A 56,604-nucleotide genomic window follows, 5' to 3' on the forward strand; every position below is an offset into this window, starting at 1 on the left:
TGGTGAACCCGTGGCCGTCGCGCACCACCAGCGGCGCCGCGTAGCCCAACGTATCGATGCTATGCGGCAGCAGCACCAACGAAGGCTGCCGCGCGGCGATCAGCGCGCGCACCGAAGCTTCATATACCTCCGGATCGAAGGCATCCCCGGCGCTCTGCACCGTCACGATCTCATCCACCCCCGCCAACTGCAGCGCCTGCGCGTGGCGCGCCGGGTCGGCGGCGATCAACGCCACCTGTACCGGCTCGCCGCTGGATGCCTTCAGCGAAGTTGCCAGGCCGATCAGCTCGCGGCTGACCGGACGCAGTTCTCCCTTGCGATGCTCGACTACCACCAGAATGCCCGCCATCATGCTTCTCCCCTGAATTCCTTGATGATCTTCGCCAGTTGCGATGCCTGCTCCGCGGGGGTGCCCTCGATCATCTGGGCGCGCCCTTTCTCCGGCACATACATGCGCCGCACCCGCGACAGCGATCCCGCCGCGCCGGTATCGCCGGCCGCCAGTCCGATGTCGTCCGGCCCGACCACCTCGATGGGCCGTGCCGCCGCCTGCTTGATGCCGCGCAGCGATGCGTAGCGCGGCGTGTTGATACCCAGTTGCAGCGTGAGCACGGCCGGGGTGTTGATCTTCACGACGGCGTAGGTGCCGCCCTCCAGCTCGCGCCGCACCGTTGCCGTGCCCTCGCCCGGGGTGTATTCCAGCGCGGCCACCACCGCCGCATGGGGTGTGTCCAGCAGGCCCGCCATGGCCATGCCGGTGGCGCCGAAAGCGTGATCGGAAGCCTGCACGCCAGCAAAAACAAGATCGGCGGACTCGCGGCGGGCAAGCGCGGCCAGCACGCGCGCCACCGCGATCGGGTCGGCCTCTTCCAGGGCGTCGTCCCAGACGCGGACCGCGCGGTCGGCGCCCTTGGCCAGGCACTTGCGCAACTCCTCGTCGGCGCTGTCGGGCCCCACCGTGGCCACGACCACCTCGATGTTGTCCCCGCCAGGCCCCTCCTTCAGCCGCATGGCCTCTTCCAGCGTGAAGTTGTCCCACTCGTTCAGGTCGTGCACCAGGAAGTCGGGGTCGATATCGCRGTTGTCACCGCGCATCTCGAAGTCCTCGTCCAGCGAAGCCACCTGCTTGATCGTCACCAGTATCTTCATAGCGTCTCCATCGTCATCAGCGGTGCTGATTGTTCGGCTCTCGGCGGAGCCTCGGTATGCGCGGCGGCGGGCACGCCGGCCAGCCGCGCGAAATGACTGAATATGCGGAAGCGAACCTGCGTGTCGGGGTCGTCCCGCATGCGCCAGCGGTCCGCATCCGTGAAATTGGGGTGATCGAGCACCATCGCCCGGTGCAGCGCATAGCCATCCTGACGCAAGGCGAGCAGCACGCCGCGCGGTGCGGCGCGGTTCAGGATCACTGCCCGGCGCACGTCCGGACTCTCGTGCGCCGCCAGCCTGGAAAGCTGCGCAGGCGATGTGGCGGCATTGCGCGCCACGCCCGCCAGCACGTCCACGCTGGCGCTGCGCGCGAGCCGGCGCAGCAGCGGCGGCGCCAGTTCGTCGCGGTAGACCACGCCCGCCTGGACCCAGTCCTCAGGGTCTGCGCCAAGCCGCTCAAGTACGGCAGCGGGACAGGCTGGATGCCGGGCGGCGGCGCGCCGTACTTCGGCATGAGCGTCCGCAGCGGCAATCGCCAGGAGCGCCGGCGGGCAAGCCGCATTGCGGGCCACCGTGCGGCGCACCCAGGAATCGGTGTCCTCCTGCAGCCAGCCGGCCATTCTTGCCGACAGGTCCGCCCGCGCCGCCACCGCGCGGCGCACGCCGGCCTCGGCATCGAAGCAAAGCGTCAGCAGCGCTTGCGCGGGCACGGCGGCATGGGCGGCGGCCGCGCGCCGCACGGTCGGGTCGGCATCGGCCGCCAGTTGCCGCAGTAGCGCCACCGGCGCGCGCGGATGCCGCGCCCCGCAGCGCCGTTCCAGCACGGTCTCGGGCACGGCCTCCAGCAAGCGGCCAGGGCAATGCGGATGCAGCAAGACCTGGGCGCGCACGGCCGGCTCGTCTACCGCCGCCGCCCACAGGGACAGCAACGTATCCGCGGCGGTGGCCAGGTTGATGGCAAGCAGGCGGTGCAGCACCGGCAGGTGGCGCCGCTCCAGCGCCGCCAGCACATCGGCAGCGGTACCCGTGTTCTCGCACAGTGCCCGCAGAATCTCGACCTGCGCGGTGCCTTCGGCCATCTGCGCCAGCACGCCGCGCGGCATGTTCGTATGCCTGGCCAGCAGCAGGCGCAGGCGCTCGCCCCCGCCGCCGCGCCAGAGCGTCACCAGCGCCTGCGCGGGAGCGGCCGGATTGCGCGCCAGGCGCAAGCCGACCGCAGCATCGTCGCGGGCGATCGTGGCAAGCCGCGCCAGTACCGCTGGCGCAAGGAATCCCGCCGACGCCAACAGCAAACGGTCCTGGCGGGCATCGAACAGGCGCGGCAGCAAGCACGCCTGGTGTGCCGGCAACGCGTGCGGATAGAGCGCAGCGGCCGCGTAAGGCTCCGCGTCTTCCTGCGCACGCCGCAGCAGCTCGTTCCAGTGCCGGCCCGAGAATCGCATCTCCGCCCCCGCCCTAAGCTTCCACCAGGCCGATAGCGGCATGGCTGGCCGGGGCGGCCTCAGCCGGCTCAGCCAGGGCGTCGCGGATCAACTCGATCAACTCGCGCACCACGAACTTGCCTTCGTAACCGCTGGTCTTCAGGGCGTCCTCGAACATGGTCAGGTCCTTCGGACAGCACACCACGAAGACTTCCAGCCCTTCGATGCCGGCGGCCTCGCGCATGCGGTTCTGCGACGGCTTTTCCACGCCGACCGGGTCGGGCATCCAGATGCGGCCGCCACCGGCGCCGCAACAGAAGGAGTTGTCGCCATGGCGCGGCATTTCCACCAGTTCGCAGCCGATCTGCTTCAGGATGTCACGCGGCGCGCCATAGCCCTTGTTGAAGCGACCAAGGTGACAAGGATCGTGCAGGGTCACGCGCAGGCGCTGCGGCTGGCGCACCTTGATCTGGCCCTGCTCCAGCATGCGCTGCACGTAGCTGGTGTAGTGCTCGATCTCATAAGTGCCCCCAAAATCCGGGTATTCGTTGCGGATGGTGTTGTACGAATGCGGGTCGGTGGTAACGATGCGTTTGAATTGCGCGGTGCCCAGGGTCACGATATTGGTCTCGGCCAGCAGTTCGTAAAGGCCTTCCTCGCCAACGCGGCGCACATCGTTGCCCGCATTCGACTCGCCCTCGAACAGCAGGCCGAACTTCACGCCGGCATCGTGCAGCAATGTGGCGAACGCCTGACTGACTTTCTGGTTGCGCGGATCGAACGAGGCATAGTCGCCCACGAACCACAGCAGATCCACCGGTTCCTTGCGCGCGTCCTTGATCTCGAACGGCAGCGTTTTGGTCCAGGCCGCGCGCTTGCGCTTGGATTCCCCGAAGGAGTTGCCGGTCTTGTGGATCGTCTGCAGGGTCTTCTGCAGTTGCGGCTCCATATCGCCGTCTTCCACCAGCTTGCGGCGCATCTGGACGATGATGGGCACGTGTTCGATCGCCACCGGACAGATCTCCACGCAGGCCATGCAGGTGCGGCAGGACCACAAGGTCTCCATGAACACCTGGCCGCCGTCCTTGCCGTGCGGGCTCAGCTTGACCTCGTCCGGCAGGGCTTGCTTCTGCAGCGCATCGTTGGCGAACTCGCGCAACGAGAGGATCACGTCGCGCGGAGACAGCGGCGCGCCAGACGCTTGCGCCGGACAGGCCTCGTGGCAGCGGCCGCACTTGGTGCAGGCATCCAGGTTGAGCAGGTGCTTCCAGGTGAAATCGGTGATCGTGCCGTAGCCGACCTTGTCCCCGGTGGCCGCCTGGCGCGGCAGGCGCTGCGCAGCCAGCGGATCCCGCAGCATCAGCGAACCGGCGGCGGTGAAAATGTGCTTGACCTTGGTGAAGGGGATCAGCGCGATCAGCGTCAGCGCCAGCAGGCCGTGGAACCACCACAAGCCGGAGCGCAAGACGCCTGCCGCCCCGGCGCCGACGCCCACGGTGCGCATCGCCTCGGCCAGCGCGGCGCCGAACGGCGACCACCAGCGCAACGCCCACACCTCGGGTCTTTCCTGCAGCCAGACCAGCCGCGCGGCTTCGAGCACGTAGCCGGTCACGCCGATGATGATCAGGGCCCACAGGAAGGCCCAGTCCTCGCGGCGGTAGCCGCTGCGGTCATAGCCCGGCTCTCCCGGCTTGCGGTCCGGCCGGGTGTAGTCGAGCTTGGGCGGCTTGATCCAGCCGCGCCGGATCATCATGTAGACCAGCCCGGCGATCATGGCCACGCCGGCGCAGTCGAGCACCAGCGAGAACCACAGGTAGAACTTGCCGTGCCAGAAGCGCAGGCCAAGCAGCTTGCCGGTGATGTCGTATTCCAGCGTGATCGTGGCGGTGCCGATAAACAGCAGCGCGAAGCCGTAGAAGATCAGCCGGTGCGCACGGCCGGCGGCGGGATCCCGCCGGGCGATGGTGCGGTGGCTGGCAACGGTGCGGCACATCTGCATGAAGCGCTTGCCGATTTCCAGCGGCGTGCCCAGCGGCTGGCCGCGCCGGTACTTGCGGATCTGCACGTAGGTGCCGTAGCAGAACACGCCGATGGCAGCGAAGCCCACCAGGTAGAACAGCACGATGGCAGGTGACGAGAATCCTTCAAACAGGACGCGGGTGACCTGGAGCGGGTCGAACTTGTCTGCGGCTGGCATGGCGGCTTCCGTCTGTGTGGATGCGGGGGCGCGAAGCGTCCGGCGGGAACGGCCTGCGTGGCCGTTCCCTGCCCGGATCAGATCTTGTAGATGATCTCGAACGTGCCTTCCTTCTTGTGCGGCACGCCCCAGACCGGCACCTCGCGGCGGTAAGGCAGCGGGATCTGCGCGTCCGCCTCCTCGATCTCGCGGGCCAGGCGCTGGCCGCCGAAGGTGGCATCCGCGATCAGCCGCGGCGCTTCCGCATCGCCGATCAGGTACACGCCCTTGATGCCGACGCTTTCCCAGCGGTCCTCCGCCGCTTTCAACTGGCGGTGCAGCGTATCGTTGGAGCGGCGGCCGGTCACCAGCACCAGCGAGTCGAACTCCAGCCAGCGATGGCTCTTGTTCTCGTCGCGCGGCGACTTGCCGGGGCCGCGGTAGGTACGACGCGATCCGTCGCCCCAGATGTTGTAGATCTCCAGCCGGCCCGGCTCGATGCGGCTGCAGAAATGGTCGCCCATCTCCTTGACCTTGAGCTCGTGCAGGCGCCGCATCATGTTGGGATATTCCAGCGTGAAGTGCATGTAATTGGCCAGGTGCACGCCGCTGACGATGGTCACCTCATGCCCGGCCGTGGCCAGCTTCTCGGCCAGGCTCGGCGCCATGAAGTAGGTGTCGGCGTTGAGGATCACCACCCGCTTGCCGATCGCCTTCTTACCGGCGATCACCTGCTCCGGCGTCAGCTGGTCGTCGCGCGAGGCGTCCGCGCCCGGGATCGGGTCGTGGGTCAGGCAGTTGGTGCCGTCGGTGACCCAGTGCGAGCCGGTGGCGATCACCACCTTCTCGGCGCCGTATTCCAGGATGGCGTTGGCCGTCAGCGCCTTCTGCCCCAGCGCAAGCTGGCTCTGCTTGTTCTTCTTCAGCAGCTTGTTGATCTGGGTTTCGCGGTAGTCGCGGTGATAGCCCCACTCGCCCAGGCCAGGCAGCGTGATGATCTGGTTCAGGTGGCCGCCGATCTTCTCGGCCTGGTCCACCAGGTGGACCGTATGGCCGCGCTCCATCAGCACGCGCGCGCATTCCGAACCGGCCGGGCCGGCGCCGACCACCAGCACCGCGTCGTCGGACTTCCTCCTGGCAAACCTCTCCGGGTGCCAGCCGCGGCGGTATTCCTCGCCGGCGGTGGCGTTCTGCGTGCAGATCATCGGCGGGCCGCCGATTTCCCAGCGCGAGATGCAGACGTTGCAGCCGATGCAGACGCGGATGTCATCGATGCGCCCTTCCTCGATCTTCTTCGGCAGGAACGGATCGGCAATCGACGGACGCGCCGCGCCGATAATGTCGGCGATGCCCTTGGTCACGATCTCGGTCATCTTCTCGGGATCGGTAAAGCGCCCCACGCCCAGCACGGGCTTTTTCGACACCTGCTTGATAAAGCGCGTCCAGGGGATCTGGTGGCCTTGCAGGTTGAAGCGCGAGGGGCCGGCGTCCTCGCCCCACTCGGCGATATCCCCCACATCCACGTCCCACAGGTCCAGCAGCGAATCCGCCATCTCGACGAACTTCATGCCGTCCTGCTCCACCTCGATGCCCGCGCAGCCGTACAGCGAGTCCACCGCGAAGCGCGTGGCGATGGCGCAGTCGTCGCCCACGGCGCGGCGCACCTTCTCCAGCGTCTCCAGCCAGAAGCGGGCACGGTTCTCCAGCGAGCCGCCGTACTTGTCGGTGCGCTTGTTGTAGTACGGCGAGAGGAACTGCAGCGGCAAGTAGGAGTGCGCGCCATACACGTAGACGATATCGAAACCCGCGTCACGGGCCCGGTAGGCGGCGTCGACGTAGTACTGCTGCACCTGCGCGATATCGCGCAGATCCATCTCCTTGCAGTAGGTCAGCGTTTCGAATTCCGACGCGTACTGGCTCGGGCCGCGCGGCGTGGCCCGGCTTTCCATGCAGGGCGCGTGCGCGCCGCCATACCACATCTCGATGCCGGCCAGCGCGCCGTACTTATGCACCTCGTCGGTCATCGCGCGCAGGTTGCGCACGTCGCCCTCGTCCCAGATCCGCGCCGACAGCCGGTGCGTGTCGTCGGACTCCGGGTGGATGGAGCAGTATTCCGTATTCAGCGCGGCCCAGCCCCCTTCGGCCTTCAGCGAACGGTGCGCGGCCTGGAAGCCGGGCAGCGTGGACCCGGCGCCGATGCAATGAGGCACCTGGTAGAACCGGTTGCGCAATGTCTTGGGACCGATCTGGATCGGTTCGAACAGGATGTCGTAGCGTGGGTCGCGGGCCATTTTTTGTCTCCAGCCGGTTTGTAAGGCGATCGCGCAAGGCGTCGCAAGCAGTGCGGAGCGCGCTGGCTCCGCATTGAATCTTCTGTGGGTGCCGATCTTGTTGTGTCTTCGCCGCGCTTACCCCGGGGCGGTACCCGCGCCGAGGGTGCGGCCGTCGTCGTGCCGCGCCAGCCAGTCGATCGCGGCCTGCCGGTAGCGCGTGATGCCTTTGTAGTCGACCAGTTCGTCCGGCAGCGTGCGCAGCACGCGGTGCAGGCGCGCCGCCCACCTGGGGACCGTGGCCAGTTCCTGCAAGCTGATCAGGTAGCAACGCACGCCAAAGCCGATGGCATTGCTGCGGGGCAGCCGGAACAGCGTCTGCAGTTCCACCCGCAGGTGCACCAGTTCGCCCGCGGTCTCGCGAGTGACCGAGGCCCGGTCCGCGCCCCACTCCGGATAGCGCTCCGGCGAGGTGTCCAGGCGCGGGTGAATGGTCATGGTCCAGTTCAGCCGGCGCACCGGCGCGCCTGCGCGCAGGTGCAGCAGATACTTCAAGGCGCGGTCGAAGATGCCCAGTTCGTGCGCCAGCGGCACGGGTCCGTGCCACTCGCTGAAACTCATGCCGAGATCGAAATCCAACGACCAGTCGGCCTGCGTGGTGACCATGCCGGCGTCCATGAACAGGTTGTCCTGGCGTTGATCCATCAACACCCAGTCACCCTGGTTCTGGCGGGCAATGTATTCCAGCGGCGGATACGGCAACGTCGCGGCGTCGCCAAAGACAAAGTCCTGGCGCAGGCCCAGCAGGCGGTTCTCCCAGGTCCAGCGCGTACCGTCGCGCCGCAGCGTGAAGTGCGCGGGATAGCTGGCCGCCAGCGACTCCATCATCAGCTCCAGCGTGTCCCACTCCGCCTGCATCATGTGCGGCAAGGCCATGCAGCGGCCCGGGTCCTGCGCAAGCACCAGGGCCCGTTCGCGGCATTCGCCGATGTAGTGCTCGTCGACGTCGAAGGGATGTTCGGTCACGCTGCCGGCCGGGCCGGCAGCATGCGGTTCGATGTTGACCGAGTACATGTACCGGTCTTCGTGGAACGGAAACGGAAAGCGCTGGATCGCGGCCGGGCTGTTGGCATAAGCAAAGTTGCCGCGGAAAGTCTCGTCTTGCTTGAACGTGGTGTGCATCGCGCCTCCTAGATCGCCAGCACCAGGCGCTGGCAGTTCGCCCGGGAGACGCAGGGCATCAGCTTGCGGCCGCTTGCCCTTTCCTCGATGGAAAGATAGTGATCGTGGTGGACCAGTTCCCCGTCGTTCTCCAGCACCTCCAGCTCACACTGGCCGCAGGCGCCGCCGCGGCACAGGTAGGACGCCTTGACGCCGGCCGCCTCGATCGCTTCGAGCAGGCTGGTCTCCGCGCCTACCTGGACGGTGATGCCGCTGCGCGCGAGCACTGCCTCGAATGGCGCGCCCGCCGGTGGAGCCAGGAACTGCTCCCAGTGCACGTGGCTGTCCGGCCATCCCGCCGCGCGTGCCGCCTGGCGCACCGCCTCGATCATGCCGGCGGGGCCGCAGACATAAACATCGGTGCCTAGCGGCTGGCCTGCCAGCACTTTGGCGAAGTGCAGCGGCTGGCCGGCGTCCTCCACATAGAGATGCAGCCGCTCGCCCGCCAGCCGAAGCAGCTCGGTGGCAAAGCCGGCGTGTTCCTGGCTGCGCACGGCGTAGTGCAGTTCGTACGGCGTTCCCAGCCGCTGCAATTCCGGCAACTGCGAGAAGAACGGCGTGATGCCGATGCCGCCGGCAATCAGGATGTGTTTCCGGCGCGTCTTGAGCAGCGGGAAGAGATTGACCGGGGCGCGCACGCGCAGGAGCGAGCCTTCCTTCACGTGCTCATGCATGAAACGCGAACCGCCCCGCCCTTCGTCGACGCGGCGCACGCCGATCTGGTACTGGCCGGTTTCCCACGGCGAACTCATCAGGGAATACGGGTTGCGGTGCAGGCGGTCCTCGCCCTGCATCTCGACCACGATATGGCTGCCCCCCGAAAAGGCKGGAAGAGCTTCCCCATCGGCGTGGCACAGCGTGAAGCGTTTGACCAGCGGCGTCACCGCCTCGATCCGCGTCACGCGTACCGGTATGCTTTCTTGCGGTTTCATGCTGCCCCCGGCGTTTCCGCATCGGCCATCACGCCCATGAAGGCGGCAAGCCGGCGGGAATAGTGATCGCGCACCAGCAGCTTGCGGCCGCAGCCCGCGCAGGGCGCGATGCCGCCGGACACGGCTGCGTTGCAGGTGCGGCAATGTACGCAGTAGACCCGCCGCGCGCCGGGCGCCACGCATTCGCATTGCATCTCGGCGGAATCCAGGCCATGCAGTTCCGCCACCCGGCTCACCTCGGCGAGGAAATCCTCGTCGCCGGCGGCGTAGAAGCGCAGGCCCATCGGCAACGAGGCCAGTGCATCGCCCAGTTGCTCGAGCAGCGCCGCGGTGGACGCCGCGACCGTCACATCGGCGCTGCTTGCCCGCACCGCCTGCGTGAGGTCGGCGCCCGCCTCGGCCGCGTACAGCACCTTGCACGCCCTGGCCGCGCCGGCCAGGCGACGCAGCGCGTCGCCACCCGCGCCCCGGGCCACGGCCAGGTGCACCTTGCCGCTGCCGTCGAACTGCAGCGGGCGGTACAGCGGCATGCTCTTGATGCCTGTCACCAGCATGGCAAGCTCCTGCGTGGTTGCGTGGTTGCGGTGCGTAAATGCGCGGATGCCGGGTCAGGCCGCCTTGACCTGGGTGCGCAGGCGCTGCGGGTCGTAGAACGGCGTCTTGGTTACCGTGCCCGTATGCGCGCCGTTGCTGTCGCGGATCTCAACCTTGGTGCCAAGCGCCTTGTAGCCGGACTGCAGGTGCACGAGCGCCAGCGATTGCATCAGGTAGCGGCTGAAGGTGGCGCTGGTCACCACGCCCACCGCCTTGCCGTCCACGAAGATCTTCGATCCGGCTTCCACCGCGCGGTCATGCCTTACCGCCACGCCGGCCTGGAAGAAGCGCTCCTTGCCGCGCGCGTTCAGCAGCGCCGCCTTGCCCACGTAGTCGCCCGCCTTGTCGGTGTCGATGGCCCAGCCGAGATTGACTTCCCACGGCGTGGTATCGCCTTCCGGCATGTCGAAGGGGAAGAACAGCAAGGCTGCCTCGATGCGGGCGAGTTCGAGCGAATCCCAGGAGCAGGGAATCAGCCCCTGCGGCTTGCCCGCCTCCAGGATGGCGTCCCACAGATCGACGGCGTCCGCCGCGGCGCAGGCGATCTCGAAACCTTCCTCACCCGAGTAGCCGCCCCGGGAAACAATGATCTTGCGGCCGAACAGCGTGGTCTCGCGATGCGCGAAATACGGCAGGGAGGCCAGCTCGATGCCGATATGCGGCTTGAGGATGGCGGCGGCGCGCGGCCCTTGCAGGGACAGCATATGCACGTCAAAGTCTTGCTCCCACTTCACGTCGCGGCCTTTCGAGAGCGCGGCAAGCTGGCGTTGCGTATTGCCGCTGCCGTGCGACAGGCGGTACTGGTTCGGCGCGTCGCAGATCACCATCAGGTCGTCGCTGACGGCGCCGTTCTCATCGACGGCGGCAGCCAGCCGCGCCGTACCCGGCTGCAGGCGATGCACATCGATCGGTACCATCTTGTCGATGACGGCGGCGGCATCCGGTCCGGATACCTTGACGATATTCAGGCCGCTGATGTCATAGAGGCCCGCGGCGGTACGCACCGCCACCACCTCGTCCTGCGGATCGCGCCGGTAGCGCCAGGGGATCGGCATATCGTTCCACGTATCGCCGTCCAGGGTGGAGCCGAGTTCGCGATGCCGAACGTTCAGGATGGATTCTCTGGTCATGTGCAGTCTCCGCAGGGTGTCTGGATTTTTGCGGAGTATGGCGAGCTACCCCCCCTCCCAACAATTTCCACTTGGCACTACCTCCTTGGTAGTAGCTGCGGGCGGTGCCTAAGAGGTATTGCCACGGCAGGCCCCGGTCCGCAGACTCCAGGGCACGGAAGTACGCCAGCGCAGGAGGAGAAACACATGACGGCCTTGACCTTGACCCAGCTCCCCGTTCCGGCCGCGGGCACCCATGGCCAGCGCATCGCGCGCGCCGTCGCCTCCCCGCAATCGACAACGGATACCAGTGCCGCGGTGGTGCGCTCATGGACCCGCTGCCTGGGCGAATACGGGCTCGATCCGGAACGGCGTCCCGTCCCGCCGGTGCTTTGCGCCAGCGAATTGCGCGAGCGCGGCGAGCGCTTCGGCGACCTGGCCGACTGCGCGCGGCTGGAGATGACCACGCTCTACCAGCAACTCGCCGACCCCGATATGGCGGTGATGCTGACCGATGCCGATGGCGTGGTCATGCATCTGGTGGCCGCCGACCCGTTCGCGCGCGAGATCGCCCCGGAAGGCTTGCGCGTCGGCGCGATCTGGAGCGAGCGCGAAGCCGGCACCAATGGTATGGGCACCTGCCTGGCGGAAGCCGGCGCGGTGGCGATACGCCAGCATGAGCATTTCTTCCAGCGCTATACCGGCCTCACCTGCTCGGCGGCGCCGATCTTCGACGAGAACGGCGTGCTGGCGGCGGTGCTCGACGTCACCAGCCGCTCGCCCCTGCTGTGGCAGCAACACTCCCCGGTGCTGGTCGGCATGTCGTGCCGCCATATCGAGAACCGCCTGTTCGATGCCCGCTTCCGGCACGCATATCCGATCCGCTTCCACAGCCAGCCGGAACTGGTCTACACCGCCGGCGAAGGCAAGCTCGCGGTCGACGCCGACGGCGTGGTGCTCGCCGCCAACCGCAGCGCCCTGCTCCAGCTCGGCTTCCCTTCGATGCAGGCATTGCGCGGCAAGCGCATCGACACGCTGTTCATGAGCTCGCTCGACGAGCTGGTGGCACGTAGCGCGCGCCAGTCTTTTCATCCGGTGCCGGTCTACCTCGCGCAAGCATCGGATCGTTTCTTCATGGTCGCGCAGCAGCCGCCGCAGGACTGCCTGCCCCGGCCCGGTCGCCTCGCGGCACGCGGCACGCCGGCGCAGCAGACTGCCGCGCCCAGGCCAGCGCGCGCGGGCCTGGCCTGCGGCGACCCGCGCATGGACGCGCAAGTCCAGCTGGCCACGCGCGTCATCGCGCGCAATGTGCCCGTCCTGCTCCATGGCGAAACCGGCACGGGCAAGGACGTCTTCGCCAATGCGCTGCATACGGCAAGCCCGGCGGCGCAAGGCGCGTTCGTAGCCATCAATTGCGCGTCTCTGCCGGAATCGCTGATCGAGAGCGAACTGTTCGGCTACCGCGCGGGCGCCTTTACCGGCGCTCAGCGCGAAGGCCGGCGCGGCAAGATCCTCCAGGCCGACGGCGGCACGCTCTTCCTCGACGAGATCGGCGATATGCCGATGGCCTTGCAGGCACGCCTGCTGCGCGTGCTGGAAGAGCGCCGGGTGACACCGCTCGGGTCCGAGACCTCGGCCCGGGTGGATTTCCAGCTGATCAGCGCCAGCCATCGCAACCTCGCCGAACTGGTCCACGACGGGCGCTTTCGCGAGGACCTGTTCTACCGGCTAAGCGGCGTCGAACTGCGGCTGCCGCCCTTGCGCGAACGCGCCGACCGGCTGGCCCTGATCCACGCCATCCTGGCCGAGGAAGCCGGCCCGCAGGAAACGCCGCCCACGCTCGCACCCGATGCCGAGCAGGCGCTGATGCGCTACGACTGGCCCGGCAACCTGCGGCAGCTACGCTACGTGCTGCGCACCGCTGTAGCCCTGTGCGACGGCACGCGGCTGACCAGCCGGCAACTTCCTCCGGAAGTCGTGCAAGGCGCGCAACATGCCGCACGCCGCGGTCGGGGAGCCGACGCAGGGGCCGAAGCAAGCAAGCCCGCGCAGGAGAGCCTGCCGCCCTTCAACGCCATCCAGCTGAACGAGCGCAAGACCATCCTGGACCTGCTGGAGACGCATCGCTGGAATGTCAGCACCGTCGCCCGCACGCTGCGGGTCAGCCGCAACACGCTGTACCGCAAGATGCACCAGCTCTGCATCGAGATCGCGCGGGAGGCGGCTGCGTCGCGGCATGAGGCCGGGGCCTGAGCGCGCGCCGCTTGCGCCATGACACGCTCTCACCCCACCGTGCCGCGCCCCGCCGGTTGCGGTCCGGCGGCGCAGCGGTATGCCGCCAGATAGATCAGGCAGACAAAGCGATTCGCGAAAGGCCCTCATCCATGCAAACGCTCGAAAAGCCCGGCCACGACATTCATGGCATCAGCCCGTCCGGCGCGGTCCGGATTCACGCCACCGGGCGCCTGCACCTGGGCTTTCTCGACCCGGGCGCATCGCTCGGGCGGCGCTTCGGCAGTCTCGGCTTGTCGATCGGCGGCCCGGCGACCATCCTCGACCTCGGCCCGGCCGCGCAAGACCGGGTCGCCGCGGCGGACTACGCCGCGCGCCAGGAAGTGCCGCGCGTCTTGGCCTGGCTGGAGCGGCTCAAGCAAGCCAGCGGCATCCAGCGCCCGCTCGCGGTCCGGCTGCATGAGGTACTGCCGGCGCATGCGGGCTTCGGCTCGGGTACGCAACTGGCGCTGGCCCTGGGYCGGGCATTTTCCGAGCTGCACGGCCTGCCGTGGTCGGGCGCCGACATCGCCCGCCTGCTGGACCGTGGCGGCCGCTCCGGCGTGGGCATCGCCGCATTCGAGCGCGGCGGGCTGCTGGTGGACAGCGGCCCGCGTGGCGCGGGCAGCGTGCCGCCGCTGGCGGCGCGATTCGATTTCCCGGCCGATTGGCGCATCGTACTGCTGCTCGACACCAGCCGCACCGGCCTGCACGGCGCGGCGGAGAAGCAAGCCATGCAAGGGCTGCCGCCCTTTCCGCAAGCGCTGTCCGCCGATCTCTGCCACCGCGTGCTGATGCAGATCCTGCCTGCCGCCGCCGAGCAGGACTTCGCGCCCTTCGCCGAGGGCGTCAATCACCTGCAGCAGGTCATCGGCAACTACTTCGCGCCGGCGCAGGGCGGCGTGTATAGCAGCCCGGCGGTCGGCCACGTGCTGGACCGGATCACGCGGCAAGTCGGCGCCGGCCCTGCCGCCGTCGGACAAAGCTCTTGGGGGCCGACCGGCTTCGCCATCGTGCCTTCGCAGGCCGCTGCCGAACAGGCGGTGGCAGACGCCCGCGCGGCCGGACTGCTGGGGCCCTTCCTGGAAGCACGCATCGTCACGGGAGCCAATCGCGGCGCGCAGGTCGTGCCATCGGCGCGGCATGAAGCGGGTATCTCAAAGCCGGCGGCTTGTTGCAATGCGGCGGCGTAACGAGCGCAACGAGCGCCCGCCCTCTCCCGTATGCGGCGCCTTCTTTGCCTGCTTTCCTGGCGAGACAAGAAAGCAGGTCGCCGCCCCGCGGGGGTGGTGAAACTGCCTTTGACTTCAGGCCTTTGAAGTTGAAGTTGAAGTTGAGCACCTCAGACCACGGAGCCCCCAAAATGGCACGCCCCTGCATCCTGCATATGTTCACCCCCACCCGGCAAGCCAGCCCCTTCGACGTCAACATGGCCATCGACGCCGGCTACGCGCACGTCATCCCCTACGCCGAAGCCGGCCTCGACAACATCACAGCGCTGACCCAGGACGCCATCTTCTCCCGCGGCCCGAAAGGCGTCGCCAACACCGGCATCTTCATCGGCGGCCGCGACGTGGTGCTGGCGGCGGACATGCTCGACGCGGCCCGCAAGGCCATGGTGCCCCCGTTCGCGGTGTCGGTCTTCGCCGACCCGAGCGGTTCCTACACCACAGCGGCGGCGCTGGTAGCCGCCGTCGAAAGGCAACTGCGCAAAGTGCATCAAACCGACTTCTCCGGCCGCAGGGTACTGGTACTTGGCGGCAGCGGCGCCGTCGGCCGCGTCGCCGGTGCGCTGGCCTCGCAACTCGGCGCGCGCGTCTGGCTATCGAACCGCTCCGGCAGCGAGCAAGCCACCCGCATCAGCCGGGAAACCAACGAACGCTTCAACGCGCAGACCGAAGGCATCCTGATCCGCTCGGCCGACGCGCTGCGGGCTGCACTGGCCGAAGCCGACGTGGTATTCGCCACCGCAAGCGCCGGCGTCCAGGTCGTTGGCGAGGCGGACCGTGCCGCCGCGGGCAAGCTGCTGGTGGCCGCCGACGTCAACGCCGTGCCCCCGGCGGGCATCGCGGGCGTGGACGCCATGGACGACGGCAAGCCCATCGGCACCGGCAAGGCCGTGGGCGTAGGCGCACTCGCCATCGGCAATATCAAGTACCAGGTCCAGCATCGCTTGTTCCTCGCCATGCGCGAAGCCGCCAGGCCGGTCTACCTGGGCTTCCCCGAAGCCATGGCGATGGCGCGCACCGTGGCCGCCGAACTGCCTTGAGCACCAGGCGCTGGTCCCCACCACCGAACCGAGGCACCCATGCCAAGCACAACGAATGCCCACCCTGCCCGCTCACTCAGCGTCAACGCACTCAGCCAGCCGCTCGTCGCCAGCCTGCTCGACCATCGCGCCGAGTGGCGGCTCGCGGTCTCCGAAGGGCCCATGGGCGTGCGCATCGTCGATGCCGGCGTCGAGACGCGCGGCAGCGTCGAGGCTGGCCTGGCCATCGCCGCGATCTGCATGGGCGGGCTGGGCCAGGTGCGGCTGCGGCACGGCGGCGAAGGCTGGCCCACGCACATCGAGGCCAGCAGCGGCCAGCCGGTGCTGGCCTGCCTGGCCAGCCAGTACGCCGGCTGGAGCCTGAGCGCCAGCCAGGAGGAAACCGGCGGCAAGACATTCTTCGCGCTGGGCTCCGGCCCCGCGCGCGCGCTCGCCGGCAAGGAAACGCTGTTCGAGGAACTCGGCTATCGCGACAAGCTCCACGCCGGTGACGGCGGCGCCTGCCTGGTGCTCGAAGTCGACCGCGCGCCGCCGGAGATCGTCATCCGGAAGATCCTGCGGGACTGCGGGCTGCAGCCCGGGCAACTGACCGTGATCCTGACGCCGACGGCAAGCCTGGCGGGCACCACGCAGGTGGTGGGGCGCGTGCTGGAGGTGGCGCTGCATAAGGCGCACGTGCTCGGCTTCCCGCTGGATCGCATCGTCGGCGGCAGCGGTGTCGCGCCACTGCCGCCACCGGGCGCCGATGCCGGCGACGCGATGGGCCGCACCAACGACGCCATCCTGTATGGCGGCAGCGTGCACCTGACGGTCGATGCCGACGACGATGCCGCCCGGGCGCTTGCGCTGGATCTCCCGTCGGCCAGGTCGCGTGACTATGGGCGCCCCTTCGCCGACGTGTTCAGGGAATACGGCTACGACTTCTACCGCATCGACCCGGCCCTGTTCGCCCCCGCCGAAGCATGGGTCAGCAATCTCGCGTCCGGACGGACCTGGCACTCGGGCGGACTGAACATGGCGCTGCTGCGCGCGCAATGGCTGGTGGAGGCCTGAGATGGCCGCCTCCCCTTCGCGCGGGCCGCTGCGCGTCGCCATCATGACCGACGAAACCGGCTGGCATACCGCCAGGCTGAAGCAGGCGCTGCGCGCACGCGCCTGCGAAGGCCGCTGCGTGAACCTGGCCGATTGCCGGATCGACACCACCTGGGCCTGGCACGGGCTGGTGATCCCGGGCTATGGGCGCGGCTTGCCCGACGCCGTGATCGTGCGCGGCCTCGCCTCCGGCAGCTTCGAGCAGGTCACGCTGCGGCTGGGCATCCTGCACGCGCTGCGCGAGCTGGGCGTGCCCGTGTATAACGACGCGCGCGCTATCGAGCGCAGCGTGGACAAGGGCATGACCAGCTTCCTGCTGCATCTGGCCGGCATTCCCACACCCGCGACCTGGGTGAGCGAATCCGCGCCGCAGGCGCAGCGCACGGTGATGYGCGAGAGCGCCGCCGGGCGCGCGCTGGTGCTCAAGCCACTGTTCGGCTCACAGGGCAAGGGGCTGCAGCGCATCGGCACGGTGGACGCGGGCCATGCGCCCGTGCCCCTGCCCGCGCTGGTGGCGTACCGGMAGGTGGCCTATCTGCAGCGTTTCGTGCCCGCTCCGGCCGCGCCGGGCAAGCCCGGCTTCGACTGGCGCGTGCTGGTGATCGGTGGACGGGCGGTGGCCGCCATGCGCCGCGTCAGCCAGGGCTGGATCCACAATGTGGCGCAGGGCGCCCGCTGCGAGCATGCCGAGATCACGCCGGCGCTGGCCGCGCTCGCTGTGCGCGCCACCGAGGCGCTTGGCCTCGACTACGCGGGCGTGGATCTCGTTCCCACCGGAGAAGGGGAAGCCACGGATGGTGCCATGGTCATTGAGGTCAATGGCGTGGCAGCCTGGCATGGACTGCAATCGGTTACGGAAGTCGATATCGCCGGCCTGCTCGTCGACGACCTGCTGGCGCGCAAGCTGCCCGCGGCGCGCCACGGAGCCGTGGCGTGAGGGCGGCGCCGGACAACCGCGTGGCCGGCAATGCGGCCGCGGCCTTCCTGTGGGCATGCACGCTTGACGTAGCGGTGGCGAAGCCGGGCAATGTCAGCATGGATGCGCCGGGGCACGGCATGAGCGCCGGGCTCTTCCTGGACAGCGCGGCGGCGGCGGTGGCACCGCTGACCGACGGCGCGCTCAGGGTCGGCGAACGCATCGAACAGGCAGTCGCGCAAACGCAGGCGGTTGCCAGGTGCAATACCAATCTTGGCATMCTGCTGTTATGCGCGCCGCTTGCCACCGCCATGGAAGCCGGGCCTCCGCGCGATGCCAGAACGCTTGGCGAGCGGATCGAGGCGGTGCTGGCGGCCCTGACCGTGGCCGATACCGAGGCCGCCTATCGCGCGATCGCGCACGCCATGCCGGCCGGCCTTGGCACGGCGCCGGAGCAGGACGTGGCCACCAGGCCCACAGTGAACCTGCGCGCCGCCATGCACCTGGCCACCATGCGCGATACCGTGGCGCGCCAGTATGCAAACGGCTACGCCGACCTTTTCACGCTCGGGCTGCCGGTGTTGCGCAGGCACCTCGCCGGGCACGGTGCCTGGCACGAGCGGCTGCACCGGGCGGTGACAGCCGTCTATCTCGCTTTTCTTGCGCGCTTCCCGGATTCGCATATCGCGCGCAAGCATGGGCTGCCGGCGGCAAGGCGCGTGAGCAACCGGGCGCGGCTGTTCCACGGGCGCTTCGAGGCGGGCCAGTCCATCGATCCGGAGGAATTCGCGCAGTGGGACCGGGAGCTGAAAGCCGCCGGCGTCAACCCAGGTACCAGCGCCGACCTGACGGTGGCCTGCGCGATGATCGCGGGTTGCCTCGATCCGCAGATATGCGCCATGCGGATCGATCCGCGCCAGCCCGGAATCAGCTAGCGCGCAGCGGCGTGGCACCGGCCTGTTCCGGCGCCACGCCGGAACATACCTAGACGCTGACGGCGCCGCCCAGCCAGCCGGGCACTCGATCTTGCACGCGCTGCGACGCGTCCCGCCGCCGCTCTATCGCGACCCCCACCGCGCCAACGTCGTCGAACTTCTTCGGTTTGACGACCACGACCCGCACCCAGTGCGCCCCAAAGTCTTCCAGCAGCAATTGCGCCACGCGCTCGGCAAACGCTTCCAGCAACTGCAGCCGGTGCGTGGCCATCAACTCCCGCAACGCGGTGCGGACCTTGCCGTAGTCGATGGTGTCGCCGATCCGGTCGCTGCTGCAGGCGGCGCTTCGCGGCAGCCCGGCGGTCAGGTCGATGCGCAGCGGCTGTGGCGTGCCCAGCTCGCTAGCGTCGATGCCGATGATCGTCTGCCCTTCGAAGCCTTCGATAAAGATCAGGTCCATCGGGCCGGGCGAGGCCGCCGGTGCCGCGCGGGCGGCCATGGATTCCGCCTTCACGCCCGGCAGCGCGCCGAATTCCGCCGCTTCGGCCTGCCACATCATGTCGTCTCGTTTCATCTGCCCTCCTTGCAATGCACTTGCTACTAGCGCGCGGCCGGCGACCACGCTCCGGCGCTGGTCTCGCAAAAAGCAGGCCACACCGACACACCGAGCGGCGCCCCCGTGCCAGCGCGGCCCCGCAGGCGGGCGGCGCGGCGCCGGGCTGTGGGACACACGCACCGGACGGCACAACCTGTCCCGCCGACGGCGCAGTCAGCGCGGCGCAACACGCAGCCAGGGCCTTGCGGATCAAGGCGCAGGCGGCAGGCACGACTCCTGCGATCATTTCAGCCAGATCGATCCCTTAGCGAGCCGCCCGTTGCCCCACCCGCCCGCCTCCCTCCACCTGGACGCCGAACCATTCGCCGCCGTCGACCGCGACGCCCCCGATGCCCTGGCCCGGACCGAGGGCGCGCCACGCTTCGCCTGGGCTATCACCGGCTCCGGCCATTTCCTCGAAGAATGCCTGGCGCTGGCCGCCGCCCTGCCCGACGTGGATCTGTTCCTGTCGCGCGCGGCCGAGGAAGTGCTGGCGATCTACGGCATCCAGTTGAAGGACCTGAAGGCACGCTTCCGGGTTTTCCGCGACAAGACCGCCAGCGCGGCGCCGGTCGGCATGTTCTATGCGCGCCGCTACCACACCGCCATCGTCGCGCCGGCCACCAGCAACACCGTCGCCAAATGCGCCGTGGGCATCTCCGACACGCTGCCGACCAATATCCTCGCGCAGGCGGGCAAGCTCGGCATCCGCGGCATCGTGTACGCGTGCGACACCGAGCCGGTGGTGGTGACCAAAGGGCCGGACGGCTGGCTGAAGCTGCATCCCCGCAATATCGAACTGGAAAACGTGGAACGCCTGCGCCGCATCGACCATTGCGAAGTGGTGTGCTCCATCGGCGAGCTGCGGGGCGCACTCGATCAACGACTCAAGGCACTGTCACTGACATGGAACACATCGTCTTCCTGACCGGCCGCCTGGCGGAAAAAGGCCTGGAACGCGTGCTGCGCAGCCTGGAGCCTGCGCCGTTTACCTGGGAGATCCGCGAAATCGGCGTGCAGGTGGCCGCGCTGATGACCGCCGACCTGGTGCGCCGCCGCGTGGCCGCGCCGGTGGTGGCGGACCGCATCATCGTCCCCGGCCGCTGCCGCGGCGACCTGGACGCGCTCTCGCTGCACTACGGCATGCCGGTCGAGCGCGGACCGGAAGAACTCAAGGACCTGCCGCAGTTCTTCAACCGCAAGGCCAAACCGGTCGACCTGTCCCGGCACGATATCGCCATCTTCGCCGAGATCGTCGACGCGCCGCAGCTCGACGTCGAAAGCGTATGCGCGCGGGCGCGCCGGCACCGGGCCGATGGCGCCGACGTGATCGACCTTGGTTGCCTGCCCGCCACGCCGTTCCCGCACCTGGAGGAAACCGTGCGCGCGCTGAAGGCGGACGGCTTCCTGGTCAGCGTGGATTCCATGAACGCGGAAGAACTGGTGCGCGGCGGCAAGGCTGGCGCCGACTACCTGCTCAGCCTGACCCTGGACACCCTGTGGGTGGTGGACGAAGTCGCCTCCACGCCGATCCTGGTGCCGCAGCAGCCGGGCGACGAGGCATCGCTGTACGCGGCGGTCGAAGCCATGGCGCAGCGCGGCCGGGCCTATATAGCCGATGCCATCCTCGACCCCATCCCGTTCGGCCTGCTGGCCTCGCTCGGGCGCTACGAGCGGCTGCGCCAGCGCTTTCCCACCGCGCCCATCATGCTCGGCGTGGGCAACCTGACCGAGCTGACCGAAGCGGACACCGGCGGCATCAACGCCATCCTGATGGGCATTGCGGTGGAGCTGCATGCCTCGGCGATCCTGACCACGCAGGTCAGCGGCCATGCGCGCCGCGCCATCCGCGAGGCGGACGTGGCACGCCGGATGATGCACGCCGCGCGCGAGCAGAACGCCCTGCCCAAAGGCATCACCGACCAGATGATGACGCTGCATGCACGCGAGCCCTACCCCGACACGCCAGAGGAAATCGCGGAAACCGCCAGCGCGATCCGCGACCCGAACTTCCGCGTGCAGGTGTCCGAGCAAGGGATCCACGCCTACAACCGCGACGGCCACCATGTGGCGGCGGACCCTTTCGCGCTCTTTCCCCGCCTGCAGCTGGAGGCCGACGGCAACCATGCCTTCTACATGGGTGTGGAACTGGCCMGCGCGGAAATCGCCTGGCGCCTGGGCAAGCGCTACGTGCAGGACCAGCCGCTGGACTGGGGCTGTGCCGACGAACGCGAAAAGCAGGACCTGACCGAATGGTGCGCCCCTGGCGCCACCATGAAAAAACGGGCCTGAGGACATGACAACCATGAGCAACGACGTAATCCACGAAGCCGTCGTCACCACCGTCTCGGTGGCCGGTGCACCGCATATCGCGCCGATGGGCGTGCGCTACCAGGGCAGCGGCATCGTGCTGATGCCGTTCCGTCCCTCCGCCACCTACGACAACATCGTCGGCACCGGTACGGCCGTGGTCAACCTGACGACCGACGTGCGTGTCTTCGCCGGCTGCCTCACCGGCCGGCGCCAGTGGCCCACCGTGCCGGCGGAACGGATCCACGGCGTGCGGCTGGCCAGTGCGCTGAGCCACATTGAACTGCGTCTTGCGCAGGAGAACGGCGACGCAACGCGGCCAGCCCTGCGCATGGAGCGCGTGCACGAAGCCCGCCATGGCGAATTTGCCGGCTTCAACCGCGCGCAGGCAGCGGTCATCGAAGGCGCCGTGCTGGTCAGCCGGCTACATCTGCTGCCGGCCGACAAGATCGCCCGTGAGATGGCCTACCTGCAGATCGCCATCGACAAGACCGCCGGCGCGGCGGAACGCGAAGCATGGCAATGGCTGCTGGACCGCATTGCGGCCTGGCATGCCGGCAGTATCGGCACGCACGCCCCTTGTGCCGCCCCCGAGCCCACCCTGGAGAAAACGCGATGACATCCCTGCTGACCAGCGTACGCAATGTGGAAGAGGCCCTGCAAGCCGCCAGCGCGGGGGCCGAGCTGATCGACCTGAAAGAGCCGAAGGCCGGCGCGCTCGGCGCGCTGCCGGCGGAAACCGTGCTGGAGGTGGTCGGCGCGATGCGCGCGCGCTGGCCCGGGCGCCTGCTGAGCGCGACGATCGGCGACCTGGCGCCGGCCGAGCATGCCGTCATGATGCTGATGGCCAACACCATCGGCAAATGCGGTGTCGATTACGTCAAGGTGGGCGTGGCACCCGGCGAGCATGCGCGCGCGGCCTTGCGGCGGCTGGCTACCCTGCCGTGGCAGGTGGTGCCGGTGTTCCTGGCGGACCACGGGCTGGACCTGAAGCTGGTTGAGGAGGCCTGCGGGATGGGGTTCCCGGCGGTGATGGCCGATACGGCGGGCAAGCAGGCGGGCAGCCTGTTCGATTGCGTCGATATGGCGGCGCTTGCCGCCATGACAGCGATGGCGCGGCGCCGGGGCGTCAAGGTTGGCCTGGCCGGTTCCCTGCAGCTCGAACATCTGCCCCGGCTGCACACGCTGGCGCCGGACTTTGCCGGCTTCCGTGGCGCGCTGTGCGACGGTGGCCGCGCCGGGCGGCTCGATCCACGGAAGGTGGCGGCGTTGCGGGCTGGCTTGCACCCGGCGGTTGCGCTGGAACCGCAGCCGGCCTGAGCCTACCCGCCGCCCGCCGCGCTGGCGCGCAGCAACGCGCGCAGGCGCGGCAGGTCTGCCTTCTGCAGAAGGTCGACCGCAAACGGCGCATCGCGCGTGTAATGGCAAAAGTGCCCATCGACCACCCCGGCGTGCGCATGCTGCGCCAGCGTCATCCCCGCCCCGATCTGGCACGACTTGACCAGCACCAGCCTTTGCGCGCCAAGCCGGCTGGCCAGCCACGCGGCAATGCTGTCGGAAGTCGCGTCCCAGTTCGCCAGCGCATCCCGCTCCTTGCGCAGCAGGCCGTATGGCGCCCATACGGCAACGCCGCCATTGCGCAGCACGGCGTGGATCGCATGTTCGTCGGCGGCCACCGTCAGGGCCGGGCACAGGCCCTGCAGCATCAAGCCGTACTGGACCATGGCCAGCACCGCCATATTGTGGGCAACCAGGTCGTCGAACCCCCATTGCGCCTGGTAATCGCGCACCTCGTCGGCAAAGCCGCCCCCGCCCGGCACCACCACCACGCGCCCGCCGCCGAGCGCGGCCAGCTCCCGCAGCCAGTCCGGCAAGAGCGGATCGCGGCCCAGGCTGCCGCCGATCTTTACGACGTGCACGGGGCCTCCCGCTTCAGCGGGGCGGACGTGGAAATCGCTATCGGCATGCCTGCGCGCCCCCCGTCGCGACCGCCGCTTCCCCGGCCTGCCACAGCAGGACCGCCACGGCAACGCTGGGGGCGCACACGCGCGCCCACTCCGCGTGGGCCGGCGCGATACCGGCGAGGTCTTCGAAGGCCCGATAAGGGCGCCCAAGCCGGCCAGCCAGGTCGCGCGCCAGGAAGTGCCCGCACCCCGCGCCGATCACCGGTGCGCCCGGTGGCAGGCCGGACCGGTCGATGACACGCAGCAGGTTGTCCCCAAGTTCCGCGATCTGTGCCAGCCGCCATTGACGCGCCACTTCCAGCCAGGCCGCCGCGGGCGCGTCACGCGCATCGTGCCCGATCATCCTGGCAAGGCGCTGGTGCGTGGCTTCCGGCGTCTTGGCGCCGCCATCGGCGCTCGGGTGGGGATCGTGCGCTTCGCGCAGTTCGCCGGTGACGCGGTACACGTCGGCGGTGGTGGCGAACAGTTCGTTCATCACGTTATAGCTGGCGCCCTTGAAGGCGATGCGGCGTGCGAGCGCGCACAGCGGCGTGCGCGCCACGCCCTGGTACACCAGTTCGCCGGAAGCGAGCCGGCCGGCATCGTCGCGGCCCTGCGCCGCCACCTCGCCGTCCACGATGGGAATCAGGTCGCTGGTGGTGGTGCCGACATCGACCAGCACGCCGTGGCCGATGCGGGCAGCCGCCATGCGGGCGGTCGCCACCCAGTTGGCCGAAGCGATGTGCCGCCAGTCCGCGGCCACTTGCCGCCGCGTGCGCCAGCCGGCCGCGCCGGCGAAGAAAACGGCGCGCTCGCCGAAGGCGCGCCACATGACGTCCGCCAGCGCTGTCACGCCGGCTTCCCGGTTCTCGAACAGGTCGGCCATTTCGCCGGTCATGGTGACCGCGTGCGCGGCATGCGCGCAATCGGGCCAGCGCGCGCGCGCCTGTGCCAGCACACCGTCCAGCAGTTGCAGGCCCTGCCACAAGGGGCAGGCCCACTGCGCGATATCGACCGCGATGCCGTCCTCCAGGCGCGTTGCCTTGATATTGGCGCCGCCCAGGTCCCAGCCGAAGACAAGCTGCTCAGCGGCCATGGGACGCTCCAATGGTGACCGTCCGCTCCGCCAGGATCTGGTGTCCCGCCAGCATCTCGCAGGCCAGGTTGCGGCCAAGCTCGGCCGACAGGCCTGCATAGGCGCAAGTCACACGCGGGTTCACCTCGATCACCACCGGGCCGCGCCGGGGATGCCAGACCAGGTCGATGCCGACGAAGCCGCGCAAGCCCGGCATGCCGGCCACCACGCATTCGGCCACGTCCGCCAGCCGGCGTCCCGCCTGCCCCTTGCATTCGATCGCATTGATCTCCACGCCATCGTCGTGCACCTGTCCGCTCGCATCGACGCGGATGTGCTGCCGGTTCACGCTCAGCAGTTCGGGCCCGCCCGGGCCGCAGAGCAGCGAGACGCTGATCGGCTCGCCCTCCACCCACGGCTCCAGCACCACCGGCTCGCCGTGCGCGAGGCGCCGCAGCCAGCCTTCATGCGCCGCGCCGAAACCATCGTAGGCGTGCGTCGCCACCGATCCCGCGCCATCATCCGGCTTGACCACCCAGCGTCCGGGCTCGGGGGCGTCCCCTTCGCTCCACGGCCGGGTCGCGGCGATGCCGAGCGCGGCCAGCCGCTGCGCGGTCGCGCGCTTGCTGGTGGCCAGCGCGATCGCGCTGGCATCGCAACCCAGCCAGCGCGCGTCGCCCACCATGTAGTTCAGGCTCAGCAGCACGCCTTCGGATTCCGGCGCGACGACCCAGCTGACATCGTGGCAGGCCGCCTGGCGGCGCACGAAATCCGCCGCGTCCTCGCCGGGCATGCGCGCGCAGCAGCTCACCCTGTGCGCGCCATCGCATGCCGGCGGCAACTCGCCGGGCAGCGCCGCGCAGGTAATCGCCACGTCGCCGATGCGCGCGAGATCTGCGATCATGGCGTCACGCATGGCCCGGCCCTGGCGCAGCAGGTGCGGCACCGCGCGGGTGTCCATGGCGCCCGCGCTGATATATTCATAGACGAACACACGCGTCATCATTCCCTCTCCATGCACATCATCCCAGTCATCGATCTTCTTGACGGCCGCGTTGTCCGAGCGGTGCGCGGCCAGCGCGACCAATACCGCCCCATCGTGTCCGGCCTGCATCCGGGCAGCGATCCGGTGGAGATGGCGCGGGCGATGCTCGCGCATTGCGCCAGTGCCACGCTGTATATCGCCGACCTCGACGCACTCACCGGGCGCGCCATCCAGCTCGATGCGCTGCGAGCGCTGTGCCAGGCCTTGCCGGAAATCGAACTCTGGCTGGACGCTGGCTTCGCCAACGCGGCGCAGGCCACCGCGGCGCTGGCTGCGCTGTGCGGCGCCGGTGCGCGGGTGGTGCCGGTGTTCGGCAGCGAAACCCTGTCCGAGCCACCCGCCGCGGCAGGCAGCGCGCCACCCTTCGACGCCTGGCCCGGCGCCGTGCTTTCGCTCGACCGGCGCCATGGCATGCCGCTGGGCAACGCCGCATGGTGGCAAGCCAGCGACGCATGGCCGGCGCAACTGATCGTGATGGCGCTGGACCGCGTCGGCGCGTTCGAGGGGCCGGACCTGGAAACGCTCGCGGCAGTCCGCGCGCAGGCGGGTGCCGGACGCAGGCTGGTCGGCGCCGGCGGCATCCGCCATGGCGCCGATCTCGCCGCCGCCGCGCATGCCGGGGCCAGCGCCTGGCTGGTTGCATCGGCCATTCATGATCTCCGTATCCCGCCGGCTGGCCAGGGAGGACGTTCCTCCTGATCCGCGCGGCGGGCTCCATCAAGCAAACCTACGGTTCATCAGACTTCCGGGCAGGTCAACTGATCGCCGCGTGAAATCTGGCGTAGGTGTGACTCCGCTCTCCCATTTCACGGGAGAGCGGAGCAATCAAGCGCATTGCTTCGGCGTAACTTCCGGCTGGACACATCGCCCACGCTCAAGTCCGGACGAGCAAGCATGCAAGCAGGCATAAACACGTTCCATGCCAGCCCGCCGCGCCGCGCTGGCGCGGCCTGGCGCCGCATGCGCCGCGCGCGGGCGTGACAGGTTGCCCCGCGTACGGAGCACCGGTTGTGTCGTTGCCACCGCGCCTGGCGCATCCTCCAGGCATCGGCTTTTCCCCACCAGGCGCCATGCGCTCGCGGTGGCGGGCGCATGGCAGGCAGGTGGCCAGCCGCTGGCACAGGCTTTGCTCGACTCGGGCATGGCACCCGCAACCGATCTCCCCTCCGCCCCCCGTGGCCGCCCAGCCGCCCAGGCCAGCTGGACCTGTCCTTTCTGCGCGCTGCTGTGCGACGGGCTCGCCGTCCCGCAGGAAGGCCCGGACGGCCAGGCACCGGCGCTGACCGACAGCAATTGCCCGCGCGCGGCAAGCGCGCTCGCTGCCTTCGGCCGGGGGACAACGGCAGCCGAGCCGTGCGCCGATGGCCGCCCGGTGACACTGCCCCAGGCCCTCGACGCCGCCGCTCGCCTGCTGCGCGGGAGCCGCCGCCCGCTGTTCGGCGGCCTCGCCACCGATGTAGCCGGCACGCGCGCGCTTTACGCCTTGGCCAACCACAGCGGCGCCGTGCTCGACCATGCGCATGGCGACGCCATGACGGCCAGCCTGCGCGCGCTGCAGGATCGAGGCGCCTTTACGACCACCCTGGCCGAGGTGCGCAATCATGCCGACCTGATCCTTTGCATCGGCACCCAGCCCTCGCACAAGCACCCCGAGTTCTTCCGGCGCTGCGGACTGATGGACGGCGAACCGCCGTGCCCGCGCGAACTGGTCTTCCTTGGCACGCCGGCCGACCCCGCCGCCGCGCAACTCCCGAACGTGCGCAGCAGCGAGGTGGCGCTGCCCGAAGGCGAGGATCTGTACCAGACGCTTGCGTTGCTGAACGCCCTGTGCCGCCCGCGTGCGCTGGCCGACGGCAACATCGCAACGGCTGCGCTGCGCGATCTCTCGGCCCGCTTGCTCGCTGCGCGTTATGCCGTGATCGTGTGGACGCCCTCCACGCTCTGCGCGCAGGCGGGCGGCAAGCATGCCGCGCTGCTGATCGAAGGCATCCACCACCTGGTCAAGACGCTCAACCGCACCACGCGCGCCGGCGGCCTGTCGCTAGGCGGCGACAACGGCGGCAACACCGTCAACCAGGCCATCACCTGGCTGTCTGGCCTGCCCCTGCGCACGCACGTGCACCCCGGCGGGCTCGATCACGATCCGCATCGCCACCGGACCGAGCGCCTGCTGCGTGGCGGCGAGGTCGATGCCTTGCTGTGGGTTGCCAGTTTCACGCCGGACCTGCCACCGCCCGCCAGCACCGTGCCCACCGTGGTGCTCGGGCATCCCGCGCTGGCCGCCGCGATGGCGCGGCGCCCCGGCGTCTTCATTCCGGTTTCCACCCCGGGCATCGGCTCGGCCGGCCACCTGTTCCGCACCGATGGCGGCATCGTGCTGCCGCTCATCCCGCTGCGCGACGACGGCCTGCCGACGGTCGCGGCAGTGGCGGCGCAAATGCTGGCGCGGCTGCAACAAGCGCCGGCGCCAACGGAGTCCGCATCATGAGCACATTGCGCCTGCATGGAGGCCGCGTGTACGACCCCGCGCGGGGCATCGACGGCCAGCTTGCCGACGTCTATATCCGCGCTGGCCGCATCGTCGAACAGCCTCCCGGCACGCGGGCGGAGGCGGAGCTCGATATCGGCGGCATGGTGGTGATGTCCGGTGGCATCGACATGCACTCGCATATCGGCGGCGGCAAGGTCAATCTGGCCCGGATGCTGCTGCCCGAGGACCACCGCGACAACCTGCCCGCCGGCGGCCCGCTGGAACTGGCGTCCTGCGGCACTTGCACGCCCGGCACGCTGGCCACCGGCTACCGCTATGCGCAGATGGGCTATACCGCTGCGTTCGAGCCCGCCATGATGGCGTCCAACGCGCGCCAGACGCATTTCGAGATGGGCGACACGCCGGTCATCGATCATGGCGCCTATGTCATGCTCGGCAACGACGACCTGTTCCTGCGCATGCTGGCCGGGGGCACCGACTTCCAGCACATCCGCGACTATGTCGGCTGGACCGTCAACGCCAGCAAGGCATTGGGCGTGAAGGTGGTCAACCCGGGCGGCATCTCGGCCTTCAAGTTCAACCAGCGCAAGCTGGATGTGGACGACCAGCACATGCACTACCGCATCACCCCGCGCGACGTGCTGCGCACGCTGAGCCAGGCCCTGACGGAACTCAAGGTGCCCCACCCCTTGCATATCCACGCCAGCAACCTCGGGGTGCCGGGCAATATCGAATCGACGCTTGCCACCATAGCCGCGCTCGAAGGACTGCCGGGCCACCTGACCCACATCCAGTTCCACAGCTACGGCGCGGATGGCCCGCGCAAGTTCTCCTCGGCGGCGCTGCGCATCACCGACGCGGTCAACGCTAACCCCAATATCTCCATCGACGTCGGCCAGATCATCTTCGGCCAGACCGTGACCGCATCGGGCGACACCATGATGCAGGTGAAAAACGCCGACCACGCCCACCCGCGCAAATGGATCGGCGCCGATATCGAGTGTGACGCGGGCTGCGGCGTGGTGCCGTTCCGCTACCGCGAGCAAAGCTATGTCAATGCACTGCAATGGGCCATCGGCCTGGAAGTCTTCCTGACTGTGAAGAACCCCTGGCAGGTGACGCTGACCACCGACCATCCCAACGGCGGCCCGTTCACCAGCTACCCGCATCTGATCCGTCTGCTGATGGACAAGTCCTTCCGCGACGAGCAGCTTGCCAAGCTGCACCCCGAGGTCGCCGCCAACTGCGCGCTGCCGGATATCAAGCGGGAACTGACGCTATATGAGATTGCCGTGCTGACCCGCGCCGGCCCCGCGCGGCTGCTTGGCCTGCGCGACCGCGGCCACCTGGGCGCGGGGGCGGCCGCCGATATCGCGGTGTACCGCGAGGACGCCAACCGCGAAACCATGTTCAGCGCACCGGAGTACGTGTTCAAGGACGGCGCCCTGGTGGCGCGCGCGGGGCGCATCGTGGCCACCCCCGCCGGTGGCACGCACTATGTCGAGCCCGACTATGACAAAGGCATCGAAAAGACCTTGCGCAAGTACAGCGACAGCCATCTCGCCCTGCACTTCGACAACGCCGCCATCGGCCGCGACGAACTGTGCGCCTGCTGCAATGGCGGCCGCCTGCTGCCTGCGCAGTGCGCCCCTCTGCACAAGCAGGACACCGTATGAACAGGCTCCCGACCTTGCCGCGCGCCTGGGGACACTCCGCATGCTGATCAACGGACTCACCATCGACGACACCTTCGCGGAAGCCTTTCCGATGAAGGCAACCCGCTTGCTGGTCACTGCGCATAACCTGACCTGGGCCCGGCATGCCGCRGCCGCGCTAACGGGCTTCGCCACCTCGGTGATCGCATGCGGCTGCGAGGCCGGCATCGAGCGCGAGATCGCGCCGGCCGACTCGCCCGACGGACGGCCCGGCGTGGCGGTGCTGCTGTTCTCGATGTCGGGCAAGGAACTGGCCAAGCAGGTCGAGCGGCGCGTCGGCCAGTGCGTGTTGACCTGCCCCACCACGGCGGTGTATGCGGGGCTGGCCGAAGGCGAGGCCATCCCGCTGGGCAAGAACCTGCGCTTTTTCGGCGACGGCTGGCAGATCGCCAAGATGATCGACGGCGTGCGCTACTGGCGCGTGCCGGTGATGGACGGCGAGTTCGTCTGCCAGGAGACCACGGCGGTGGTCAAGGCGGTGGGCGGCGGCAACCTGCTGATGCTGGCGCGCGACACCGACAGCGCGCTGGCCGCGGCGGAGGCCGCGGTGGCGGCAATGCGCCAGGTTCCCAATATCATCATGCCCTTTCCCGGTGGCGTGGTCCGTTCCGGCTCGAAGGTCGGCGCCAGATACGCCGGCATGCATGCCTCCACCAACGACGCGTTCTGCCCCAGCCTGGCTGGCCTGGTCGCCGGCAGCCAGCTTGGGTCCACCGTGCGCTGCGTGCTGGAGATCGTGATCGACGGCCTGACGGAAGCCGACGTGGCCGCCGCCATGCGGGCCGGGATCGCGGCACTCGCCGAGCGAGGCGCCGCCGCGGGGCTGGCGCGCGTTTCCGCCGGCAACTACGGCGGCAAGCTGGGGCCCTTCCACTTTCACCTGCACCGGCTTGCCAGCCAGGGAGAATGCGCATGAGCGGCCTGACCCTGCGCCTCGCCAACGCCCCGGCGCTGCGGGTTGACCTGCGCCAGCTGACRCCAGCCGCCCTGGCCGGCATGGCACCGGACGCGGTAGCGCGCCTGCCCTTGTGGCATGGCAACGAGCGCATCGCCCTTGGCGAACTGTTTACCGTGCAGGCCCACGGCGGCGATGGCGAGCCCGCTCTCACGCTTGAAGGCGACCTGGGTCGCTTCGACCGTATCGGCTGGCAGATGTCCGGCGGTACGCTGCGGGTCGACGGCAACGCGGGCGACTACCTCGGCTGCGGCATGCAAGACGGCACGCTGCGCGTGAGCGGCAATGCCGGCGAGTTTGCGGCGGCGGCGCTGGCCGGCGGCAAAGTCGTCATCGGCGGCAACGCCGGAGACTTCGCCGCCGCCGCGCTGCCAGGCGACATGGACGGCATGCGCGGCGGCACGCTCGTGATCGGCGGCAACACCGGCGACCGATTCGGCGACCGCATGCGGCGCGGCACCGCGATGGTGGCGGGCAACACCGGGGACTTCACGGCCTCGCGCATGGTCGCAGGCACCATTGCGGTTGCCGGTGCCGTCGGGACCCATCTGGCCTACGGCATGCGCCGCGGCACCATCGTGCTGCTCAGCGCCAGGCCGCAGGCGCGCGCCACCTTCGTGCGCACCGACGGCAATTTCGATGTGTTCTGGACGTTGCTGGCGCGCCACCTGGCCCGCGCGGGCGGACCCTTCACGACCTTGCCCGCGCTGCGGCCACGGCGGCTGGTGGGCGATCTCGCCGTGGATGGCAGCGGCGAGTTGCTGATCGTTGACTAAGGCCCGGCAAGCCGTTCCCGACCCGGCCTGGAAGGAGTCCGCCATGCCGCATTCCCATGCCGACGCGCCAGCTGCGGGCGACGATTGCTACGCGCTGCTCGACGACGCCACCGCCACGCCGGGCCAGCCCACCAGCCGCCTGTACACCGGCTTCCTGCGCGAGATCCGCTGCACGGATCCGGCCGGCCTAACGCAGGCGTGGCAGGAGGCCGATGCCGCGATGCGCGGCGGCGCCCACGCGGTGCTGCTGGGCGACTACGAATGGGGCATGGCACTCCATGGGCTTGGTCATCTCGCGGCGGCGGGGCCGCGTGAGCCTGCCCTGCGCATCCTGCTTTTCCGCAAGCTGGCCCGGCTCTCGCGCGAGCAGGTGGATGCCTGGCTGGCCAGCATGGACGGCGCACCGCCTTCTCCGGCCCGTGTCGGTGCACTACAACCGAGCGTCGACCGCCCCGCCTTCCATACCGCAATCGCCCGCATCCAGGAAGCGCTGCGCGCCGGCGAGACTTACCAGGTCAACTACACCTACCGGATCGATTTCGAGGCCTCGGGGTCCCCGGTTGGCCTCTACCGCCGCCTGCGCGCCCGCCAGCCGGTAGCCTACGGGGCGCTGATCGCCCTGCCCCACGACGCGCAGCAGCCCTTCATCCTGTCCTGCTCTCCCGAACTGTTCCTGCGTCATGAAGACGGCAGGCTCACCGCGCGCCCGATGAAAGGCACCGCGCGGCGCGGCGCGGCCCCGGCCGAAGACCGCTCGATTGCCCGCATGCTGGCCTCCGACGCCAAGAACCGCGCCGAGAACCTGATGATCGTCGACCTGCTGCGCAACGACCTGGGCCGGGTGGCGCAAATCGGTTCGGTCAGGGTGCCGGCGTTGTTCTCGATCGAGCCTTACGCCAGCGTGTTCCAGATGACCTCCACCGTTGAAGCGGTCCTGCCCGAGGCCGTGTCAATGCCGGCCCTCCTGCGCGCCCTGTTTCCCTGCGGCTCCATTACCGGCGCACCCCGGCATCACACCATGGAACTGATCGCCGCGCTGGAAACCAGTCCGAGGGGCCTGTACACCGGCGCCATAGGGTGGGCCGACGCTCCGGCTCCCGGCTCGGCGCGTGCCTGCGGCAGCTTCTGCCTGTCGGTCGCCATCCGCACGCTGGTGCTTGGCCCTGCCCGTGGCGGCGTGCGACCGGGCCGCATGGGGGTCGGAGCCGGGATTGTGCTCGATAGCGAGGCCGAATCGGAATTCGAGGAATGCGCACTGAAGGCCGCCTTCCTGACCGGCCTGGTGCCCGACACCGCGCCGACCCCGCATCACGTGCGGGATCTAGCCATTCCCGACCTCATCGTTACCCAAGTTAAGCCGCCCCGTCACTCACCATGCCAACCCGAACCCTCATCGTCGCCGCCCTCTCGTCCCGCATGATGGCCGAATCCGCCGCGCAAGCCGGCCTGCGCGTCGCCGCGCTGGATCTCTTCGGCGACGCCGACACCCGTCACATCGCTGCCCACTGGGAGCCCATCGGCGCTGCCGGCTCGATGGCGATCGATGGAGAACACATGCTCGCCGCGCTGCGCCGGATGCGCAACACCGAACACCCATCTGGTTGGGTCGCCGGCAGCGGCTTCGAACAACTGCCGGAGTTGCTCGATGCCGGTCATGCACTGTTGCCGCTGCTCGGCAACAGCGCCGCCACCGTACGCGGCGTCAAGCAGCCCGGCGCCTTTTTCCGGCTGCTGGCCGCACTCGGCATTCCGCATCCGGAAACCACCGTGGAGATGCCGCGCGATCCGACAGGTTGGCTATGTAAAGTTGTCGGCGGCACCGGCGGCTACCACATCCGGCATTTGGCTTCCGAGCACGCCATCGCCGCCGATACCGCCGACACCACCCCATACTTCCAGCGGCAAAGACCCGGCCTGCCGATGTCCGCGCTATTCGTCGCCCACCGCCGCGGCGTCGATCTGGTTGGCATCAGCCTGCAGCGCATTGCGTCGCATCACGACTGTCCCTACCTGTTCCGCGGCGCGACCGGGCCGGCAATACTGCCTCCAGGCATCGTCTCGCGCCTCGTCGATATCATCCATTGCATCGCACGCGAAACCAGCCTGGTTGGACTCAACAGCATCGACTTCCTGTTCGATGCGCCGGACCTGATGGTGCTTGAAGTCAACCCGCGTCCGCCAGCCAGCATGGCGCTCTATGCCGATGCCTATCCGCTCGGCCTGATGCACGCGCACCTGCAAGCCTGCCGTGGAGAAATACCTGCGCGCCCGGCCGCAGGCCAGGCCGGCGTGCGTGGCTTTGAAGTCGTCTTCTCGCAAGCGCCGGCGCGGATCAACGCCACGCTCACCGCCGCGCTGATGCGCACCGGCTGGTGCCACGACATTCCCGTGCCCGGCAGCTACGTGGCCGCCGGCCACCCCTTCTGTTCCGTCTCGGCCGCCGGGCGGACGGCGGCCGAGACGGAAGCCGGACTGCGCACGCGCAGCGCGCAGATCCTGGCCCTGCTCAAGACGCGTCACGACGGACTTCGCGGCACCGGCGGCATCGCGGCGTCTCTATTCAACGGCCCGCACAGCCGGCAGCAGCACGCTTAGCATTCGCTTCCCCGCCCGTATCACCGACGCCTAACGGTAGCGCTGCACCTGCTTTTCCAACGGCACCGGCTTGATCCTCGAGGCCTGTCCCGCACAGCCGAACGCCTCGAAGCGCAACCGCACCACGCTCTTGGCGCCCTTCTTGGCCGCCAGCAAGGCCTTGCGCGGATCGAACTCGCTGCGGTCGTCGGACAGCGACTTGCGGATTGCGCCGGTCATCGCCAGGCGGATATCGGTATCGATATTCACCTTGCGCACGCCGGTCTTGATGCCGCGCAGGATCTCCTCGACGGGCACGCCGTAGGTCTCCTTGATATCGCCGCCGTACTGGCGAATGATCTCCAGCCACTCCTGCGGCACCGAACTGGAGCCATGCATCACCAGGTGGGTGTCGGGAATCTTCTGATGGATCGCGCGGATGCGGTCCATCGCCAGAATGTCGCCGGTGGGCTTGCGCGAGAACTTGTAGGCGCCGTGGCTGGTGCCGATGGCGATCGCTAGTGCATCCACGCCGGTGCGCGCCGATACTCCTACGGCGTGTGCCATCTCGCACACGCGGCGGGTCACGCCGACGTTGTAATCGTAGTCCGACGGGGTCTTCATGTCTTCGCGCAGCGACCCGTCCATCATCACGCTGGTGAAGCCGGAGCGGATCGAGGCCTGGCACACCGCCGGACTGGAGCCGTGATCCTGGTGCAGCACGATGGGAATATCCGGATGTGTCTCCGCCGCCGCCAGCACCATGTGGCGCAGGTAGGCCTCGCCGGCATATTTTCGCGCGCCGGCCGAGGCCTGCAGGATGACCGGGCTGTCGGTCTCCTCGGCGGCTTCCATGATGGCGTGGATCTGCTCCAGATTATTGACGTTGAAAGCCGGCACGCCGTAGCCGAACTCTCCCGCGTGGTCGAGCAACTGGCGCAGGGATACGAGTGACATGATGGAACTCCGTAAGTTGACGCTGATTCGGTGAATTCGGTATTGCATGGGCGCCCGTCAGGCGGCCGCCCGCTGCTCCAGCACCTCGAAGGCCGGCAGTGTCTTGCCCTCCAGGAATTCCAGGAAGGCGCCGCCACCTGTCGAGATATAGCCGACCTGCTCCGCGATACCGTACTTGGCGATGGCCGCGAGCGTATCGCCGCCACCGGCGATCGAGAACGCCTTCGATGTGGCAATGGCTTCGGCCAGCACCCTCGTGCCATTGCCGAACTGGTCGAACTCGAACACACCCACCGGCCCGTTCCACACGATGGTGCCGGCAGCCATGAGCTGCCTGGCCAGTTGCGCTGCCGTGTCCGGGCCGAGATCCAGGATCATGTCGTCGTCCGCCACGTCTTCCGCACGCTTCACAGTGCCGGCGGCRGTGGCGCTGAACGTCTTGGCGCACACTACGTCCACCGGAATGGTCACCGCCGCGCCGCGCGCGGCCATCATGCCGATGATGGCGCGGGCTTCCGCCACCAGGCCCGCCTCGGCGAGGGAATTGCCGATCTTCAGGCCAGCCGCCAGCATGAAGGTATTGGCGATCCCGCCCCCCACGATCAGCTGGTCGACCTTGGCGGCCAGGGATTTGAGGATGGTGAGCTTCGTCGAAACCTTGGAGCCCGCCACGATGGCGACCAGCGGGCGCGCCGGCTGGCCCAGCGCACGGCCCAGCGCGTCGATCTCGGCGGCCAGCAGCGGGCCCGCGCAGGCCACTGGCGCGTATCTGGCGATGCCGTGGGTAGTTGCCTCGGCGCGGTGGGCGGTGCCGAAGGCGTCGTTGACGTAGATGTCGCACAGCCTGGCCATCTTCTGGGAGAGTTCCTCGCAGTTGGACTTCTCGCCCTTGTTCTCGCGGCAGTTCTCCAGCAGCACCACGTGGCCGGGCGGAACATCGAAGCCGCCGTTGACCCAACCGGCCAGCAGCGGCACCTCGCGCCTCAGCAGCGCCGAGAGGCGGCGGCGCACCGGCGCGAGGCTTTGGCGCGGATCGGGCTCGCCCTCCACCGGCCGGCCCAGGTGGGAAGTCACCATGACCGACGCGCCGGCTTGCAGGCAGGCTTCAATGGCGGGCACGGAGGCGCGGATGCGGGTGTCGTCGGTGATCTCGCCCGCGGCGTCCCGGGGGACGTTGAGGTCGGCACGGATGAAGATGCGTTTGCCGGTGAGGTCGCTGCCGGTGAGCAAGGACGATAGGGTCTGTACTTTACCGATGGGGGGCATGGTGTGGGTCCTGGCGGATGTGGTAGGCGTGTGGTTATCTGGTCTCTGCGCGGTTTGATCCATCGTGGGTCTGCTTCGCTCTCCCTGCCCGACTCAGGCCAGCATCCGGCGCGCGGGCGCAAGCAGCGCCGGCACGTCTTCCAGCGAATCGATCACCGCATCGCCACCCAGCGCGGCAACGCCGCCGGGGCCGGCATAGCCGTACCGCACCAGGAAGACCGGCATGCCCGCCGCGCGCGCCGCGGCCACGTCAACCGCCGAATCGCCAACCAGCACGCTGCGCCTCTCATCAGCCTGCAGCAGCCGGCAAGCATGGCGCAGCGGCTCGGGGTCCGGCTTCATCCGCGCGATCGAGTCGCCGCCGACCAGGACCTCCAGGTACCTGGCCAGCCCGGTCACGGCCAGCAGCGGCGCTGCCAGCGCCCTGGGCTTGTTGGTCACGCACGCGATCCGGTAGCCCTGCTGCTGCAAGGCCGCCAGCCCGGTCTGCACGCCGGGGAAAACGCGGCCAAGGTGCCCGTTGACTTCCGCATAGTGGCGGTGGAACACCGCCTCGGCGGAATCGGCGCCATCCCGATCGCCGCTTGCCGCGGTCTCCAGCACGCGCCGCACCAGATTGGGCACGCCCTTGCCGATAAAACCGCTGATGGTGTCAAAGGGCAATGGCGCGCGGCCCAGTTCGTCCAGCATGCGGTTGGCGGCCTCCACGATGTCGTGCGCCGTATCGACCAGGGTGCCGTCGAGGTCGACCAGCACCGCGGTGTAAGGCAGGTCCGGTGCGATGCGCATCACGGCCTCCCCAGCAGAGCGCGCGCCATATCCGCGACCCGCGCCGGCGTCAGGCCGAAGTGCTGGTACAGCGCATCGGCCGGCGCCGAAGCGCCGAAGGTGTCGATCCCCACGGTGGCGCCCTGCTCGCCCACCACCGCGCGCCAGGGCCAGGTGACGCCGGCCTCCACGCTGACGCGCGGCACGCCGGCCGGCAGCACCGCTTCCCGGTAGGCCGCATCCTGCGCATGGAAGCGCTCCACGCAGGGCATCGACACCACCCGCACGCGAATCCCTTCCTCGGCCAGGTGGGCGGCCGCGCGCATGGCGATCTCCACTTCCGAACCGGTGGCGATCAGCACCGCCTGGTGCGCCTCCACATCCTGCAGCACATAGCCGCCGCGCCGGATGCCGGCAAGTTGCCCGGCATCGCGCGCGAACGGTGTCAGCGCCTGGCGCGACAGCAGCAGGCAGCTTGGCCCGTCGCCGCGCTGCACCGCGTCCAGCCAGGCGAGCGCGGTTTCCACGCCGTCGCAGGGGCGCCAGACCTGGTTGTTCGGGATCAGCCGCAGGCTCGCCGCATGCTCGACGGGCTGGTGGGTAGGCCCATCCTCGCCCAGGCCGATCGAGTCGTGGGTAAGCACATGGATCACCCGCTGCCGCATCAGCGCGGCCATGCGGATGGCGTTGCGGGAGTAGTCGGAGAACACCATGAAGGTGCCGCCATATGGAATCAGCCCTCCGTGCAGGGCCATGCCGTTCATCACCGCCGCCATGCCGAACTCGCGCACGCCGTAGCTGACATAGTTGCCCTGCCCGGCATGGTTGACCCAGACCGAGGCCTTCACGTCGGTCAGGTTGGAGCCGGTCAGGTCCGCCGAGCCGCCCAGCAGTTCCGGCAAGGCGGCGGTCAGCGCTTCCAGCGTGAGCTGCGATGCCTTGCGCGTGGCGATCTTGCCGTGCAGGGCCGATGGCGTTTCGAGCAAGGCCATCAGCCCGGCCTCGAACGCTTCCGGCAACTTGCCCTGATCGCGGCGCAGGAACTCCGCGGCCAGCTCAGGATGGGCCGTGCTGTACCAGGCGAAGCGCGCGTTCCAGTCGGCTTCGCGCCCGGCACCCAGCGCACGCGCGTCCCAGGCGGCGGCCACGTCTGGCGGCACCGCGAAGGGTTCGGCGTCCCAGCCCAGCGCTTCGCGCATGGCGGCGATCTCTTGCGGGCCCAGCGGCGCACCATGCACCTCATGCCCGCCGGCCTTGGCTGGCGCACCTTTGCCGATCACCGTCTTGCAGCAGATCAGCGTGGGCCGCTCGCCTTGCGCCTTGGCCTGGCGGATGGCCGCATCGATGGCGCGGGTATCGTGGCCATCGACGTTCGGGATCACATGCCAGCCGTAGGCCTCGAAGCGCCGCGGCGTATCGTCGGCAAACCAGCCCGACACCTCGCCGTCGATGGAGATGCCGTTGTCGTCGTACAGGCAGATCAGCTTGCCGAGCTTCAATGTTCCGGCCAGCGAACACGCCTCGTGGCTGATGCCTTCCATCAGGCAGCCATCGCCGAGAAACACATAGGTGTGGTGGTCGATGATGGTATGCCCGGCGCGATTGAAGCGGGCAGCCAGCAGCTTCTCCGACAACGCCATGCCGACCGCGTTGGCCAGTCCCTGCCCAAGCGGGCCGGTAGTGGTCTCGATGCCCGGCGTGTGGCCGACTTCCGGATGCCCCGGTGTGCTCGAATGCAACTGGCGGAACTGCCGCAACTGCGCCATCGTCAGCGCGTAACCGCTCAGATGCAACAGCCCGTACAGCAKCATGGAGGCATGGCCGTTGGACAGCACGAAGCGGTCGCGGTCGGGCCACGCCGGGTTGGCGGGATTGTGGCGCAGGTGGCGCCGCCACAGCACCTCGGCCATCTCGGCCATACCCATGGGCGCGCCCGGGTGGCCGGACCTGGCCTGCTCCACCGCATCGGCGGCAAGGAAGCGCAGTGCGTTGGCGCAGCGCGCCGCCGGATCGATACATTCTGGTGCGTTCATGGCCGGCTCCTTACTCGTCGGCGCGCTTGCGGCGCTCCATCATGCGCAGCACAAAGGGGGTGAAGATCAGTTGCATGGCGAGTTCCATCTTGCCGCCGGGCACCACGATGGTGTTGGCCCGCGACATGAAGGAGTCGTGCACCATGCTCAGCAGGTACTGGAAGTCGATCCCCTTCGGGTTGGCGAAGCGGATCACCACCATGCTTTCGTCCGGCGCGGGGATCTCCCGGGCAATGAACGGGTTGGACGTATCCACGCACGGCACGCGCTGGAAATTCACATGGGTGCGCGAGAACTGCGGGCAGATGTAGTTCACGTAATCAGGCATGCGCCGCAGGATGGTGTCGGTCACCGCCTCGCTCGAGTAGCCGCGCTGCTTCTGGTCGCGCCACAGCTTCTGGATCCATTCCAGGTTGATCACCGGCACCACACCGATCAGCAGGTCGGGATAGCGGGCCACATTGACTTCGTCCGTCACCACGCCGCCGTGCAGGCCCTCGTAGAAGAGCAGCTCGGCGTCCTCTGGCAACGGCTCCCAGGCGGTAAAGGTACCCGGCTCCTGCTGGAAGGGGGCGGCCTCGTCGGCGTTGTGCAGATAGCGGCGCCGCATGCCGGTACCGGACTCGGCATAGGTGCGGAACAGGTTTTCCAGCTCACCGAAGAGATTGGTGCCAGGGCCGAAGTGGCTGAAGTTCATATTGCCGCTCTGCTCTGCCTCGGTCATCCTGACCTTCATCTCGGCGCGGTTGTAGCGGTGGAAGCTGTCGCCCTCGATCACCACGGATTTCACGCCTTCGCGGCGGAAGATGTTCTCGAAGGTGCGGGTGACGGAGGTGGTGCCGGCGCCGGAGGAGCCGGTAATGGCGATGATGGGATAGCGTTCGGACATGTCCGGGCACCTCAGGCGGGAACGCGAAACAGGCTGCGTTCGTTGAACAGGGGATTGGGAAGCTCGGCGCCGGGCGGCTCGCTGTGATAGCGCTCGATCCGCTCCACCTCGTTGCGCGAGCCGAAGACCACGCCGATGCGCTGGTGCAAGGCGCTGGGCTGGACCGACATCAGCGGCTGCCGGCCCGTGCTGGCGCGCCCGCCGGCCTGCTCCATCAGGAAGGCGATGGGATTGGCCTCGTACAGCAGGCGCAGGCGGCCGGCCTTGGCCGAGTCCTTGCTGTCGCGCGGGTACATGAAGACGCCGCCGCGCATCAGGATGCGGTGCGCCTCGGCGACCATCGAGGCAATCCAGCGCATGTTGAAATCCTTGCCGCGCGGCCCGGTCCGGCCGGCCACGCACTCGGAGATGTATTGCCGAACCGGCGCCTCCCAGAAGCGGCTGTTTGAGGTGTTGATGGCGAACTCGTGCGTGTCCGCGGGCACCGTGAGGTTGGCGTGGGTGAGGAAGAACTCGCCCAGGTTGGGATCGAGCGTGAAGCCGTTGACGCCGTTGCCCACGGTCAGCACCAGCATGGTGGTGGGCCCGTAGATGGCGTAGCCGGCGGCTACCTGCGCCGTGCCGGGTTGCAGGAAATGCAGCTCGGACACCGCATCCACGCCCTCCGGCGCGCGCAGCACGGAGAAGATGCTGCCCACGGAGACGTTGACGTCGATATTGGATGAGCCATCGAGCGGATCGAACACCAGCAGGTACTTGCCCCGCGGATACTGCGACGGAATCTGGTAAGGGGCCGCCATTTCCTCCGACGCCATGCCGGCCAGGTAGCCACCCCACTCGTTGACGCGCAGGAAGGTGGTATTGCTCAGTACATCGAGCTTTTGCTGGGTCTCGCCCTGGACGTTGACGGCGCCGTCGGCGCTGCCATGCAGGCCGCCCAGCGCGCCGAACGCGACGGCGCGCGCAATCTCCTTGCATGCCATGGCGACGTTGAGGATCAGGCCGTTGAAGCCGCCGCTGGCCTGCGGATAGCGGCGGCGCTCCTCGATCAGGAACTGYGTCAAGGTCATTCGGTGTGGCTGGTTTTGATGTGGCATGGCAGGTCTCCTCTTTTTATCTGTCTTTGCTTGGCGTGCCTGGGCAGCGCTATGTCTGCGCCGCTTCGCGCAAATGCCGCAGGATGGCGCGATAGCCACCGTCGGTATCCGGCGCGCCGAACACCGCGCTGCCGGCAACGAAGGTATCCGCGCCCGCCCGGGCAATATCCGCGATGTTGTCGGGCTTCACGCCGCCGTCGATCTCGAGCCAGACCGGCTGACCGCCTGCGTCCGTGTGCCGGTCGATACGCGCGCGTACCTCCCGCAGCTTGGCGAGCGTGCCGGGAATGAACTTCTGACCGCCGAAGCCCGGGTTCACACTCATCAGCAGCACCATGTCGAGCTTGTCCAGCGTATGCGCCAGGTAGTCCAGCGGCGTGGCCGGATTGAACACCAGGCCCGCCTTGCAGCCATGCTCGCGAATCAGTCCGAGGGTGCGGTCGACATGACGGCTAGCCTCCGGATGGAAGGTGATGATCGACGCGCCGGCCTTGGCGAACATCGGGATCAGCGCATCGACCGGCTCCACCATCAGGTGCACGTCGATGGGGATGGACACATGCGGACGGATCGCCTCGCAAACCAGCGGGCCGATGGTCAGGTTCGGCACATAGTGGTTGTCCATCACGTCGAAGTGCACGAGGTCGGCACCCGCCGCCTCGATCGCGCGCACTTCCTCGCCCAGCCTCGCGAAGTCTGCGGACAGGATCGACGGCGCCAGGCGAATCGCCGTGCCTTTCCCGCTTGCATGGTCATGGGTATGCATATCAAGCTGCCTCGAACAAGGTGCCGCGATGCCAGCGGCGCAGAGCGGCCAGGTCGGCCCAGCGGTGGTCCGCGCCCGGCAGGTGCTGCGGCATGGGTTCTTCCGGATCGCCCAGATGCGGGAGCACCAGCAGCGCACCGTCGAAGCGGTCCTGCGAGGTATAGGCAGTGGGTGTGATGACGGTGGGAATGCCCGCGGCCAGCGCGGCGCGCAAGCCATTCTCGGAATCCTCCACCGCCAGGCAGTCTGCCGAGTCCAGGCCGAGCCGGTCCAGCACGGCCAGGTAGACATCCGGCGCCGGTTTCTTCTCGGCGGTGGTGCCTGCGTCGCAGATGACGGCGAAGCGCTGGCGCCAAGCTACGCCCAACGGCGCGCGCAGCAGCGCATCTAGGTTGGCCGGCGTAGTGGTAGTGGCGATCGCGATCGGCATGCCGGACTGCCCGGCCTCCTCGATCAGCCGCGCAATGCCCGGGCGCAACGGCAGCGCACCACCGCTGACTCTCTCGGCATAGTGACGGGTCTTGATGGCATGCACCGCCTCGATGGTCTCGCGCACCTGGCTCCCGCGGGCTTCCTCGGGGTCCGCCATGCGCCAGTAATGCAGCAGCCGCTCCTTGCCGCCGGCCACTTTGAGCAGCCGCGTGTAGAGCGCCACGTCCCAGCGCCAGTCGAGGCCGACTTCGGCAAACGCCGCATTGAAGGCCTGGAGATGCGCGGACTCGGTATCGGCAAGGGTACCGTCGACATCGAAGATCAGGGCTTGCATGGCTCACTCCTCATTGGTCTGCCGGGGCTGCCGGCGCGAACACGCGGCTGGCAAGCAGGTCGGGGGCGGTGATGGTGGTCAGCGCGAGGTCGTCGGCGACCACGCCGGGATCCCGCAGCAGGCGGGAGGCGTGCCGCAGCCGCGCGCGGTCGAGCGCGTTGCGCACGCTGCGGGCGTTGGCAAAATGCGGCTGCACCATGCGGCGCGCAAGGTAGTCGGCAAAGACCGCACGGCTTTGCTCGTCGAAGCGATACTGCATCTCGCCAAGCATCAGGTCCGCAATCTGTCCCAGTTCGTCGACCTGGTAGTCGGGAAAGTCGATATGGTGCGCGACGCGAGAGGACATGCCCGGGTTGGATTCGAAGAACCGGTCCATGCGGTCCTTGTACCCGGCCAGGATCACCACCAGGTCGTCGCGGTTGTTCTCCATCACCTGCAGCAGGATCTCAATGGCTTCCTGGCCATAATCGCGTTCGTTCTCGGGCCGGTAGAGGTAGTAAGCCTCGTCGATGAACAGCACACCGCCCATCGCTTTCTTCAGGATTTCCTTGGTCTTGGGCGCGGTGTGGCCAATGTACTGACCGACAAGGTCATCGCGCGTGACCGCCACCAGATGCCCCCGGCGCACGTAGCCGAGTTGATGGAGAATCTGCGCCATGCGCATGGCCACGGTGGTCTTTCCGGTACCGGGATTGCCGGTGAAGCACATATGCAGGCTGGGCGCGCCGGCGCTGAACCCGCGCGCCGCCCGCAGCTTGTCCACCAGCAGCAGCGCGGCGATATCGCGGATGCGCCCTTTCACTGGCGCCAGCCCGATCAGTTCGCGGTCAAGCTGTGCCAGCAAATCAGCGATTCCCGAGCTGGCGAGCACATCCGCCAGCGTGCCAGGCGGCTGCAGGTGCGAGGGAGATTCCGGCGCTGACATGGTGTCCTCCGTGAGTGTCGACGAGATGCTGCGGACTTAGTAGCGGCTACCTTCGGGACGAGCCTGCGCGGCATAGCCCTCGATCGAGTAGCGCATCGTGCGACCCGGTTCCTCCTGCCGTACCAGGCGAAAGCCCGGCTCGTCAGCGGGCCGGTTGACGATGAAGGACATCACCACCGATTCCACCGTATGCGTCGCATCGAAGGCCATCACGCGGATGTAGTGGTTGGGGAAAGTCTTGCGCGCGTTGTTGATCTCCAGCAGGATGCCGGCGGCGTCGCGCAGGTCGAACATCGGCAGTCCGAACATCTCCCAGTACGTATTGCGCGGATGGGGGTCGTCGGTGTACTCGATGCCGACCGCCCAGCCCTTGTTCAGGCAGTACTCGAGCTGGCTGGTGATCTGCGCGTCGGTGAGTTCGGGCAGGAAGGAGAAGGTGCCTTGTGTAATGCGCATGATGTCCTCGTCTCTTGTTCGTTGGTGTCAGGTACGGCGCGGGCTCAGGCCACGGACGCGGTGGGCACGAAATCCGAGGTATCGGTCGGCGTGTAGTTGAAGCTGATATCGCCCCACGTATCAAGCGCTGCCCGCAGCGGCGAGCACCATTTGGCTGCGTCGCGCAGGATGTCGGGCCCTTCGTTGACGATGTCGCGCCCCTCGTTGCGGGCCAGCACCATGGCTTCCAGGGCCACGCGGTTGGCCGTGGCGCCGGCCTGGATGCCTTGCGGGTGGCCAATGGTGCCGCCGCCGAACTGCAGCACCACGTCGTCGCCGAACAGGTCGAGCAGCTGGTGCATTTGCCCGGCGTGGATGCCGCCCGAGGCCACCGGCATCACCTTGCGCAGCGAGGCCCAGTCCTGGTCGAAAAACAATCCGCGCGTCAGGTCGGTCTTGGTATAGGCATCGCGGCAGACGTTGTAGTAGCCCTGCACGGTGAGCGGATCGCCTTCAAGCTTGCCCACCGCGGTACCGGTATGCATATGGTCGACACCCGCCAGGCGGAGCCATTTGGCGATCACGCGGAAGGACACGCCGTGATTCTTCTGGCGTGTGTAGGTGCCATGCCCGGCGCGGTGCAAATGCAGCACCATGTCGTTCTGCCGGCACCAGTTGCTCATCGACTGGATGCAGGTCCAGCCCACGATCAGGTCAATCATGATGATCACCGAGCCCAGTGATTTGGCGAACTCGGCGCGCCGGTACATTTCCTCCATGGTGCCGGCGGTGACGTTCAGGTAGCTGCCCTTGACCTCGCCGGTAGCGGCGGACGCCTTGTTGACCGCATCCATCACGAACAGGAAGCGGTCGCGCCAGTGCATGAAAGGCTGCGAGTTGATGTTCTCGTCGTCCTTCATGAAATCCAGCCCGCCCTTCAGCCCTTCGTAGACCACGCGGCCATAGTTCCGGCCCGACAGGCCCAGCTTGGGCTTGGTGGTGGCGCCCAGCAGCGGGCGGCCGAACTTATCCAGGCGTTCGCGCTCGACGATGATGCCAGTGGACGGGCCGGCAAAGGTCTTCACGTAAGCCACCGGGAAGCGCATGTCTTCCAGGCGGGCCGCCTTGATCGGCTTGAAGCTGAACACGTTGCCGATGATGGAGGCGGTCAGGTTGGCGATCGAGCCTTCCTCGAACAGCGACAAGTCATACGCCACGTAGCAGAAGAACTGCTCGGGATTGTTTGGCACCGGATCCACGCGGTAGGCCTTGGCGCGGTACATATCGCAGGCGGTGAGCCGGTCGGTCCACACCACCGTCCACGTGGCCGTGGACGACTCGCCAGCCACCGCGGCGGCAGCCTCGACGGGATCCACGCCCGCCTGCGGCGTGATGCGGAACAGCGCGAGCAGGTCGGTGTCCTTGGGCTCGTAGCCTGCATCCCAATATCCCATTTCCTTGTACTTCATCACACCGGCGTCGTAACGCTTGCGGGGCTTGGCGGTGGCTTGGATCGTCTCAGGGGCGTTCATGGTGGTTTCCTTCCCGTGGGTTGGCTGCATTGGCTACATGGGCTGCATGGGCTGCATTGACTGCGTGTGAGGGAAAAGATATCCAGCTATCCACATAAGGTAAATTCAGATATTCTTAGCCCGCATATAAGGGATCCCTTATCTGACAAGGTGGTGCGTACCTCATGTCCTTTCTCCGCTCCCTCACCCTTCGCCAGTTGCAGATCTTCGTCACCGTTGCCCGGCACGCCAGCTTCGTGCGGGCGGCCGAGGAACTGCACCTGACCCAGCCCGCCGTCTCCATGCAGGTCAAGCAACTCGAGTCCGTGGTCGGGCTCCCGCTGTTCGAGCGCGTCAGCCGCCAGCTCACGCTGACCGAGGCCGGCGACCGCTTCCTGCATCACGCCTCGCGCATCCTGGGTGAGGTGAAAGACGCCGAGGACGGCCTGCAGGCGGTCAAGGGCATCGACCAGGGCTCGATCTCCATCGGGCTGATCAGTACCGCCAAGTACTTCGCGCCCAGGCTGCTGGCCGGCTACTCGGCGCGCTATCCGCACGTCGACGTGCGCTTTGCCGAAGGCAACCGAGAAACGCTGCTGCGCCTGCTGCAGGACAACGAGATCGACCTCGCGCTGATGGGCCGGCCCCCGCGCGAACTCGACGCCGTGTCCGAACCCATCGCCATGCATCCGCACGTGATCGTGGCCTCGCCCCGGCATCCGCTACGCGATGCCGGGGGCTTCGATCTGCAAGAACTGCGCCACGAAACCTTCCTGCTGCGCGAGCCAGGATCCGGCACCCGTACGGTGGCCGAGCAAATGTTCAAGCACCACCTGTTCGCGCCGGCCAAAGTGGTCACCCTGGGCAGCAATGAAACGATCAAGCAAGCCGTGATGGCAGGCATGGGCATCAGCCTGTTGTCACTGCACACTCTGTCACTGGAATTGCGCACCAAGGAGATTGCACTGCTGGATGTGGCGGGCACGCCGATCGAGCGCGTCTGGCATATCGCGCACATGGCGAGCAAGCGGCTGATGCCGGCCAGCGAGGGCTGCCGGGCGTTCCTGCTGGAACAAACGGCCGAGTACCTGGGGAGGGAGTACGCCGGGCTGCTGCCCGGGCGGCGCGTGGCCTAGCGATGGGAGAGCTGCCTGGGCGCGTAGCGCATCCGGGGTTCGCCGATGCGCGGCAGGCGCACGCATCGGTTATGTTGCCGCTTGCGCGCTACACGAACTGGCGCATACCGGCACTGCAGCCAAGCCCACTGGGGGTGTATGCGTTGCGGCAACGCGTGTGCCAGCGACGAGAGTGTGCGCTTGGTGCTCGCGGACCAACCGCATAGAGACGCGGTTCCACCCACGAGCCAAGTCATTTCCCGGAGGCGCGCCTACACGGATAGGTCGTTCAACTCATAGCTGGTGCTGCGCCCGCCTGCATCCGATTTCCGCAGGATGCCACGTGCGAGCAGATCCGTGATATCGCGCAGCGCGGTGTCTGGAGAGCATTTGGCGATCGCCGCCCACTTGGAGCTGGTGAGCTTGCCTTCGAAACCATCAAGCAGTCCGTTGAGCAGTTTCACTTGCCGCTCGTTCAGTGGCGTGGTCGCCCAACGCTGCCAGAATCGCGTCTTGACGAGCACAACATCAAGGGTGTCCTGCGCCTGATCGACGGCGCGATGCAGCGTATCGAGGAACCAGGCCAGCCACTCGGTGACATCCATCGACCGCTTCTGGGTCCGCTCCAGGAGATCGTAGTAGGCCTTGCGCTCCCGCCGGATCTGCGCCGACAGGCTATAGAAACGCTGCGGGCTGCCATCGGCGCGCGCCAGCAGCAGGTCGCCGGTCGCACGGGCTATACGGCCGTTGCCGTCGTCAAACGGATGCAAGGTGACGAGCCACAAATGGCCGAGCCCTGCCTTGAGCAGAGGTAGATCGTTCGATGCGCCATTGACCCAGTCGAGAAATCGGCTTGTTTCAGCTTCCAGGAGATTGGCTGGCGGCGCTTCGAAATACCCACGTTGCCGGCCGATGGGGCCGGACACCACCTGCATCGGACCGCTGGCGCCGTCACGCCAGCCACCGACCTTGATCCGGGCAATGGTCTGGCTAGCGGAGTACCTGTCTTTCGACGCAGGCGGGCAGCACCACCGATTCCGGGTGGCCCGCCCTATGTAAAGCCGCCGCTGCGGGCTCGCTTCCCTCGACTCTGATGCGTTCTGCATCCCAGAGACGTTCCCCGGGCTTGGGCGCGAGGTCCCGAAGAGCCCGAGCTGCGGCAGGCTGACCGCGGTACCCGACGGAGCATCCTGCTTGGCATGCGGTCAGGTCCAGCAGTACCTGGCACTTGCCAGCAAGGACGCTGGGAATAGCTGCGCGACAGCCACGCAGCGCATTTGTGGATGTCCGCGAAAGCCGGAGGCTTACCCGGCAGTCACATAGACCAAGACCGCCAGGTCCGCGCCGACCACGTTGATCTCGATCATCGGACTCAGGCTCAGTTCCTTCACTAGCCAAGGCTTGCCGGCGGCGTCCGGCAGGCGAATGACCACACCAAGAGCGAGATGCGGCATGGGCGCGTCTGCGGTCAGTTCAGCCACGAGAACGGGGGCGCCGGCGGGCGTGGCGTTGGTTACATCAATGAAGGTGTATTTGAAAGCCATAGCATCTCCTACGGAGGATCTGCGACCGCGGCCTTAGACTGAGCCATTCCGACTTCATCTTRAAGCAGCGCATCGTCACTATTTCAAAAGGGAAATCGCAATGGCGATCACCCCAATTGCCGCGAGGGTAACGATCACAAAGAGCAGCATGGGCTTATCCGAACTGGGTAGTCCAGTATCCTTCGAGCCATGCGCACATGCTATCGGGTGCGCACTGATTTCATGCCGGATTTCGTCCTACAGGCAGTTCGTCATTGCGAGACGCCATGACAGCAAGTCGGGGATGCGCCGGCTTTGAGATTTGCGCGCAGGCCGCGCGGGGCCAGCCCGAGCCCTTTCGCCCGGCCATTCCCTCGGTACCAGCGGGGCGCCTTTCGCGCGCAATATCACGGACCTATCCCGCGCGTTTTCACTGCCGAGTGTCAGCCACCGCCTGCTCGGAGATTTCAGGCTGCAGCACGTCGACTAGCGCAGTTGCTCCAGCCTATTTCCCGACCTGCAGGCCATCTACCACTGATTGCACGCCATCCACTGCACGGACTGCATTCAGGGCCGTCAGCTTCTCCGAGTCATTTTGCACTTTGCCGTCGAGGTGCACGACACCGTTTTCAGTTCGCACTCGAATTCCGTTGGGCCTGAGCACCTTCGAGGCAAGAAGCTCGGCTTTCACTTTCATCGTGATGGCACTGTCGCTGAGTTTCGTCGAGGACTCCGCAGACGGTGCAGATTTCCCCATTGCGGTGGAGTTATCCTTTGGCACGGTGCGATTGCTTGGTGCCTCGGGAAGCCCAGGCGTGCCAGGCGCACTGTTCATGGGTGGCGCACCATCCGTTGCAGCCAGTATTCTGCCCACATCCCCCCTGGCAGCTGCATTGCCCGAAGCAGCAAGCAACCCAACAACGCTAGCAAGCCACATCTTTTGGATTGATTTCATTAAATGTCTCCTGCTGGTGCTTCTGCGGGTCGGCGGGTCATAGTGCATGGCGATGCCACATCGCGGCACGCGCGCACTATACAAAAAGGACAAGCAACAAGAGGACGGAGTTCCGCGTCGGTCCGGCTACGTTACATCCAGACACAGGCATTACGATTTGAGAAGATGAATCGCGCTAACGCCACTTCCAAGGCGCGCAGGAACCGGGGACTTCACTTCCCTTTGTCATACGCAGTAAGGAAATGTATCCTGCGTTGCGAGGTTGGACACGGAGATGGAGAGTTAGCTTTTCAACGGCGCAGCCGCCCGCTGCATGACCTTCAACAATCCTATCCCCTTCGCAGGAGACGAAGATGCTCAGTCCTCATGAAATCGCCGCCTTGATGCTTCTCGAAAGTGCAGACGGGAATCTCGAATTGGACCCTGCCGACCTCAAGAGCCTCGTGCATCGGCAGCTCGTACGACTGGAACGACCGAAACACGGCCGTAGCCAAGTTCGTCTCACCAACCACGGGCGTAATTTTCTGGACACCGTCGCCAAGAGGCGCTGAACGGCGGCCTACATGGGCCACGCTTCGACCAACTTGCGATGCCAAGCTGCACACTCCCCCAGCGCACCTAGCAAGTCCCGCATAACCCAGTCCTGCCAGGTGTCATAGTCGGCCGCCGCTGGCGGATCCGGTACTACGCACGGGCGCCGCCAGCGCGCTATCGAGCGGCGGCGGCTTGCTTGGCTGCCTCAACGGCGTCGGACAGCTTGCGCACCCGGAAATCGTCAGGGCGGCAATCCACAGGCAAGGGCCTCGCATTCTTCATATCCTTGCGGATGGCGTCGAGCTTGGCGCCAAGAGTCGATTGGATGCCGGCGAGCTCGTCGGCCTTTTGGCGGATGCTGGCGCCGGCGGCGCGCAGATCCTGCAGCGCTTGATCCGTGGTTGCCAGATCCGCCTGGGAGCGTGCGGCAGTGAGCTCGGACAGTTCAGCGTCCTTCCGCCAGCCGTTCGCCGTCCAGCCGGCGGCGAACAGCGTTTCAGCGACCACCGCCAATCCTGCAGCGCGCCATGGAATCGTCGGCATCAGCATCCCCAGCCCTCCGGAAACTCGGCCAGCGGCACCGTCTGGCCGGCCAGCGCATGCGTGCAGTCGCCCAGGAACTGGATGCTGCCGTCGATCACAAAGCTGTGGCACACGCCACACTCGAAATCGCGCTCTTCGTCCGGGTGCTCGGCGTAGTAGGCGCACCAGCAGTCGCCGCCGGTCTTGTACCCGGGAACGTAGTGGCCGCTGCGCACCAGCACGCTGGGCGTGAACGTGGGGCGCTTCACGTCACCGTTCCAGCCCCAGCGCGGGCCCGGCCCGTCGCCATGCTGGATCTGAATCAGCCGCCGCGGGTGGTCGGCGTAGCTGTGAAACAGGATTGGCGCCGCCGGCATGCTGCCGACCAGCACGTTGTACCCGTTGTCGGACTTCGCCAGCAGCGCACGGCCCAGCTCGGACACCGCGATGGTGTCCAGGAATGGCCGGATGAAAAAGCCACCCGAAGGTGGCTTAGTCGATTGTGCGGCAGGCTACTCGCCGGTTTCTTCTTGAAACGCTACCTGCTGTGCTGTGGCGTATCCGAGGATCATTATCTGATCATCATCGAGTTTCGCAGACTGCTCCGGCAGTTCCACGATCGGCGTTTCGGGATACATGTCCGCGAGGAGCTTCTCGGCAAGCTCTCGGGACTCGAATGGACCGAAGTGAATGACACTCTGGCCGCTGACTTCTGCAAAGGAACATTCCCCTGTTTCTAGGGGGTAGAACACCACCAATGTGCGCGCATGCTGGTCCATAGTAGCCTCCAGATCTCGTTATGTACCCCAAACATAACTATCGATACTGGCAGGCCCCGCCCCGACGGGCGGGCGCCTTCCGTCTGCACCACAATTTTAGGAAATCTGTCTATACAGACAAGTATCGAAGCCCACACCCGATATGGCGTCCCCGGCTCCGGCGCGACGACAATGCTGCCCAGTGCCGTCGCCTCGCCGGCGGCCAGCGGGCGTTCCAGGCGCAGGTTCACGTGCCACCCAGGCACAGCCGCTGGCGGCGTGACCACGTTGCCGTCAGCATCCCACTCGCCACCCTCGTAGATCGTGCCGATGGTAGCGCTCTGGGCATCCGGGGCCGCGATGGGGTTGCCTACCCCCCGGCATATCGGGCAAGCTATTCTCTCGGCCCGCCAGCGGAGACGTTTCGCCGTCCCTTGCGCTGTACGGGGCTGCCCCGGGAAACCATTGAGCCAGGGCAACATGCCTCCGCACAGACGCCCCACCAAAGGCCGAAGGCGAGCGGTGCGAACATGGCTGGCTCCAATGGAAAAAGCCCACGCGGCTTTCACCGTGTCAGCTAAACCGACTCTCTGGTCAAAGATAAACCGGTTCGCTGGACTTTTCTGATGGGTCAGGTGCTCAAGCCGCCCTTCGCGTAAAGCAATTCGCTGGATTTCGTGTACAAGATAAAGCGCTTCGTTGGATTTCATGCACGGCCCTAACCCGCGGTGCATTATCGCATACAAACCCGTATCGGTCTGCTAATTTTCTACCGGAGCGACACTCGCAGCGGGTGCCCGCCGTGTCTCCAAAGCCCCCCACTCTATTCGTATAGCACGAAACGCACATTTAAGCTGCATGTCGTTTTTTGGCTATACTTCCCGCTCTGCTTTAGCAAGATGAGCCAAGGACGGCGCAACGACTGGAGTCCGACGGAACCAAACCCGCCTTACCATTCCCGCACGCCGCAGACTAAGATTCCCTGCGACCCGTTGTCAGGCCGAACTCGCGCAGCATGCTGAGCGGACACACCGTGTCGCAAAGGGATTCTGTTCACAGCGATGAGTCTGCAGCTCCAGCCGCCCCCCTCGAATCGAGGCGCGTTCAGCTCATCCTATTCCACCCAGGCTTTCAGGACGGTCAAGGGCTGTGCAGACGGCGTCGGCCAAAGCACTAGGCGGAGGCGGTATGCGTCACCACCCTCAAGGCCGCTCTCGTCGATTGTGTCCAAGCCGGAATAGAGGGCAAGTACGGCGTAGGTTCCGGGCTTCACGGTTCGCCTCAGGACTTCGGAGCCCGTGCATTCGTGAACCTGGAGCTCGCCTGTCGGCAGGTCGACAGAGCATCCAACAGCATGGTCGTAGCCGGTTTAGTCGATGGCCGGCTCGGCCTCATGGAGCTCCAGGGTAACTGGAACGGTCATGTTTCGGAGCGGGCAGATGACCACCACGTTGTCGGCAACCTTTGCTCGCCGCTCCACGTCCTCGTCTGTCCAGTCAGTCGGCGCTTCCGGGTTGATGCCGCGGTCCTGCACGTAGAACTGGTGGTAGTCGGCGAACACATCAAATGTGAACTGTTGCATTGACATCGGTCAGTGCTCCCTGCTGCTGCCTGGCGCATGGCCGCTTATGAACGCTGGCGCGAGTTCGAGCAGCGCAGTTGCTCGCTGCTTCACTCGTGGGACCGGGTCTGTCTGCATCAAGGCCTCGAGGGCATTGCGCAGTGCTCGCTCGGTGGGTTTGCCAGAGTGGGTCGTATCTGCTGAAGGAACGGAGTCCGCGGCCTAGCGATGGCCAAAAGGGAGATACGCCCAGCCCGAGGCTTGGTACTGGTGCCAAGCTCTCCGGTACCATTATTGCTGCCCCTCTTCTGCTGGGCAGCAATCTCGCTCGACTTAATCCATACTCTACTGTTGCCATTCTCGAGCCACTGTTTGTTCCGTAGCCAGACCAAAGCTAGACAGCGCCCATTGCACGGGTGCAACTTGCCGAGGCGCCACTACTTGTCGACCGACGTTGGGCCCTCAAGGAAGCTGGCTGCGCCCAATTTTTATGACGAACGATAATCAAACTTAAAATTATGGCGAAGGTCTACATCTCATATCAACGCGAAGATTTACCCTTTGTATCGCGACTTGCAGACAGACTCAAAGACGCTGGCCATACGCTCTCATTTGATGTCGATGAGCTATCGCCAGGCGTGAACTGGAGAGCGGCGCTTGACCATGGCCTCAAGACATCGGATGTATTCATTGTTGTCTTCTCTCAAAAAACCGATAAGTCCCAGTATGTTCTGACGGAGGTCGGTGCAGCCCGAGCGTACGCTAACGAATCGGACCGTATGTTGTTGATACCTATTGTTATCGACAACGCGCCATTGCCGCTTTCGATGCAGGATGTTCACGCCATTATCCAACCTGACGCAGATGTAGATTCCATAGTTCCACAAATTGAGAGTGCAATATCCGCCTTTATTGGTCGTCGAGCGGCGAAGGAGGTCGAATCAACAAGAGCCGCCGAGAAGATTCAAAGCAATGCCGCAGGATTCATCGGCACCGCGATTTCGTCGTTGAGCAAACTCGAATCTAGAGACAGAATCCTCAGCTACGCATGGTATGGATTGGGGTTCGTGTCTCTTGTCAGCGGCATTGGCTTTGCTATGTGGGGTCTTAGTAAGGCTGGCCAGCAAGTGGAGCTGCCAACACAGAACCTCATCTACGTAGCGCTGAAAACTCTTGCGGTGATTGGCCTACTCGGAGCGTGCGCGAGATACGCGTTCTCGCTCGGAAAATCCTATTCGACTGAATCGCTAAAGAGCTCGGACCGCATCCACGCTATTCGCTTCGGAGAGTTCTATCTGCAGGCATTTGGCGACAAGACACAGTGGGAGGAGTTGAAGGAGGTCTTCCAGCACTGGAATATCGACCGAAGCTCAGCCTTCAGTTCGCTGGATGCATCGCAGGTAGACCCGAGAATTATGGAATCGCTTGTCGCTATCGTAAAGCTTGCCAGCGGCAGCAAGGATGAGAAGGCGAAATGAGAGACGGCTTCGTGAGATAATCGGTGAAAGGCGGTCGCGCAGCTATCTAACAAAGGCGTTTGCGCCGCTGAGCGTGCTCCGCTGCCCGACACCGAGCCACAAGGCGTTCTCGGTCCCCACGATGAGAAATATCATCGGTACAGACTTGCCGGCGCAAAGTCTTCTCCACTCGTGCGTATCGATGGAGGACGGAGACGGTCTTATCTCGGGATGAGTGTGCCATTCGCCCAGATAGTCCATGGTCTGCTGCTGAGCATTCCAGTGTCGGACGGCGATTCGCTGATGGGCTCTCGCCTGCCGATGGAAACCGAAGCGATGCTGTTGGTCTCCCGGCTGCGGAGAAGATATAGCGGCCACATGTACGTGGCTACCCCTTCTGAATCCCATCAGAATGCCGCCCGCCTCGTGCGATGACGGGGCCAGTTGCCTGAACTTCAGCAGGTTCTCCAGTACATCTGCCTCAATCAAGACCTTGGCGTCTTCAACCAGCGGATGCGGGACAATCAGTGCCTCTGGCATGCTGGACAGTTGTTTGCCGGTGCAATGTTCTGGTTCTTGATGCGTTTGGCATCGGCGTTCTCGAGGTAGCGAGTTCTGAACCGGGGGCTAACGGACCCTCTGAGCCAGTCGCTGACCATATCCGCAGCCAAGGCCGCCGCCGACATCGATGTCGATACGGCATACGGCGTATAGGCGCTACAGCCTCTGAATCGAGTGCGCGGAGGGCTAGCCAGAACCTGATAGCGCTCCTGACGATAGTTTGGCCCGAATCCCTGGCGCAAGCATTGGAAACACCCGTACTTTTCGGAATCTGACCAGAGAGCCTGGACGCACTCACCGTTACCCATCACCCGCACGTACAGGACTGGCCCAAGCCGGCGCTCAATATGCGCGGCATTTACTAAGGTGTTCAACGCTTCATCCCCCGTGGCATCAATGACGAGGTCCGTCGCAAAGAACTTCGCGTTCAACGTCGGGCTGGTTGTTTGGGTTTCGACTTGCACATACGGAAACTGGCGCGCCAATTCATCTCGCAGGGCCTCGGCCTTGTTGCGATATAAGGCCGGAAAACCAAGTGCGTGACGCCCCAGGTTGTCGGGTTCCATCTCGCCAATGTCGATAAGGCGAAGCAGCCCGTTCTTCCCTGTCCCCGCGCCCAGCCGTACGAGTGCTTGAGCTAAATATCCTCCAATCGCACCGCATCCAATGAGAGTAAGCCGCCTGCCAGCCAAGCTTGAAAACTCCAGGTTCCTCGAGTGGATGTAGGCTGGGGAAATGTCGTCAAGGCGCAGTCTTAGAACGGCCGTTTCCCCGCCAGCGTGGTGTAGATAGTTTCGATATTCCCTAGGAGAGTTCTGGAAGCCCTGCCTGTGCTTTAGGTCCAGCTTGAACATGACGCCGAATCGGCCGAGCGGTGTGTTGAAGGCAATGACGCAGCCTTTGCGCTTCAGATACGTCTTGTCAGTGCCGAGACACTGTTGAACTTGCTTCGACAGTTCAGCATCCCAGGACTTCACCCATTTGAAGAACTGCTTTATGGTTGACGGCAATCCCTCGACAGGCACGCCGGGCGCCTCGCTACTTTTAAAGAGAAAGCAAGCGAGAGCTCCCTCAGCCACCCTCTCAGCCGCAAAGCCCTCTCCCACCCTTGCCGCAGCAATAGCGTCCTGCGCTATGAGGCCTTTGCGGTCGCCGCCGTCTTGCTCCATCAAGAAGTACGATGCTGAGGTTGCATCAGGCTCGAGTTCGCCCACCATTACCGGATAGGCGGGCGGACGCTGTCCACCCATCCAGTAGGCACCGAATTCATTGGCAATGTCCGCACTCCGAGTTGTGCCGCTGGCGATGCGATTCAGGACCGTCCTCGCCGCAGTCAGACACTGCAGAATCGCCACATCCGGCTCGAAGCGGTCAAGAATTACCGACCCAGGAGAGAAATAGCACAGGCCGCCAAGCGCATCGACGTGCTCCATTACCTTGGCTGCCCCTTGAGGACGCTCCAGCAAAGTGATGCGCGGATAGCGGAGGAAATTCCAATCCTCAATCTCCATCCGAACCAAGACGTCCCGTGACGCGGTCTTGAGCGGCCCCTCAAAGGCCCGAACTCTCCCTCGCGCCTTTACCAATTTGAGGCCGGCCGCTGACAACACTTGCAAGGCGCGACCGTAGGCGCTCTCGCTCATCCGAATTAGCCTGCGCTTTGTGCGCCGACAACGGGCTTGGACACCGTTGATGCGGGAACGCGGCGAATATCGTCGCCGGACGAATCCGGCTCGACCCATTCTGGCTTGTTTGGAAGGCGTGAGCCCAATTGCGCCTGCAACAACGAGATTGCGTGGGATACGTACGGAAGACTCGACTCGCGAGCTTGCCGTATCGCTTCAGCAAGGGCATAAGCACACGACGATGCCTCGACGCGCTCCGATTCCTCCAATCGATTGAAGTCATCTTTGCCGCCGTCAATGCCGCGCTCGCGAATATCGAGCTTCAGTGCCTTCGCCAGGGCCCTAGCACCCTGTTCAATCGCCAAGTCATCGCGACCGCGGACAGGGACGAAGCTCTGCGCTACCGCAATCATGATGGATACGGACGTCGGGCCACCGGTCTTCCAGCGGAAATCACGCCACGCCTTCAAGAACCGACAGACACGGCGCAATTGCTCACCATGCTCCTCGATACAGTCCTTGAACCACTTTGAAACGTCTGCCGGGTCTGAAGGCACCCACTCCCCTGAACGCTTCGCGAGGACTAAACCTTCCATGTCATCCCAGGACTGGCCGATGAGGTCACCAAGGGCTTCGCTCTCCGACTTGTCACGTGCGTCCATGGCCATACCTTTGGAGTCCGCCGCCTTTCTCAGGGAATCGAAAATTTGCGTTTCGCGGACCTTGACGAACTCGTCTTCCGAAGC

At 66.7% G+C, this 56,604-nt stretch carries 53 protein-coding genes and 1 pseudogene (2 of these 54 running past the window's edge); 20 read left to right on the forward strand and 34 right to left on the reverse strand.

From position 1 onward, the window contains the following. From AC1DT6_RS23655 to AC1DT6_RS23695, 9 genes are all read right to left on the reverse strand, one after another. Window positions 1-352: the beginning of an electron transfer flavoprotein subunit alpha/FixB family protein gene (locus AC1DT6_RS23655; RefSeq protein ID WP_441631298.1), read on the reverse strand. It extends 611 nt beyond the left edge of the window; only the first 352 of its 963 coding nucleotides appear in the window; it begins with the start codon at window positions 350-352; the stop codon falls past the left edge of the window. Further along, the gene (locus AC1DT6_RS23660) at window positions 349-1,149 is read right to left on the reverse strand and encodes an electron transfer flavoprotein subunit beta/FixA family protein (protein ID WP_477114945.1); all 801 of its coding nucleotides are present in this window, start codon (window positions 1,147-1,149) and stop codon (window positions 349-351) included. Before AC1DT6_RS23660 ends, AC1DT6_RS23655 begins: the two co-directional genes overlap by 4 nt. Beyond that, entirely contained in the window at window positions 1,146-2,591 is a 1,446-nt protein-coding gene (locus AC1DT6_RS23665) for a hypothetical protein (RefSeq protein WP_441631294.1), read from the reverse strand. The genes AC1DT6_RS23660 and AC1DT6_RS23665 overlap by 4 nt, the downstream gene beginning before the upstream one ends. A gap of 13 nt (window positions 2,592-2,604) precedes the next feature. Continuing rightward, window positions 2,605-4,767, reverse strand: a complete 2,163-nt coding sequence (locus AC1DT6_RS23670) for a (Fe-S)-binding protein (protein ID WP_477111410.1) — start codon at window positions 4,765-4,767, stop codon at window positions 2,605-2,607. A 77-nt stretch (window positions 4,768-4,844) separates the two neighbouring features. Then, window positions 4,845-7,037, reverse strand: coding sequence for an oxidoreductase (locus tag AC1DT6_RS23675; protein ID WP_441631290.1), 2,193 nt, complete (start codon window positions 7,035-7,037; stop codon window positions 4,845-4,847). Window positions 7,038-7,154: 117 nt separating this feature from the next. Beyond that, window positions 7,155-8,198 carry a heme-dependent oxidative N-demethylase family protein gene (locus AC1DT6_RS23680; RefSeq protein ID WP_441631288.1) on the reverse strand — a complete coding sequence of 348 codons (1,044 nt, stop codon included), beginning with the start codon at window positions 8,196-8,198 and terminating at the stop codon, window positions 7,155-7,157. A gap of 8 nt (window positions 8,199-8,206) precedes the next feature. Next, window positions 8,207-9,169, reverse strand: a complete 963-nt coding sequence (locus AC1DT6_RS23685; RefSeq protein ID WP_441631286.1) for a PDR/VanB family oxidoreductase — start codon at window positions 9,167-9,169, stop codon at window positions 8,207-8,209. Next, entirely contained in the window at window positions 9,166-9,723 is a 558-nt protein-coding gene (locus tag AC1DT6_RS23690) for a dimethylamine monooxygenase subunit DmmA family protein (protein WP_441631284.1), read from the reverse strand. The genes AC1DT6_RS23685 and AC1DT6_RS23690 overlap by 4 nt, the downstream gene beginning before the upstream one ends. 54 nt (window positions 9,724-9,777) lie before the next feature. Beyond that, complete coding sequence (locus tag AC1DT6_RS23695; protein ID WP_441631282.1) at window positions 9,778-10,893, reverse strand: aminomethyl transferase family protein; 1,116 nt, start codon at window positions 10,891-10,893, stop codon at window positions 9,778-9,780. Between the two features lie 186 nt (window positions 10,894-11,079). On the opposite strand from AC1DT6_RS23695, the gene AC1DT6_RS23700 reads away from it, so the two are divergent. The 6 genes from AC1DT6_RS23700 (at window position 11,080) to AC1DT6_RS23725 (ending at window position 18,355) form a co-directional block, all read left to right on the forward strand. Beyond that, window positions 11,080-13,125: a sigma-54-dependent Fis family transcriptional regulator gene (locus tag AC1DT6_RS23700; RefSeq protein ID WP_477111409.1), complete on the forward strand. Its 2,046-nt coding sequence runs from the start codon at window positions 11,080-11,082 to the stop codon at window positions 13,123-13,125. Between the two features lie 131 nt (window positions 13,126-13,256). Next, the gene (locus tag AC1DT6_RS23705; RefSeq protein ID WP_477101746.1) at window positions 13,257-14,336 is read left to right on the forward strand and encodes a beta-ribofuranosylaminobenzene 5'-phosphate synthase family protein; all 1,080 of its coding nucleotides are present in this window, start codon (window positions 13,257-13,259) and stop codon (window positions 14,334-14,336) included. Window positions 14,337-14,506: 170 nt separating this feature from the next. Then, complete coding sequence (locus AC1DT6_RS23710; RefSeq protein ID WP_441631674.1) at window positions 14,507-15,412, forward strand: NAD(P)-dependent methylenetetrahydromethanopterin dehydrogenase; 906 nt, start codon at window positions 14,507-14,509, stop codon at window positions 15,410-15,412. 39 nt (window positions 15,413-15,451) lie between these two features. After that, window positions 15,452-16,465 (forward strand): methenyltetrahydromethanopterin cyclohydrolase, encoded by a 1,014-nt coding sequence (gene mch / locus AC1DT6_RS23715; protein ID WP_441631672.1) that lies wholly within the window; start codon window positions 15,452-15,454, stop codon window positions 16,463-16,465. Window position 16,466: 1 nt separating this feature from the next. After that, window positions 16,467-17,441 (forward strand): ATP-grasp domain-containing protein, encoded by a 975-nt coding sequence (locus AC1DT6_RS23720; protein WP_477114946.1) that lies wholly within the window; start codon window positions 16,467-16,469, stop codon window positions 17,439-17,441. Beyond that, window positions 17,438-18,355, forward strand: coding sequence for a triphosphoribosyl-dephospho-CoA synthase (locus AC1DT6_RS23725; protein WP_441631668.1), 918 nt, complete (start codon window positions 17,438-17,440; stop codon window positions 18,353-18,355). The genes AC1DT6_RS23720 and AC1DT6_RS23725 overlap by 4 nt, the downstream gene beginning before the upstream one ends. Before the next feature lie 49 nt (window positions 18,356-18,404). On the opposite strand, the gene AC1DT6_RS23730 is transcribed toward AC1DT6_RS23725, so the two are convergent. Further along, window positions 18,405-18,815: a dihydroneopterin aldolase gene (locus AC1DT6_RS23730; RefSeq protein WP_441631684.1), complete on the reverse strand. Its 411-nt coding sequence runs from the start codon at window positions 18,813-18,815 to the stop codon at window positions 18,405-18,407. 490 nt (window positions 18,816-19,305) lie between these two features. Here AC1DT6_RS23730 and AC1DT6_RS23735 point away from each other — a divergent pair, with 490 nt between their 5' ends. From AC1DT6_RS23735 to AC1DT6_RS23750, 4 genes are read left to right on the forward strand one after another with little or no spacing between them, the layout of a single operon-like run. Further along, a complete protein-coding gene (locus AC1DT6_RS23735; RefSeq protein WP_441631682.1) occupies window positions 19,306-19,878 on the forward strand; it encodes a flavoprotein in 573 nt (190 codons plus the stop codon). Continuing rightward, entirely contained in the window at window positions 19,857-21,242 is a 1,386-nt protein-coding gene (locus AC1DT6_RS23740) for a DUF6513 domain-containing protein (RefSeq protein ID WP_477114947.1), read from the forward strand. The genes AC1DT6_RS23735 and AC1DT6_RS23740 overlap by 22 nt, the downstream gene beginning before the upstream one ends. Before the next feature lie 13 nt (window positions 21,243-21,255). After that, window positions 21,256-21,879: a DUF447 domain-containing protein gene (locus AC1DT6_RS23745; RefSeq protein WP_441631664.1), complete on the forward strand. Its 624-nt coding sequence runs from the start codon at window positions 21,256-21,258 to the stop codon at window positions 21,877-21,879. After that, window positions 21,876-22,580 carry a (5-formylfuran-3-yl)methyl phosphate synthase gene (locus AC1DT6_RS23750; RefSeq protein WP_441631662.1) on the forward strand — a complete coding sequence of 235 codons (705 nt, stop codon included), beginning with the start codon at window positions 21,876-21,878 and terminating at the stop codon, window positions 22,578-22,580. Before AC1DT6_RS23745 ends, AC1DT6_RS23750 begins: the two co-directional genes overlap by 4 nt. Before the next feature lie 2 nt (window positions 22,581-22,582). Here the strand turns inward: AC1DT6_RS23750 and AC1DT6_RS23755 are convergent, their stop codons facing one another. From AC1DT6_RS23755 to AC1DT6_RS23765, 3 genes are read right to left on the reverse strand one after another with little or no spacing between them, the layout of a single operon-like run. Next, window positions 22,583-23,179 (reverse strand): amino acid kinase family protein, encoded by a 597-nt coding sequence (locus tag AC1DT6_RS23755; protein ID WP_441631661.1) that lies wholly within the window; start codon window positions 23,177-23,179, stop codon window positions 22,583-22,585. Window positions 23,180-23,216: 37 nt separating this feature from the next. Further along, window positions 23,217-24,299: a hydantoinase/oxoprolinase family protein gene (locus AC1DT6_RS23760; protein WP_441631659.1), complete on the reverse strand. Its 1,083-nt coding sequence runs from the start codon at window positions 24,297-24,299 to the stop codon at window positions 23,217-23,219. Continuing rightward, window positions 24,289-25,284, reverse strand: coding sequence for an ATP-grasp domain-containing protein (locus AC1DT6_RS23765; RefSeq protein ID WP_441631657.1), 996 nt, complete (start codon window positions 25,282-25,284; stop codon window positions 24,289-24,291). Before AC1DT6_RS23765 ends, AC1DT6_RS23760 begins: the two co-directional genes overlap by 11 nt. Before the next feature lie 9 nt (window positions 25,285-25,293). Between AC1DT6_RS23765 and AC1DT6_RS23770 the strand changes: the two genes are divergently transcribed. The 7 genes from AC1DT6_RS23770 (at window position 25,294) to AC1DT6_RS23800 (ending at window position 33,855) form a co-directional block, all read left to right on the forward strand. Next, window positions 25,294-26,022: a HisA/HisF-related TIM barrel protein gene (locus AC1DT6_RS23770; RefSeq protein WP_441631655.1), complete on the forward strand. Its 729-nt coding sequence runs from the start codon at window positions 25,294-25,296 to the stop codon at window positions 26,020-26,022. A 442-nt stretch (window positions 26,023-26,464) separates the two neighbouring features. Further along, complete coding sequence (locus AC1DT6_RS23775) at window positions 26,465-27,811, forward strand: molybdopterin-binding domain-containing protein (RefSeq protein ID WP_441631653.1); 1,347 nt, start codon at window positions 26,465-26,467, stop codon at window positions 27,809-27,811. Next, complete coding sequence (locus AC1DT6_RS23780; RefSeq protein ID WP_441631651.1) at window positions 27,808-29,490, forward strand: formylmethanofuran dehydrogenase subunit A; 1,683 nt, start codon at window positions 27,808-27,810, stop codon at window positions 29,488-29,490. Before AC1DT6_RS23775 ends, AC1DT6_RS23780 begins: the two co-directional genes overlap by 4 nt. Window positions 29,491-29,530: 40 nt before the next feature. Beyond that, entirely contained in the window at window positions 29,531-30,445 is a 915-nt protein-coding gene (gene fhcD, locus AC1DT6_RS23785) for a formylmethanofuran--tetrahydromethanopterin N-formyltransferase (protein ID WP_441631649.1), read from the forward strand. Then, window positions 30,442-31,260, forward strand: coding sequence for a formylmethanofuran dehydrogenase subunit C (locus tag AC1DT6_RS23790; protein ID WP_441631647.1), 819 nt, complete (start codon window positions 30,442-30,444; stop codon window positions 31,258-31,260). The genes fhcD and AC1DT6_RS23790 overlap by 4 nt, the downstream gene beginning before the upstream one ends. Window positions 31,261-31,303: 43 nt before the next feature. Beyond that, a complete protein-coding gene (gene pabB, locus AC1DT6_RS23795) occupies window positions 31,304-32,680 on the forward strand; it encodes an aminodeoxychorismate synthase component I (protein ID WP_441631645.1) in 1,377 nt (458 codons plus the stop codon). After that, window positions 32,635-33,855 carry an ATP-grasp domain-containing protein gene (locus AC1DT6_RS23800; RefSeq protein ID WP_441631643.1) on the forward strand — a complete coding sequence of 407 codons (1,221 nt, stop codon included), beginning with the start codon at window positions 32,635-32,637 and terminating at the stop codon, window positions 33,853-33,855. Before pabB ends, AC1DT6_RS23800 begins: the two co-directional genes overlap by 46 nt. A gap of 30 nt (window positions 33,856-33,885) precedes the next feature. Here AC1DT6_RS23800 and AC1DT6_RS23805 read toward each other — a convergent pair whose 3' ends face one another. The 11 genes from AC1DT6_RS23805 to AC1DT6_RS23855 form a co-directional block, all read right to left on the reverse strand. Continuing rightward, window positions 33,886-34,791, reverse strand: coding sequence for a class II fructose-bisphosphate aldolase (locus AC1DT6_RS23805; RefSeq protein WP_477114948.1), 906 nt, complete (start codon window positions 34,789-34,791; stop codon window positions 33,886-33,888). Between the two features lie 57 nt (window positions 34,792-34,848). Then, window positions 34,849-36,057, reverse strand: a complete 1,209-nt coding sequence (locus AC1DT6_RS23810; RefSeq protein ID WP_441631639.1) for a phosphoglycerate kinase — start codon at window positions 36,055-36,057, stop codon at window positions 34,849-34,851. A gap of 93 nt (window positions 36,058-36,150) precedes the next feature. Next, complete coding sequence (gph, locus tag AC1DT6_RS23815) at window positions 36,151-36,846, reverse strand: phosphoglycolate phosphatase (RefSeq protein WP_441631637.1); 696 nt, start codon at window positions 36,844-36,846, stop codon at window positions 36,151-36,153. After that, the gene (gene tkt / locus AC1DT6_RS23820; RefSeq protein ID WP_477114949.1) at window positions 36,846-38,858 is read right to left on the reverse strand and encodes a transketolase; all 2,013 of its coding nucleotides are present in this window, start codon (window positions 38,856-38,858) and stop codon (window positions 36,846-36,848) included. The genes gph and tkt overlap by 1 nt, the downstream gene beginning before the upstream one ends. 10 nt (window positions 38,859-38,868) lie before the next feature. Next, on the reverse strand, window positions 38,869-39,747 hold the full coding sequence (locus AC1DT6_RS23825; RefSeq protein WP_035873561.1) for a phosphoribulokinase: 879 nt from the start codon (window positions 39,745-39,747) through the stop codon (window positions 38,869-38,871). A gap of 11 nt (window positions 39,748-39,758) precedes the next feature. Continuing rightward, a complete protein-coding gene (locus AC1DT6_RS23830; protein ID WP_477114950.1) occupies window positions 39,759-40,817 on the reverse strand; it encodes a class 1 fructose-bisphosphatase in 1,059 nt (352 codons plus the stop codon). 76 nt (window positions 40,818-40,893) lie between these two features. Continuing rightward, entirely contained in the window at window positions 40,894-41,610 is a 717-nt protein-coding gene (gene rpe / locus AC1DT6_RS23835) for a ribulose-phosphate 3-epimerase (RefSeq protein WP_441631631.1), read from the reverse strand. Window position 41,611: 1 nt separating this feature from the next. Further along, on the reverse strand, window positions 41,612-42,376 hold the full coding sequence (locus tag AC1DT6_RS23840; protein ID WP_441631629.1) for an HAD family hydrolase: 765 nt from the start codon (window positions 42,374-42,376) through the stop codon (window positions 41,612-41,614). A 10-nt stretch (window positions 42,377-42,386) separates the two neighbouring features. Beyond that, window positions 42,387-43,301, reverse strand: a complete 915-nt coding sequence (gene cbbX, locus AC1DT6_RS23845) for a CbbX protein (protein ID WP_441631627.1) — start codon at window positions 43,299-43,301, stop codon at window positions 42,387-42,389. 36 nt (window positions 43,302-43,337) lie between these two features. Further along, the gene (locus AC1DT6_RS23850; RefSeq protein ID WP_276288579.1) at window positions 43,338-43,757 is read right to left on the reverse strand and encodes a ribulose bisphosphate carboxylase small subunit; all 420 of its coding nucleotides are present in this window, start codon (window positions 43,755-43,757) and stop codon (window positions 43,338-43,340) included. A 44-nt stretch (window positions 43,758-43,801) separates the two neighbouring features. Then, window positions 43,802-45,268 (reverse strand): form I ribulose bisphosphate carboxylase large subunit, encoded by a 1,467-nt coding sequence (locus AC1DT6_RS23855; RefSeq protein ID WP_441631625.1) that lies wholly within the window; start codon window positions 45,266-45,268, stop codon window positions 43,802-43,804. Window positions 45,269-45,432: 164 nt separating this feature from the next. On the opposite strand from AC1DT6_RS23855, the gene AC1DT6_RS23860 reads away from it, so the two are divergent. Continuing rightward, complete coding sequence (locus AC1DT6_RS23860; RefSeq protein ID WP_441631623.1) at window positions 45,433-46,383, forward strand: LysR family transcriptional regulator; 951 nt, start codon at window positions 45,433-45,435, stop codon at window positions 46,381-46,383. A gap of 251 nt (window positions 46,384-46,634) precedes the next feature. Here AC1DT6_RS23860 and AC1DT6_RS23865 read toward each other — a convergent pair. The 3 genes and pseudogenes from AC1DT6_RS23865 to AC1DT6_RS23875 all read right to left on the reverse strand — a co-directional run. Continuing rightward, window positions 46,635-47,345, reverse strand: a pseudogene (locus AC1DT6_RS23865) (Fic family protein); the annotation flags it as partial. Window positions 47,346-47,666: 321 nt separating this feature from the next. Next, window positions 47,667-47,906 (reverse strand): hypothetical protein, encoded by a 240-nt coding sequence (locus tag AC1DT6_RS23870; RefSeq protein WP_441631621.1) that lies wholly within the window; start codon window positions 47,904-47,906, stop codon window positions 47,667-47,669. 484 nt (window positions 47,907-48,390) lie between these two features. Then, window positions 48,391-48,840: a BON domain-containing protein gene (locus AC1DT6_RS23875; RefSeq protein WP_441631619.1), complete on the reverse strand. Its 450-nt coding sequence runs from the start codon at window positions 48,838-48,840 to the stop codon at window positions 48,391-48,393. Between the two features lie 353 nt (window positions 48,841-49,193). Here AC1DT6_RS23875 and AC1DT6_RS23880 point away from each other — a divergent pair, with 353 nt between their 5' ends. Further along, window positions 49,194-49,391 carry a hypothetical protein gene (locus tag AC1DT6_RS23880; protein WP_441631617.1) on the forward strand — a complete coding sequence of 66 codons (198 nt, stop codon included), beginning with the start codon at window positions 49,194-49,196 and terminating at the stop codon, window positions 49,389-49,391. Window positions 49,392-49,548: 157 nt separating this feature from the next. Here the strand turns inward: AC1DT6_RS23880 and AC1DT6_RS23885 are convergent, their stop codons facing one another. From AC1DT6_RS23885 to comJ, 4 genes are all read right to left on the reverse strand, one after another. Beyond that, window positions 49,549-49,923 carry a hypothetical protein gene (locus AC1DT6_RS23885; RefSeq protein WP_441631615.1) on the reverse strand — a complete coding sequence of 125 codons (375 nt, stop codon included), beginning with the start codon at window positions 49,921-49,923 and terminating at the stop codon, window positions 49,549-49,551. Next, window positions 49,917-50,339 (reverse strand): ubiquitination-like system serine protease family protein, encoded by a 423-nt coding sequence (locus AC1DT6_RS23890; RefSeq protein ID WP_441631613.1) that lies wholly within the window; start codon window positions 50,337-50,339, stop codon window positions 49,917-49,919. The genes AC1DT6_RS23885 and AC1DT6_RS23890 overlap by 7 nt, the downstream gene beginning before the upstream one ends. 69 nt (window positions 50,340-50,408) lie before the next feature. Next, entirely contained in the window at window positions 50,409-50,675 is a 267-nt protein-coding gene (locus AC1DT6_RS23895; RefSeq protein ID WP_441631611.1) for a hypothetical protein, read from the reverse strand. A gap of 1,348 nt (window positions 50,676-52,023) precedes the next feature. Beyond that, window positions 52,024-52,242 (reverse strand): competence protein ComJ, encoded by a 219-nt coding sequence (comJ, locus tag AC1DT6_RS23900; protein WP_477111408.1) that lies wholly within the window; start codon window positions 52,240-52,242, stop codon window positions 52,024-52,026. A 491-nt stretch (window positions 52,243-52,733) separates the two neighbouring features. On the opposite strand from comJ, the gene AC1DT6_RS23905 reads away from it, so the two are divergent. Then, on the forward strand, window positions 52,734-53,693 hold the full coding sequence (locus AC1DT6_RS23905) for a toll/interleukin-1 receptor domain-containing protein (protein WP_441631607.1): 960 nt from the start codon (window positions 52,734-52,736) through the stop codon (window positions 53,691-53,693). 42 nt (window positions 53,694-53,735) lie between these two features. Here the strand turns inward: AC1DT6_RS23905 and AC1DT6_RS23910 are convergent, their stop codons facing one another. The 3 genes in view from AC1DT6_RS23910 to AC1DT6_RS23920 are tightly spaced (at most 5 nt apart) and all read right to left on the reverse strand, a layout consistent with a single transcriptional unit that may run on beyond the window. Next, window positions 53,736-54,212, reverse strand: a complete 477-nt coding sequence (locus AC1DT6_RS23910; protein ID WP_441631605.1) for a Mov34/MPN/PAD-1 family protein — start codon at window positions 54,210-54,212, stop codon at window positions 53,736-53,738. Further along, entirely contained in the window at window positions 54,197-55,876 is a 1,680-nt protein-coding gene (locus AC1DT6_RS23915) for a ThiF family adenylyltransferase (RefSeq protein ID WP_441631603.1), read from the reverse strand. The genes AC1DT6_RS23910 and AC1DT6_RS23915 overlap by 16 nt, the downstream gene beginning before the upstream one ends. A 5-nt stretch (window positions 55,877-55,881) precedes the next feature. Beyond that, window positions 55,882-56,604, reverse strand: the 3' portion of a protein-coding gene (locus tag AC1DT6_RS23920) for a CBASS cGAMP synthase (RefSeq protein WP_441631601.1). The gene runs 465 nt beyond the window's last position; 723 of the gene's 1,188 nt are visible here — the last part of the coding sequence; its start codon lies off the right edge, out of view; its stop codon occupies window positions 55,882-55,884.

Source organism: Cupriavidus sp. 01L45 (assembly GCF_056399885.1).

Excerpts from the sequence above, each read along its gene's own strand:
- AC1DT6_RS23665 (WP_441631294.1), bottom strand. The coding sequence starts at position 2,591 with ATGCGATTCTCGGGCCGGCACTGGAACGAGCTGCTGCGGCGTGCGCAG.
- AC1DT6_RS23670 (WP_477111410.1), bottom strand. The coding sequence starts at position 4,767 with ATGCCAGCCGCAGACAAGTTCGACCCGCTCCAGGTCACCCGCGTCCTG.
- AC1DT6_RS23675 (WP_441631290.1), bottom strand. The coding sequence starts at position 7,037 with ATGGCCCGCGACCCACGCTACGACATCCTGTTCGAACCGATCCAGATC.
- AC1DT6_RS23680 (WP_441631288.1), bottom strand. The coding sequence starts at position 8,198 with ATGCACACCACGTTCAAGCAAGACGAGACTTTCCGCGGCAACTTTGCT.
- AC1DT6_RS23690 (WP_441631284.1), bottom strand. The coding sequence starts at position 9,723 with ATGCTGGTGACAGGCATCAAGAGCATGCCGCTGTACCGCCCGCTGCAG.
- AC1DT6_RS23695 (WP_441631282.1), bottom strand. The coding sequence starts at position 10,893 with ATGACCAGAGAATCCATCCTGAACGTTCGGCATCGCGAACTCGGCTCC.
- AC1DT6_RS23700 (WP_477111409.1), top strand. The coding sequence starts at position 11,080 with ATGACGGCCTTGACCTTGACCCAGCTCCCCGTTCCGGCCGCGGGCACC.
- AC1DT6_RS23710 (WP_441631674.1), top strand. The coding sequence starts at position 14,507 with ATGGCACGCCCCTGCATCCTGCATATGTTCACCCCCACCCGGCAAGCC.
- mch (WP_441631672.1), top strand. The coding sequence starts at position 15,452 with ATGCCAAGCACAACGAATGCCCACCCTGCCCGCTCACTCAGCGTCAAC.
- AC1DT6_RS23730 (WP_441631684.1), bottom strand. The coding sequence starts at position 18,815 with ATGGACCTGATCTTTATCGAAGGCTTCGAAGGGCAGACGATCATCGGC.
- AC1DT6_RS23745 (WP_441631664.1), top strand. The coding sequence starts at position 21,256 with ATGAGCAACGACGTAATCCACGAAGCCGTCGTCACCACCGTCTCGGTG.
- AC1DT6_RS23750 (WP_441631662.1), top strand. The coding sequence starts at position 21,876 with ATGACATCCCTGCTGACCAGCGTACGCAATGTGGAAGAGGCCCTGCAA.
- AC1DT6_RS23760 (WP_441631659.1), bottom strand. The coding sequence starts at position 24,299 with ATGGCCGCTGAGCAGCTTGTCTTCGGCTGGGACCTGGGCGGCGCCAAT.
- AC1DT6_RS23765 (WP_441631657.1), bottom strand. The coding sequence starts at position 25,284 with ATGATGACGCGTGTGTTCGTCTATGAATATATCAGCGCGGGCGCCATG.
- AC1DT6_RS23770 (WP_441631655.1), top strand. The coding sequence starts at position 25,294 with ATGCACATCATCCCAGTCATCGATCTTCTTGACGGCCGCGTTGTCCGA.
- AC1DT6_RS23775 (WP_441631653.1), top strand. The coding sequence starts at position 26,465 with ATGGCACCCGCAACCGATCTCCCCTCCGCCCCCCGTGGCCGCCCAGCC.
- AC1DT6_RS23780 (WP_441631651.1), top strand. The coding sequence starts at position 27,808 with ATGAGCACATTGCGCCTGCATGGAGGCCGCGTGTACGACCCCGCGCGG.
- pabB (WP_441631645.1), top strand. The coding sequence starts at position 31,304 with ATGCCGCATTCCCATGCCGACGCGCCAGCTGCGGGCGACGATTGCTAC.
- AC1DT6_RS23800 (WP_441631643.1), top strand. The coding sequence starts at position 32,635 with ATGCCAACCCGAACCCTCATCGTCGCCGCCCTCTCGTCCCGCATGATG.
- AC1DT6_RS23805 (WP_477114948.1), bottom strand. The coding sequence starts at position 34,791 with ATGTCACTCGTATCCCTGCGCCAGTTGCTCGACCACGCGGGAGAGTTC.
- gph (WP_441631637.1), bottom strand. The coding sequence starts at position 36,846 with ATGCGCATCGCACCGGACCTGCCTTACACCGCGGTGCTGGTCGACCTC.
- AC1DT6_RS23825 (WP_035873561.1), bottom strand. The coding sequence starts at position 39,747 with ATGTCCGAACGCTATCCCATCATCGCCATTACCGGCTCCTCCGGCGCC.
- rpe (WP_441631631.1), bottom strand. The coding sequence starts at position 41,610 with ATGCATACCCATGACCATGCAAGCGGGAAAGGCACGGCGATTCGCCTG.
- AC1DT6_RS23840 (WP_441631629.1), bottom strand. The coding sequence starts at position 42,376 with ATGCAAGCCCTGATCTTCGATGTCGACGGTACCCTTGCCGATACCGAG.
- cbbX (WP_441631627.1), bottom strand. The coding sequence starts at position 43,301 with ATGTCAGCGCCGGAATCTCCCTCGCACCTGCAGCCGCCTGGCACGCTG.
- AC1DT6_RS23850 (WP_276288579.1), bottom strand. The coding sequence starts at position 43,757 with ATGCGCATTACACAAGGCACCTTCTCCTTCCTGCCCGAACTCACCGAC.
- AC1DT6_RS23855 (WP_441631625.1), bottom strand. The coding sequence starts at position 45,268 with ATGAACGCCCCTGAGACGATCCAAGCCACCGCCAAGCCCCGCAAGCGT.
- AC1DT6_RS23860 (WP_441631623.1), top strand. The coding sequence starts at position 45,433 with ATGTCCTTTCTCCGCTCCCTCACCCTTCGCCAGTTGCAGATCTTCGTC.
- AC1DT6_RS23870 (WP_441631621.1), bottom strand. The coding sequence starts at position 47,906 with ATGGCTTTCAAATACACCTTCATTGATGTAACCAACGCCACGCCCGCC.
- AC1DT6_RS23875 (WP_441631619.1), bottom strand. The coding sequence starts at position 48,840 with ATGAAATCAATCCAAAAGATGTGGCTTGCTAGCGTTGTTGGGTTGCTT.
- AC1DT6_RS23880 (WP_441631617.1), top strand. The coding sequence starts at position 49,194 with ATGCTCAGTCCTCATGAAATCGCCGCCTTGATGCTTCTCGAAAGTGCA.
- AC1DT6_RS23885 (WP_441631615.1), bottom strand. The coding sequence starts at position 49,923 with ATGCTGATGCCGACGATTCCATGGCGCGCTGCAGGATTGGCGGTGGTC.
- AC1DT6_RS23895 (WP_441631611.1), bottom strand. The coding sequence starts at position 50,675 with ATGGACCAGCATGCGCGCACATTGGTGGTGTTCTACCCCCTAGAAACA.
- comJ (WP_477111408.1), bottom strand. The coding sequence starts at position 52,242 with ATGTCAATGCAACAGTTCACATTTGATGTGTTCGCCGACTACCACCAG.
- AC1DT6_RS23905 (WP_441631607.1), top strand. The coding sequence starts at position 52,734 with ATGGCGAAGGTCTACATCTCATATCAACGCGAAGATTTACCCTTTGTA.
- AC1DT6_RS23910 (WP_441631605.1), bottom strand. The coding sequence starts at position 54,212 with ATGCCAGAGGCACTGATTGTCCCGCATCCGCTGGTTGAAGACGCCAAG.
- AC1DT6_RS23915 (WP_441631603.1), bottom strand. The coding sequence starts at position 55,876 with ATGAGCGAGAGCGCCTACGGTCGCGCCTTGCAAGTGTTGTCAGCGGCC.